This is a genomic window from Mesorhizobium sp. P2_F8, from assembly GCF_056403655.1.
In genome coordinates this window covers 110,004-166,021 of record NZ_JBFUFB010000007.1, presented here as the reverse complement: position 1 = coordinate 166,021, position 56,018 = coordinate 110,004, and the positions used below count along the sequence as shown (strand labels likewise).

General features: G+C 63.0%; 49 protein-coding genes and 2 tRNA genes (2 of these 51 cut by a window edge). 23 read left to right on the top strand and 28 right to left on the bottom strand.

Annotated elements, in window-relative coordinates; translation table 11 throughout:
* From AC1DZP_RS18770 to AC1DZP_RS18760, 3 genes are all read left to right on the top strand, one after another.
* On the top strand, nt 1–320 hold the 3' portion of the coding sequence (locus tag AC1DZP_RS18770; protein WP_095087997.1) for an RNA polymerase sigma factor. 241 nt of this gene lie to the left of the window's left edge; only the last 320 of its 561 coding nucleotides appear in the window; the start codon falls outside the window, past its left edge; it ends in the stop codon at nt 318–320.
* A gap of 2 nt (nt 321–322) precedes the next feature.
* Nucleotides 323–2,470 (top strand): vWA domain-containing protein, encoded by a 2,148-nt coding sequence (locus AC1DZP_RS18765; RefSeq protein WP_477304441.1) that lies wholly within the window; start codon nt 323–325, stop codon nt 2,468–2,470.
* Between the two features lie 202 nt (nt 2,471–2,672).
* Complete coding sequence (locus tag AC1DZP_RS18760; protein WP_477304439.1) at nt 2,673–2,957, top strand: hypothetical protein; 285 nt, start codon at nt 2,673–2,675, stop codon at nt 2,955–2,957.
* A gap of 15 nt (nt 2,958–2,972) precedes the next feature.
* Here the strand turns inward: AC1DZP_RS18760 and bmt are convergent, their stop codons facing one another.
* Together bmt and AC1DZP_RS18750 are read right to left on the bottom strand one after the other, a co-directional pair.
* The gene (bmt, locus tag AC1DZP_RS18755; protein ID WP_477304826.1) at nt 2,973–3,995 is read right to left on the bottom strand and encodes a betaine--homocysteine S-methyltransferase; all 1,023 of its coding nucleotides are present in this window, start codon (nt 3,993–3,995) and stop codon (nt 2,973–2,975) included.
* A gap of 134 nt (nt 3,996–4,129) precedes the next feature.
* A complete protein-coding gene (locus tag AC1DZP_RS18750; protein WP_095087394.1) occupies nt 4,130–4,987 on the bottom strand; it encodes a helix-turn-helix domain-containing protein in 858 nt (285 codons plus the stop codon).
* Nucleotides 4,988–5,216: 229 nt separating this feature from the next.
* Here AC1DZP_RS18750 and AC1DZP_RS18745 point away from each other — a divergent pair, with 229 nt between their 5' ends.
* A complete protein-coding gene (locus AC1DZP_RS18745) occupies nt 5,217–6,227 on the top strand; it encodes a fatty acid desaturase (protein WP_477304437.1) in 1,011 nt (336 codons plus the stop codon).
* 82 nt (nt 6,228–6,309) lie between these two features.
* Entirely contained in the window at nt 6,310–7,137 is an 828-nt protein-coding gene (locus AC1DZP_RS18740; RefSeq protein WP_477304435.1) for a phosphate/phosphite/phosphonate ABC transporter substrate-binding protein, read from the top strand.
* On the opposite strand, the gene AC1DZP_RS18735 is transcribed toward AC1DZP_RS18740, so the two are convergent.
* From AC1DZP_RS18735 to AC1DZP_RS18725, 3 genes are all read right to left on the bottom strand, one after another.
* Nucleotides 7,102–8,457 (bottom strand): M24 family metallopeptidase, encoded by a 1,356-nt coding sequence (locus AC1DZP_RS18735; RefSeq protein WP_477304433.1) that lies wholly within the window; start codon nt 8,455–8,457, stop codon nt 7,102–7,104. The genes AC1DZP_RS18740 and AC1DZP_RS18735 overlap by 36 nt on opposite strands.
* A 9-nt stretch (nt 8,458–8,466) precedes the next feature.
* The gene (locus tag AC1DZP_RS18730) at nt 8,467–11,037 is read right to left on the bottom strand and encodes a GcvT family protein (protein ID WP_477304431.1); all 2,571 of its coding nucleotides are present in this window, start codon (nt 11,035–11,037) and stop codon (nt 8,467–8,469) included.
* A 92-nt stretch (nt 11,038–11,129) separates the two neighbouring features.
* Entirely contained in the window at nt 11,130–12,707 is a 1,578-nt protein-coding gene (locus AC1DZP_RS18725; RefSeq protein ID WP_477304429.1) for a trimethylamine methyltransferase family protein, read from the bottom strand.
* Nucleotides 12,708–12,959: 252 nt separating this feature from the next.
* On the opposite strand from AC1DZP_RS18725, the gene AC1DZP_RS18720 reads away from it, so the two are divergent.
* From AC1DZP_RS18720 to AC1DZP_RS18710, 3 genes are all read left to right on the top strand, one after another.
* A complete protein-coding gene (locus AC1DZP_RS18720; RefSeq protein ID WP_477304427.1) occupies nt 12,960–14,867 on the top strand; it encodes a phospholipase D-like domain-containing protein in 1,908 nt (635 codons plus the stop codon).
* 183 nt (nt 14,868–15,050) lie between these two features.
* Nucleotides 15,051–16,232, top strand: coding sequence for an MFS transporter (locus AC1DZP_RS18715; RefSeq protein WP_477304824.1), 1,182 nt, complete (start codon nt 15,051–15,053; stop codon nt 16,230–16,232).
* Nucleotides 16,229–17,392, top strand: coding sequence for an MFS transporter (locus tag AC1DZP_RS18710; RefSeq protein WP_477304425.1), 1,164 nt, complete (start codon nt 16,229–16,231; stop codon nt 17,390–17,392). Before AC1DZP_RS18715 ends, AC1DZP_RS18710 begins: the two co-directional genes overlap by 4 nt.
* On the opposite strand, the gene AC1DZP_RS18705 is transcribed toward AC1DZP_RS18710, so the two are convergent.
* A complete protein-coding gene (locus tag AC1DZP_RS18705) occupies nt 17,384–17,953 on the bottom strand; it encodes a hypothetical protein (RefSeq protein ID WP_477304423.1) in 570 nt (189 codons plus the stop codon). The genes AC1DZP_RS18710 and AC1DZP_RS18705 overlap by 9 nt on opposite strands.
* 149 nt (nt 17,954–18,102) lie before the next feature.
* Here AC1DZP_RS18705 and AC1DZP_RS18700 point away from each other — a divergent pair, with 149 nt between their 5' ends.
* From AC1DZP_RS18700 to AC1DZP_RS18685, 4 genes are all read left to right on the top strand, one after another.
* Nucleotides 18,103–20,178 (top strand): prolyl oligopeptidase family serine peptidase, encoded by a 2,076-nt coding sequence (locus AC1DZP_RS18700; RefSeq protein ID WP_477304421.1) that lies wholly within the window; start codon nt 18,103–18,105, stop codon nt 20,176–20,178.
* A gap of 348 nt (nt 20,179–20,526) precedes the next feature.
* Nucleotides 20,527–21,906, top strand: a complete 1,380-nt coding sequence (locus AC1DZP_RS18695; protein WP_477304419.1) for an aspartate aminotransferase family protein — start codon at nt 20,527–20,529, stop codon at nt 21,904–21,906.
* 136 nt (nt 21,907–22,042) lie between these two features.
* Nucleotides 22,043–22,408 (top strand): hypothetical protein, encoded by a 366-nt coding sequence (locus AC1DZP_RS18690; RefSeq protein WP_095087418.1) that lies wholly within the window; start codon nt 22,043–22,045, stop codon nt 22,406–22,408.
* 90 nt (nt 22,409–22,498) lie between these two features.
* Entirely contained in the window at nt 22,499–23,143 is a 645-nt protein-coding gene (locus AC1DZP_RS18685; protein ID WP_477304417.1) for a cytochrome c oxidase assembly factor Coa1 family protein, read from the top strand.
* A gap of 282 nt (nt 23,144–23,425) precedes the next feature.
* Here AC1DZP_RS18685 and mmsB read toward each other — a convergent pair whose 3' ends face one another.
* Nucleotides 23,426–24,310 (bottom strand): 3-hydroxyisobutyrate dehydrogenase, encoded by an 885-nt coding sequence (mmsB, locus tag AC1DZP_RS18680; protein ID WP_477304415.1) that lies wholly within the window; start codon nt 24,308–24,310, stop codon nt 23,426–23,428.
* A gap of 26 nt (nt 24,311–24,336) precedes the next feature.
* Complete coding sequence (locus AC1DZP_RS18675; RefSeq protein ID WP_477304413.1) at nt 24,337–25,503, bottom strand: isobutyryl-CoA dehydrogenase; 1,167 nt, start codon at nt 25,501–25,503, stop codon at nt 24,337–24,339.
* 289 nt (nt 25,504–25,792) lie between these two features.
* Here AC1DZP_RS18675 and AC1DZP_RS18670 point away from each other — a divergent pair, with 289 nt between their 5' ends.
* Nucleotides 25,793–26,407, top strand: a complete 615-nt coding sequence (locus AC1DZP_RS18670; protein ID WP_477304411.1) for a dimethylsulfonioproprionate lyase family protein — start codon at nt 25,793–25,795, stop codon at nt 26,405–26,407.
* On the top strand, nt 26,407–27,882 hold the full coding sequence (locus tag AC1DZP_RS18665) for a cobyric acid synthase (protein ID WP_477304409.1): 1,476 nt from the start codon (nt 26,407–26,409) through the stop codon (nt 27,880–27,882). Before AC1DZP_RS18670 ends, AC1DZP_RS18665 begins: the two co-directional genes overlap by 1 nt.
* A gap of 7 nt (nt 27,883–27,889) precedes the next feature.
* Here the strand turns inward: AC1DZP_RS18665 and AC1DZP_RS18660 are convergent, their stop codons facing one another.
* The 4 genes from AC1DZP_RS18660 to AC1DZP_RS18645 all read right to left on the bottom strand — a co-directional run bounded on the left by AC1DZP_RS18660 (nt 27,890) and on the right by AC1DZP_RS18645 (nt 30,370).
* Nucleotides 27,890–28,309, bottom strand: coding sequence for a VOC family protein (locus AC1DZP_RS18660; RefSeq protein WP_477304407.1), 420 nt, complete (start codon nt 28,307–28,309; stop codon nt 27,890–27,892).
* A 120-nt stretch (nt 28,310–28,429) separates the two neighbouring features.
* Nucleotides 28,430–29,257 (bottom strand): helix-turn-helix domain-containing protein, encoded by an 828-nt coding sequence (locus AC1DZP_RS18655; protein ID WP_477304405.1) that lies wholly within the window; start codon nt 29,255–29,257, stop codon nt 28,430–28,432.
* 103 nt (nt 29,258–29,360) lie between these two features.
* Entirely contained in the window at nt 29,361–29,531 is a 171-nt protein-coding gene (locus AC1DZP_RS18650) for a hypothetical protein (protein WP_477304403.1), read from the bottom strand.
* A gap of 53 nt (nt 29,532–29,584) precedes the next feature.
* Nucleotides 29,585–30,370, bottom strand: coding sequence for a TSUP family transporter (locus tag AC1DZP_RS18645; RefSeq protein ID WP_477304401.1), 786 nt, complete (start codon nt 30,368–30,370; stop codon nt 29,585–29,587).
* Nucleotides 30,371–30,521: 151 nt separating this feature from the next.
* On the opposite strand from AC1DZP_RS18645, the gene AC1DZP_RS18640 reads away from it, so the two are divergent.
* Nucleotides 30,522–30,953, top strand: a complete 432-nt coding sequence (locus tag AC1DZP_RS18640; RefSeq protein WP_095087434.1) for a TerB family tellurite resistance protein — start codon at nt 30,522–30,524, stop codon at nt 30,951–30,953.
* Between the two features lie 45 nt (nt 30,954–30,998).
* On the top strand, nt 30,999–31,484 hold the full coding sequence (locus AC1DZP_RS18635) for an NUDIX domain-containing protein (protein ID WP_477304399.1): 486 nt from the start codon (nt 30,999–31,001) through the stop codon (nt 31,482–31,484).
* A gap of 96 nt (nt 31,485–31,580) precedes the next feature.
* Here the strand turns inward: AC1DZP_RS18635 and AC1DZP_RS18630 are convergent, their stop codons facing one another.
* The 5 genes from AC1DZP_RS18630 to AC1DZP_RS18610 all read right to left on the bottom strand — a co-directional run bounded on the left by AC1DZP_RS18630 (nt 31,581) and on the right by AC1DZP_RS18610 (nt 38,181).
* Nucleotides 31,581–33,203 carry an ABC transporter ATP-binding protein gene (locus tag AC1DZP_RS18630; RefSeq protein WP_477304397.1) on the bottom strand — a complete coding sequence of 541 codons (1,623 nt, stop codon included), beginning with the start codon at nt 33,201–33,203 and terminating at the stop codon, nt 31,581–31,583.
* A complete protein-coding gene (locus AC1DZP_RS18625; protein ID WP_477227513.1) occupies nt 33,200–34,069 on the bottom strand; it encodes an ABC transporter permease in 870 nt (289 codons plus the stop codon). Before AC1DZP_RS18625 ends, AC1DZP_RS18630 begins: the two co-directional genes overlap by 4 nt.
* Complete coding sequence (locus AC1DZP_RS18620; RefSeq protein WP_477304395.1) at nt 34,066–35,013, bottom strand: ABC transporter permease; 948 nt, start codon at nt 35,011–35,013, stop codon at nt 34,066–34,068. Before AC1DZP_RS18620 ends, AC1DZP_RS18625 begins: the two co-directional genes overlap by 4 nt.
* Before the next feature lie 247 nt (nt 35,014–35,260).
* Nucleotides 35,261–36,739 carry an ABC transporter substrate-binding protein gene (locus AC1DZP_RS18615; protein WP_477227511.1) on the bottom strand — a complete coding sequence of 493 codons (1,479 nt, stop codon included), beginning with the start codon at nt 36,737–36,739 and terminating at the stop codon, nt 35,261–35,263.
* Nucleotides 36,740–36,900: 161 nt separating this feature from the next.
* Nucleotides 36,901–38,181, bottom strand: coding sequence for an acetylornithine deacetylase/succinyl-diaminopimelate desuccinylase family protein (locus AC1DZP_RS18610; RefSeq protein ID WP_477304393.1), 1,281 nt, complete (start codon nt 38,179–38,181; stop codon nt 36,901–36,903).
* 221 nt (nt 38,182–38,402) lie between these two features.
* Here AC1DZP_RS18610 and AC1DZP_RS18605 point away from each other — a divergent pair, with 221 nt between their 5' ends.
* The 3 genes from AC1DZP_RS18605 to AC1DZP_RS18595 all read left to right on the top strand — a co-directional run bounded on the left by AC1DZP_RS18605 (nt 38,403) and on the right by AC1DZP_RS18595 (nt 41,786).
* Nucleotides 38,403–38,831: a L,D-transpeptidase gene (locus tag AC1DZP_RS18605; RefSeq protein ID WP_477304391.1), complete on the top strand. Its 429-nt coding sequence runs from the start codon at nt 38,403–38,405 to the stop codon at nt 38,829–38,831.
* Between the two features lie 367 nt (nt 38,832–39,198).
* The gene (locus tag AC1DZP_RS18600; RefSeq protein WP_477304389.1) at nt 39,199–40,407 is read left to right on the top strand and encodes a carboxylate--amine ligase; all 1,209 of its coding nucleotides are present in this window, start codon (nt 39,199–39,201) and stop codon (nt 40,405–40,407) included.
* Between the two features lie 158 nt (nt 40,408–40,565).
* Nucleotides 40,566–41,786, top strand: coding sequence for an NAD(P)-binding domain-containing protein (locus tag AC1DZP_RS18595; RefSeq protein ID WP_477304387.1), 1,221 nt, complete (start codon nt 40,566–40,568; stop codon nt 41,784–41,786).
* Here the strand turns inward: AC1DZP_RS18595 and AC1DZP_RS18590 are convergent.
* The 9 genes from AC1DZP_RS18590 to AC1DZP_RS18550 all read right to left on the bottom strand — a co-directional run bounded on the left by AC1DZP_RS18590 (nt 41,765) and on the right by AC1DZP_RS18550 (nt 49,456).
* Entirely contained in the window at nt 41,765–42,598 is an 834-nt protein-coding gene (locus tag AC1DZP_RS18590) for a class I SAM-dependent methyltransferase (RefSeq protein WP_477304385.1), read from the bottom strand. The two genes, AC1DZP_RS18595 and AC1DZP_RS18590, sit on opposite strands and share 22 nt — an antisense overlap.
* A 105-nt stretch (nt 42,599–42,703) precedes the next feature.
* Nucleotides 42,704–43,693, bottom strand: coding sequence for a lipid A biosynthesis lauroyl acyltransferase (locus tag AC1DZP_RS18585; protein ID WP_477304822.1), 990 nt, complete (start codon nt 43,691–43,693; stop codon nt 42,704–42,706).
* Nucleotides 43,694–43,705: 12 nt separating this feature from the next.
* Nucleotides 43,706–44,734 carry a zinc-binding dehydrogenase gene (locus tag AC1DZP_RS18580; protein ID WP_477227505.1) on the bottom strand — a complete coding sequence of 343 codons (1,029 nt, stop codon included), beginning with the start codon at nt 44,732–44,734 and terminating at the stop codon, nt 43,706–43,708.
* 36 nt (nt 44,735–44,770) lie between these two features.
* Nucleotides 44,771–46,042, bottom strand: a complete 1,272-nt coding sequence (locus AC1DZP_RS18575; protein WP_477304383.1) for a beta-ketoacyl-ACP synthase — start codon at nt 46,040–46,042, stop codon at nt 44,771–44,773.
* Nucleotides 46,043–46,093: 51 nt separating this feature from the next.
* A complete protein-coding gene (locus tag AC1DZP_RS18570; protein ID WP_477304381.1) occupies nt 46,094–47,284 on the bottom strand; it encodes a beta-ketoacyl-ACP synthase in 1,191 nt (396 codons plus the stop codon).
* Between the two features lie 56 nt (nt 47,285–47,340).
* Nucleotides 47,341–47,622, bottom strand: coding sequence for an acyl carrier protein (locus AC1DZP_RS18565; protein WP_010909964.1), 282 nt, complete (start codon nt 47,620–47,622; stop codon nt 47,341–47,343).
* 177 nt (nt 47,623–47,799) lie between these two features.
* Nucleotides 47,800–48,942 carry a slipin family protein gene (locus tag AC1DZP_RS18560; RefSeq protein WP_477304379.1) on the bottom strand — a complete coding sequence of 381 codons (1,143 nt, stop codon included), beginning with the start codon at nt 48,940–48,942 and terminating at the stop codon, nt 47,800–47,802.
* Nucleotides 48,943–49,311: 369 nt separating this feature from the next.
* Nucleotides 49,312–49,380, bottom strand: a tRNA-Leu gene (locus AC1DZP_RS18555).
* Between the two features lie 2 nt (nt 49,381–49,382).
* A tRNA-OTHER gene (locus AC1DZP_RS18550) sits at nt 49,383–49,456 on the bottom strand.
* A gap of 248 nt (nt 49,457–49,704) precedes the next feature.
* On the opposite strand from AC1DZP_RS18550, the gene AC1DZP_RS18545 reads away from it, so the two are divergent.
* Both AC1DZP_RS18545 and AC1DZP_RS18540 read left to right on the top strand, forming a co-directional pair.
* On the top strand, nt 49,705–49,965 hold the full coding sequence (locus AC1DZP_RS18545; protein WP_477227501.1) for a hypothetical protein: 261 nt from the start codon (nt 49,705–49,707) through the stop codon (nt 49,963–49,965).
* Nucleotides 49,962–50,432, top strand: a complete 471-nt coding sequence (locus tag AC1DZP_RS18540; protein ID WP_477304377.1) for an SRPBCC family protein — start codon at nt 49,962–49,964, stop codon at nt 50,430–50,432. The genes AC1DZP_RS18545 and AC1DZP_RS18540 overlap by 4 nt, the downstream gene beginning before the upstream one ends.
* On the opposite strand, the gene AC1DZP_RS18535 is transcribed toward AC1DZP_RS18540, so the two are convergent.
* Both AC1DZP_RS18535 and AC1DZP_RS18530 read right to left on the bottom strand, forming a co-directional pair.
* Nucleotides 50,429–50,977 carry a histidine phosphatase family protein gene (locus AC1DZP_RS18535; protein WP_477304375.1) on the bottom strand — a complete coding sequence of 183 codons (549 nt, stop codon included), beginning with the start codon at nt 50,975–50,977 and terminating at the stop codon, nt 50,429–50,431. The two genes, AC1DZP_RS18540 and AC1DZP_RS18535, sit on opposite strands and share 4 nt — an antisense overlap.
* A 96-nt stretch (nt 50,978–51,073) precedes the next feature.
* Nucleotides 51,074–54,094: a caspase family protein gene (locus AC1DZP_RS18530; protein WP_477304373.1), complete on the bottom strand. Its 3,021-nt coding sequence runs from the start codon at nt 54,092–54,094 to the stop codon at nt 51,074–51,076.
* A gap of 112 nt (nt 54,095–54,206) precedes the next feature.
* Here AC1DZP_RS18530 and AC1DZP_RS18525 point away from each other — a divergent pair, with 112 nt between their 5' ends.
* Nucleotides 54,207–55,154 carry an AEC family transporter gene (locus AC1DZP_RS18525; protein ID WP_457150918.1) on the top strand — a complete coding sequence of 316 codons (948 nt, stop codon included), beginning with the start codon at nt 54,207–54,209 and terminating at the stop codon, nt 55,152–55,154.
* 227 nt (nt 55,155–55,381) lie between these two features.
* Nucleotides 55,382–56,018 carry the 5' end (the start) of an NAD-dependent succinate-semialdehyde dehydrogenase gene (locus AC1DZP_RS18520; RefSeq protein ID WP_095087470.1) on the top strand. It continues 821 nt past the right edge of the window, so only the first 637 of its 1,458 coding nucleotides appear in the window; its start codon is at nt 55,382–55,384; its stop codon lies beyond the right edge, outside the window.

The window sequence follows — 56,018 nt, the reverse complement described above, 5'->3', positions numbered from 1 at the left end:
ACTCCGTGACCCTGAACGCCGCGCGTGACATGATGCGCAAGTCCGCTCGCGATATGGCAAAGACGGAGGCCTACGGCGTTCACGCGCTGATCTCGGGCGAGGCTTCGGCCGAACCGGAAGACCCGGCCGAGGCCTTGTGGGCGGCGGTAAGGCAGTTGCCGGACAAGCAGCGCGACGCCGTGCTGCTGGTCTATGGCGAGGGCTTGAGCCATGCGGCTGCCGCCGAGGCGATGGCGATCTCGGAGGCGACGGTTTCCTGGCACATCCATGAAGCGAAGAAACGGCTGAAGACGCTGATGCGCTCGGCCGGGGAAGTGTGACCATGGTCGACGACAACGAACTCAACAGACTGCGCGACATCGCGGCGCCGGCGCCGGGCGAGAGCGCGAAGGCTCGTGCCTTCGAAGCCGCCATGCGCGCCTATGACCAGGAAAATATTTCGACCGTGACCCAAGGATCGGTAGGCGGGCTTCGTCTCACAGAGCGAGCACAAAAGCTCTGGAGCGAGATCATGCAAAAGAAACTCATTGCCGCGCCGGCTCTTGCCGGGCTCGTCGCCCTGCCGATCGCCGGATACGCCACCTTCCACATGCTGAGGGAACAGCCGCCGAAATTCGGCGGCGACGAGAAGATCACCGAAACGCTGGCCGACAAGCCTGTGACGGTGAAGCAGACGACCAACGAGCTCAAGCCGGCCCGCACCGAACTGGAGAAAGACAAGAAGGCCGACGCGGATGTGGAAAGCCGCGACGCCACCGATGCGCTTGTCGCGCCGGCCTCGCCGCCGAAATCCGAATCGACCCTCGCTATCGGCGGCGCACAGAAGGAGGCGGCGACGGGCGCTCCCCGACAGGATGCTACTGGCGCCGGAAGTGTGGCAATGAATAGTGCACCCCCGGCACCGGCCCCGACAGGTGAATTTGCGCTGGATGGCACTGTAAGCGCCCCCAGCAAGTCGCGGAGTCTCGCGCCGGCCGAGTCCAAGCTGATGGCGCAGCAGCCAGCCATGGCTCCGGCCGACCAGGTTCAGCCGCAAGAGCAAAACCGCGACCGCATCGAGGATTTCAAGACCAATCCGGTGCATGCCGCGCTGGAGGATCCGGTCTCGACCTTTTCGATCGATGTCGACACGGCTTCCTATTCCTTCGTGCGGCGTTCGCTGAAGGAAGGGTTCGTGCCGCAGGCCGATACGGTCCGCGTCGAGGAGATGATCAACTACTTCCCTTATGACTGGAAGGGCCCGGACTCCGCCACGACGCCGTTCAACTCGACGGTCAGCGTCATGCCGACACCGTGGAACACGCACACCAAGCTGATGCATGTCGCCATCAAGGGTTTTGACGTCAAGCCGACCGAGCAGCCGAAAGCCAACCTTGTCTTCCTGATCGACGTGTCGGGCTCGATGGACGAACCGGACAAGCTGCCGCTGCTCAAGTCGGCTTTCCGGCTTCTGGTCGGCAAATTGAAGGCAGACGACACGATCTCGATCGTGACCTATGCCGGTGAGGCCGGCACCGTGCTGATGCCGACAAAAGTTGCCGAGAAGGACAAGATCCTCAATGCCATCGACAATCTGCAGCCCGGCGGCTCGACGGCTGGCGAGGCGGGCATCAAGGAAGCCTACAGACTTGCCCAGCAATCCTTCGTCAAGGACGGCGTCAACCGGGTGATGCTCGCCACCGATGGCGACTTCAACGTTGGCCAGACTGATGACGACGACCTGAAGCGGTTGATCGAGAGCGAGCGCAAGACCGGTGTCTTCCTGTCGGTGTTCGGCTTTGGCCGCGGCAATCTGAACGACCAGATGATGCAGACCATCGCCCAGAACGGCAACGGCACAGCCGCCTATATCGACACGCTCGCCGAGGCGGAGAAGGTGCTGGTCGAGGATGCCTCCTCGACGCTGTTCACCATCGCCAAGGATGTGAAGATCCAGGTCGAGTTCAACCCGAATAAGGTCTCGGAATATCGGCTGATCGGGTACGAGACCCGGGCGCTCAACCGCGAGGATTTCAACAATGACCGCGTCGATGCCGGCGATATCGGTTCGGGTCATTCGGTCACCGCGATCTACGAGATCACGCCGAAGGGCAGCGGTGGCGAGCAGATCGATCCGCTGCGCTACGGCCAGGCGTCGGTGGACAATGGCGGTGTCGCCAATGCGGGCGAATACGCCTTCGTCAAGATCCGCTACAAGCTCCCCAACGAGGACGTCTCGAAGCTGATCACCACCCCGGTGACTTCGGCTAACGAGGTGGCATCGTTCGACGAGGCCGGCACCGACCAGCGCTTCTCCGTAGCCGTCGCGGCCTTCGGCCAGAAGCTGCGCGACGAGGATGCAACCGCGAAGTTTGGTTACGACAAGATCATGGAGATTGCCACTGCCGCTCGAGGATCCGACCCGTTTGGGTACAGGTCCGAGTTCCTCTCGCTTGTGCGCCTTGCCTCGGCGCTGGGCGGAAATCGGTAGTGGTGATGACGGCCGGTTTCTTTCAGATGGGATCGTTCTGATACGGGAAACCGACCCACGGGCGGGTGAGGCAGGCCGGCGAGGGATTCATTCCTTGCCGGCCTTTTTTTGCGGATTGTTAAATTGCGTTGGATTTCCGGTAGATGATCGCAATTTCCTCTTGTTACGCAGAGGCTAATGTTTGGGCTTGAGGGAGCCGGAATTGCTGATCAGGACTGTTGCGAACTCGATAACCCGAGATATGCCGGCACAAGGATCGGCAGCGTCCACGCCATCGGCGGAATCCAGACGCATCAGCGACGATGTGGCCCAAGCGCGTCACACCGCCATCTCTGCGCTGAACAATGATCGTTTTCGCGTCATGCTGGAGCAGATCTCCGACCCCACTGCATCGGGCGCACTGATGACGATGCGCGGCGATACGGCCGCCGGCACCGGTACCGATTTCAAGTCGGCGCAGTCGAGCTACGCCGACAACAGCGAATAGTCGGAAACGATAAGGTCAGGCCCGGCTGCGGCGACGCTCGCGGCGGGCTTCGCTGGTTTCGACGGTGTTTTCCGTCGCCACCTTGTTGCGCATCGGACCGATGCGCTCGACAATCGCGCCAACGGTCGGACGATCCGCCTTGGTGTGCGCGTCGAGTGCCTTGCGCATGGCGGCAAGGTGCTGAAACGACGTGCCGCAGCAGCCGCCGACGATTTTCGCACCGGCATCGACGGCAAGCCTGACATAGTCGGCCATCAGTTCCGGCGTGCCGGAATAATGAATCTCGGTGCCGCGGAATTCGGGAATGCCGCAATTGCCCTTGACGATCACAGTCGCCTCCGGCTTCGCCTCGGTCATGTCGAGCAGCGATGCCAGGATGTCGGAGGCGCCAACGCCGCAATTGGCACCGACGCCGAGCGGCGCTTGCGACAAGCCGTCGACGACGCCGTGGATGTCCTTCGGCAGCAGGCCCATCATGGTGCGGCCGGCGGTGTCGAAGGACCCGGTGTAGGTGTAGGGCAGGCCGACGCGGATGGCGGCTTCGGCAGCGGCGCGGATCTCGTCGGGAGCCGACATGGTCTCGATCCAGGCGACTTCGGCGCCACCGGCCTTGAGACCCTCGATCTGTTCGGCAAAGGCATCGACGGCCTCGTCATAGGTCATGGCGCCAAGCGGCACCAGCAATTCACCGGTCGGGCCGACCGAGCCGGCGACGATCACCTTGCGGCCGGCCTTGTCGGCGACGGCACGGGCAATCTCGGCGGCGCGCTTGTTCAGCGCGTGCACGCGGTCCTGCGCATGGTGCAGCTTCAGCCGGTGACGGGTGCCGCCGAAGGAATTGGTGAGGATGATGTCGGCGCCCGCATCGACGAAATTCTGGTGCAGGCTGCTGATGGTTTCGGGCGCTGTCTCGTTCAGCAGCTCCGGCGCTTCGCCAGCCTCCAGCCCCATGGCGAACAAATTGGTGCCAGTGGCGCCATCGGCCAGCAGCACGCCCTTTTCGGCCAGCAGGGCATCGATCGGGTTGGTCGTCGTCATCGGATTGGCTTTCATGTTTCGAAATTCGGATAAGGATATAAAGAAGTCTTTATGTGTAGTCAATGATATTGCGGCGATTGACTGGCCATGTCGACGGCCGGGCGTTGGGTTGAATGGCCCACGATTGCCGTCGATCAGGCAGAGCTTGATGCGAAGGACATGTCAGCCAGATTGCGCGCGAAGGCGGCGGCTTCGTGCGGGTTGACGTCGGCGGCACGGATCAGATTGTCGAAATGCTGGGTCAAGGCCTGGACCGGCTGGGTGGCGTTCAGCACCACATACATGTCGCCGACATAGATAGCCGCCCGATAGGGGCCGAAGATGGTGAGGGGAATGGAATAGCGCATGCGGCCGTCATATAGAAACAAGCGGAAGGTCGGGTAGAGATCGTCAAGCAGCGTTGCCATATGGGCGAGTTGCTGTCGGCGGTCGGCCTCCGGAAAACGGTCCCAAACGCCCAGGCCGCGGGCAAAGATCTCCAGCGTATGGCGCGGCATGCAGACTTCCATGTCGGTTTCCGGCCGCCGGTTGTAATCGATGCGGTATTGGGTTTCGTTGGCTTGCGTCAGACGGCTCCTGTTGGTGATGTTGGCTTCATAGTCGACGAGGGCGTGTGTTCGCAGAAGATCGGGGATGCCGGCCGGCACATAGCGGATCTTGGTACCGGCCGCCTCGGCGAACCACTTTGCCAGCAGCGTGCGGTCGAAGCCGTCGCGCGCTTCCTCGATCTCCAGGCTCTCGCGGATCTCGCCGGTGACACCCTCGTCCTGGCTGAGGCCAAGCAGCCAGTCCAGCGACACTTTGAACTCGGCAGCGATATTGAGCAGGGTTTCCGCCCGGGGCAGGCGTGTCGAGGCGCCGGACAGCAGTTGCGACAGGGCCGACCGATCGATGCCGACCGCGGTCGCGAAAGATGACTGGTTGAGATCGGACCGTGTCAGGAGCAGCTTCAGACGCTCCCGAAAGATTGCTGACAGATCTCGTTTGTCCATCACTTGGCTCCGCGAATCAGGAGGAAAAATTTGCGCCAAGGCTGCCGAATGGACGCCTCAGGCGTAAATGAATCCCCAATATCGTTTACAATGTGTAACATGTGCTGTCAAAAATGCGCAATCGCAACATTTTGTACACTTTGTCTCGTTGAGTGGAATCGCTTCTCCTGACACAATGATGTCAGGAACCAGTTGGGGTTCCGGCGACTGAGGGACAGTGGTCGATAGCATGACTAGCATGAGCATCAGACAGCGTAGCGTACCGGCCATCGAATGGCCGACCGTGGTTCTCGCATTCTTCTGCTACGCAACATGGTTCGCCACCGGCTTCCTGCTCTGGCCATCCTACCCGATCTCTGCGCTCGCCGTCCTGGCCTTCTCCGCCGCATTGCAATCGTCGATCATGCACGAAGTGCTGCACGGTCATCCAACGCGCAATGCGCGGATCAATGAGGCCTTCGTCTTCCTGCCGATCGGTCTCGTCTGGCCGTTCCGCCGCTTCAAGACCATTCATCTGCGCCATCATGCCGACGAGCGGCTGACCGATCCGCTGGACGATCCCGAGAGCTACTACCAGGCGCTCTGGCAGCATGACGACTTGCCGCCGACGATGAAATTCCTGCTCAAGATCAACAACACCATGGCTGGCCGCTTCGTGCTCGGCCCCTGGCTGTCCTGCGTCGGCTTCTTCATCGACGACGCCAAGCACATGATCGCCGGCGACAAGGCGATCCGCAAGGCGTGGCTGCTGCATGCGACAGGCCTCGCCATCGTGATGCCCATCGTGCAGTTCGGCTTCGGCATCCCGCTGTGGCTCTACATCCTGGTGCCGGTCTGGCTCGGCCAGTCGCTGATCTCGATCCGCACCTTCGCCGAGCATCAATGGTCCGAACACCCGGAGGGCCGCACGGTGATCGTCGAGCGCTCGCCACTGTCGTTCCTGTTCCTCAACAACAATCTGCATTTCGTCCACCACAAGAGCCCGACCGTGGCGTGGTACCGGCTGCCGAAGCTGTTTCGCGACCGTCGCGACGAATGGTTGCGGATGAACAATGGCTATGCCTATCCGAACTATTTCGCGCTGATCAAAGCCTATGCCTTCAAGGCGAAGGAGCCGATCGTGCATCCGGTGCTGCGGCGCGCGCCGGAGCCAGGCAGGGCGTTCAAACCTCGCATCAGGGCGCGCAACATAAATGGGCTCGGCTCCGCGCCGGTTCCCGCCGAGCCGCCCAAGGAATGAGTTTTGCGGCGAGTGGGTAATGCCTGCTAGACTGGCTGCGGTCGGTCCCCTTCAATCCCAGATACAACGGTCAGATTCCGGCATGAGCGAATTGGTTGCGGCGTTGCCGATGTATGACTGGCCCGAAGCGCGCGACGAGGTCGACGCCCAATGGGCGCGCTTGCGCGACGCCTTCCGGCGGAGGGGTATCGACGCGCCGCAAACGATCGTGCGCCGCAATGGCGACCTGCCGCCGGTGCCGGGTGGCATTCATGATGCCCTGGGAAAACTGATCGCGCCAGACCCGGCGACATTGCCGCCGGACGAACTCGACTTTCACAAGCTTTGGCTGCATCCGGCGCTGCTGTTTGCGCAGACCTGCTGGGGGCCAATGGAACTCGGCCTGTCCAAACACGTTCAGGTGGTCGGCCAGCCGAGCTACGACGCCTGTGAAGGCGGGCAGGGCGAGCTCTATTCGAGCGCGCTGGTGATGAGGGCGGGCGAGGGGCTGGAGGTTCGATCGCCTGCGGACGGCCGCGCACTCGTCCCGCGCGATCTGATCCGTGGCAAGCGCTTCACCTTCAACAGCCTTGATTCCATGTCAGGCATCATTGCGCTGACGCGCGACCTGCAAGCGGCCGGCGAAGACCTGGATATATTCTCGACGCGCAGCGAAAGCGGCGGCCATCGCGACTCGATCGTCGCTGTGGCCGAAGGCAAGGCGGACGTCGCGGCCATCGACTGCGGAAGCTGGGCGCTGGCGCAGCGTTTCGAGCCGGCGGCGCAAGCGGTGAAGGTCGTCGGCTGGACGGGACGGCGCAAAGGCCTGCCGTTCATCACCGCCGCAACGACACCGGAAAAGACAGTCTGGGCGATGCGCGAGGCACTTGCCGGACTAGCCGAGCAGCCTCGCATCCAACGGGTAGGTTGAAAGTTTTTCGTTGCCGGTTTCGGTGATGAGGATCTGCTCTTCGATCTTGACGCCTTCGCGTCCGCCCAGCCGGCCGATATAGCTTTCCACGCACAGCACCATGCCTGGCTCGAGCACGCCGTCCGGGGTGTCGGGGGTCCAGTCGCTGGCATGCGGCAGGGTCGGGTATTCGTCGGCCAGGCCGACGCCGTGATAGAGCGCGCCGTAGCGCGTCGGAAAACAGTCTCCGGGCGGCACCGCCGAGCGTTCGACAAGGTCGCGGAACGAGGTGCCCGGCTGCATCAATTTGGTATTGTAGGTGATTTGATCTGCGGCGATGCGGAACAGGTCGCGCTGTTCGTTGGTCGGCTTTGCATCGCCGCACAGCCAGGTGCGCGACAGGTCGGCGCAGAAGCCGTAGGGGCCGATCAAGTCGGTGTCGAAGGCGACCAGGTCGCCGGCTTCGATCTTGCGCGACGAGCATTCCTGGAACCACGGGTTGGTGCGCGGGCCTGACGTCAGCAGCCGCGTCTCGATCCATTCGCCACCACGCGCGATGTTGCCGCGATGCAGTTCGGCCCACAGCTCGTTCTCGGAAATGCCAGGCTGCAGAGCCTGCTCCATCTCGCCCATCGCTGCCTCGCAAGCGACGATGGCGCGGCGCATGGCGAGAATTTCGTCCGATGATTTGATCAGCCGCGCATTTTCCATCACCGCTTCGCCATTGCCGATCGTCACACCCAGACGGGCGAGTTCCTCGACGCCTTCCGGATTGATGTGATCGACCGCGATGCGGCTGTTGCCGCCGCCATGTTCCCTGACCAGATCGGCAATGCCGGCGGCCCAGCGGCGGACTTTTTGCTCGGTCAGTTCGCCGCCATAGAGATACATCCATGAGACAGCCGGCCGCACCTCGTCGACGACGCCGGAATGGTCGGACAGGTGCTCGCAGGAAAAATAATCGAACAGCACCACCGGCCCGTCGGTGGCGACGAAACAATGCCGTGTCGGGTTGTGCGCCACCCACAGCTGCATGTTGGTGGAATCGGTGGCGTAGCGGATGTTGACGGGGTCGTAGAGCAGGGCGCCGGCATAGTCACGACGCTTCAACTCGGCGCGGATGCGGTCCAGCCGGTATTGGCGCATCGCCGGCAGATCGGGAGCGGCAATACCCGCCGCTGCCCATTCAGCTTCCGCCTGGGCGCCATAGCCCAGCACATGCTGGTTGAGCGACGCCGCCTTCTGGCGGGAAGCGTCGCGCAGCGCCTCGATCGAGCCCGGCTCGAACGGCATGATCTTGCGATGACGGCCAAAGCTGCCCTTCGGCCCCGCGGTGTCCATGACCGAACCTCAGGCCCGCATCTTCTCGCCACTCGGGTCGAAAGGCGCTTCGACGTTGATGCGGGCCGGGCGCCGGTGTCCCAAGATCTCGATCTCGAACAGCCCGGCACTTTCGTCCTCGGCAAGTGCCGCCGGGACGTAACCCTGCGCCATCGACTTCTGCACATAGTGGGCATAGCCGCCTGATGTCACCCAGCCGACCACGCGCCAGTCGCCGTCGACGATGCCGCGCACGGCCGAAGCGCCTTCAGCTGCCTTGGAGCCGCGTATCTCCTCGCCGCCATCGTCGAAGCGCGGCGCGCCGTAGCCATGCGGCTTTTCCACCGTGCCGTAGTCCTTGGAGACCTTGGCCCAGATCGGCTCGTCGCCCATCACATCGGCGTCGGCGGCATCGACGATGAAGGAGACGCGGCGCAGTTTTGGCCCCTGGGCCTGTTCCTTGGCGGCAGCCTCGCGGCCTATGAAATCGTTCTTCTCGAGCTTGATGAAGCGGTCCATCGCGCCTTCGAACGGTCCGTAGATCGGCCGCAACTCGCGGAACCAGGTCGGGAAGTTCTTTTCCAGGCGCATCGACAGCAAAGCGCGCATGCCGAAATCGACAAGGCCAAATTCCTCGCCGGCATCCTTGATCGCCTTATAGACAAGGCGCTGGTAGGCCGGCGCCATCCAAATCTCGTAGCCGAGATCACCGGTGTAGGTGATGCGATTGACCAAACAGGGCGCACCGCCGACCGCCATCTCGCGGAAATCCATGAAGCGGAAGGCTTTTGTCGAGATGTCGACATCGACGAGCTTCTGCAAGAGGTCGCGGGACTTAGGCCCGGCGATCGACAGACCGACCAGCGTCTGGTCGAAACGGTGGATGCGCACGGAACCATCCTTCGGCAGGTGCTTCTCGAACCAGCGCATGTGATATTTCTGCGCCGCCGACGAGCCCCAGATCATGAACCGGTCCTCGCCGGCCTTGGCGATGGTGAAGTCGCCGATCAGCTTGCCGAATTCGTTGATCATCGGCGTCAGCACGATGCGGCCGGTCTTCGGCATGCGGTTGGTCATCAGCCGGTTGAGGAAATCCTCGGCCGCTGGTCCCGACACTTCGTATTTGGCGAAGTTGGCGATCTCGGTGACGCCGACGCGCTCGCGGGTCGCGCGCACCTCCTCGCCGATCGGCCCAAAATCGTTGGAGCGATGGAAGGAGACGATGTCCTTCGGCTCCTTGCCCTTCGGGGCGAACCAGAGCGGGGTTTCGAGACCCCAGGAGTCGCCCATGACGGCGTTGTTGGCGAGCATCGTATCGTAGAGCGGCGTCGTCTGCGCCGGGCGTGCGGCCGGCAGTTCCTCATTGGGGAAGCGGATGGAGAAGCGGCGCGAATAATTTTCGCGCACCTTGGCGTTGGTGTAGCGCAGGCCGGCCCATTCGCCGAAGCGGGCGACGTCCATGCCCCAGACGTCGAAGCCGGGATCGCCATGGACCATCCAGTTCGACAGCGCCAGACCGACGCCGCCACCCTGGCTGAAGCCGGCCATGACGGCGCAGGCGCACCAGAAATTGGTCAGGCCCTGCACCGGGCCGACCAGTGGGTTGCCGTCGAGCGCGAAGGTGAAGGGGCCGTTGATGATCTGCTTGATGCCGGCCTTCTCGATGCCGGGGAAATGCTTGAAGCCGATCTCCAGCGACGGCGCAATGCGGTCGAGGTCGGGGGCGAGCAATTCATGGCCGAAATCCCACGGCGTGTTGACCGGCGACCACGGCTTGCATGCCTTTTCATAGGTGCCGAGCAGAATGCCGTTGCGCTCCTGGCGGGTGTAGATCTCGCCCTTGAAGTCAAGCACGCCGATCATCTCGCGACCGGTCGACTTGTTGAATTCCTCGACCTCCGGCATTGGCTCGGTGAGCAGGTACATGTGCTCCATGGCCAGCACCGGCAGTTCGACGCCGACCATGCGGCCGATCTCACGTGCCCACAGGCCGCCGCAGTTGACGACGTGCTCGGCGTGAACCGTGCCCTGTTCAGTGACGACGTTCCAGGTGCCGTCGACCTCTTGCGTCAGCTCGACGACGCGGTTGCGCAGCACGATCTCGGCACCGAGCTTCTTGGCCGCCTTGGAATAAGCGATCGTCGTGCCGGACGGATCAAGATGGCCCTCGACCGGATCCCACATGGCGCCGACGAAATTGGTCTCGTCCATCAGTGGAAACATCGCCTTGGCTTCGGACGGCGTGATCAACTCGGTGTCCATGCCGAGATAGCGGCCCTTGGCGTGGGCGAGCCGCAGGAAGTCCATGCGCTCCGGCGTATCCGCCATCATCACGCCGCCGGTCAGGTGCAGTGAGCAGGATTGGCCGGAAATCTCCTCGATCTCCTTGTAGAGCTGCACCGTATAGGCCTGCAGCTTGGCGACGTTGGGGTCGCCGTTCAGCGTATGGAAGCCGCCCGCCGCGTGCCAGGACGAGCCGGAGGTAAGCTCCGAGCGCTCGATCAGCATGATGTCGGTCCAGCCGGCCTTGGCCAGATGGTAGAGAACCGAGCAGCCGACGACGCCGCCGCCGATGACAACCGCTTTTACATGAGATTTCATCAAGATAGGTCCGTTTTTGCGTAAACTGAATCAGGTTTTTGGGTCGGCGGTGGAACGCCTCGACGCCGAGGTCAGCGGTCGCCGCGTGCCATTCAAAAGTCGGTCGGTGCACCGCCCTCGGACCGGCGCTTTTCGACGAAGGCGTTGAGTTCCTCGCGAATGGCCGGGTCCATATAGGGCTCTTCGTATGATGCTAGCCGTTCCTTCCACACCTTGTTGGCCTTTTCCAGCGCAGTCGGCGAGCCGGCTTCCGCCCAGGTCTCGAAATTGCGCCAGTCGGAGAGGATCGGCGAGTAGAAGGCGGTCTTGTAGCGGTCCTGCGTGTGCTGGGTGCCAAAGAAATGGCCGCCGGGACCGACCGACTGGATGGCATCGAAGCCGAGCGCTTCTTCGGACAGGTCGAGCGGGGTCAGGAACTCCGCCACCATCTGCAGCAGGTCGATGTCCAATATGGTCTTCTCATAGGAGCAGCGCAGGCCGCCCTCGAGCCAGCCGGCCGCATGCATCATCAGATTGCCGCCGCCCTGGATGGCGCCCCACAGCGAGAACACGCTCTCGTAAGCCGCCTGCGCATCGACCGTGTTGGCGGCGCAGGTGTTGGAGGTGCGGTAGGGTATGTTGTAGCGGCGGGCAAGCTGGCCGCCGACCAGCTGTGCCTTCATGTATTCGGGCGTACCGAAGGCCGGTGAACCGGACTTCATGTCGACATTGGAGGTGAAGCCGCCATAGCCGACGGGCGCGCCCTTGCGCACCATCTGGGCAAAGGCGATGCCGGACAGCGCCTCGGCGTTCTGCTGCACCAGTGCGCCGGCGATCGTCACCGGCGCCATGGCCCCCGACAGGGTGAACGGCGTGACGACGACGACCTGGCCCTTGCTCGACATCTGGATGATGCCTTCCATCATCGGCACATCGAGCTTGAGCGGCGAATTGGTGTTGATGATGGTGAAGACCGACGGCTCCTCGAGCAACTGCTCGTGGCTGATGCCGCGCGCGATCCTGGCGATCTCGATGCCGTCGACGTTGCGCTCCTTGCCGAGCGAGTAGATGTGAAACACCTTGTCGGTCAGCGTGGCGAGGTCGCGGACGCACTCCAGGTGCCGGACCGACGGATGGATATCGGTCGGCTCCACCGGATAGCCGCCGGTGCAGTTCAGGATGTTGTGCATCTGAGCGAGCTTGAGGAAGTTGCGGTAATCCTGCTGGTTGCCAGGCCGGCGGCCGCGGTCGATGTCGGAGCAGTTGGGCGCCGATGCCATCATCGAGATGATCAGATTGTTGCCGCCGAAGCGCACATTGTGCGCGGGGTTGCGCGAGTGGATGGTGAACTCCGACGGACAGTGCGACACCAGCTCGAGGATCATGTCGCTGTCGAAGCGCACCCGCTCGCTGCCGTCGCGCACGTCGGCGCCATGCGCCTTCATGATGCGGCGGGCCTCGTCATGCAGAACGTCGACGCCGATTTCCCTCAGCACGCGCAAGGAGGCGAGATGGATCGATTCCAGCTCGTCGTCCGAAACCAGCCTGGTCGGCGCGAGCGGGTTCTTCAGCTGGCGGAAAGCTGGCTGCTCGAACGCGGCCGAACCGCCGGCGCGCTTTCCGGCGCGGCCGCCACGACGGGCGCGGTCGTTGGCCAATGCCGGTTCTGCAGGTTGTAGGGCGGCGGTCATGATGGTCCTCGTACGATGCGGTAGCGGGCGGCATAATGGACCGGCGACCCGCCGGTCGTTGCGGAGGCGGCGACCACTAGGGCGAGGGAAGCGACATGCCGGAACGGCAGTTGCACGGCAAGAATATCGCGCCGATCGCGGCGATGCGCTGGCCTGGGACCAGCGGCCGGATCGACGCAAAGTGAAACGCGTTACACATCCGTCTTTTACTTCTGCTATATTGGCGCGCCGAACGTCTCTGGAGGGAAAGCCATGCCTGACGTCGTCAAAGTGCGCGCCGCGACAAACAACGAAGTCGCGTTCCTTTCCTGGGATATAGACGGCATGATCCCGGGCTGCCTCGGGTTCGAGATCGTGCGCATCTATCCCGACACTGGCGAGGAACGCTGCCTGGCCTCCTGGGTGCCTTTCAAGGGCCAACGCAATCCACGATGGATTCCCCAGGATACCGGCGTCTGGCCGGTACAGAAGACTTTCTGGCGCGATCTCACCGTGCGGCGGCGGCGCGACAGCATCGACGTCAGGCCGGAGGGTGAAATGATAGCCTACCGGGTGCGGCCGGTCGGCGACATGAAGCCGGGTCTCGACCCAGTGCCGGTGCGACCCGATCAGATCGTCGATGGCAAACCCGCCTATACCGGGCCGGCGCGCCCGCTCGGTTATCTCGGCCAGGGTGCGGTCAGCCCGCCGATCTTTCTCGGGCAGATGTTCGGCAAGGCGCGGGTTGCCTTCACCAATGGAGTGCTGTCGACGCAATGGATGTCGCATGCGCTGCAAGAGGCCGGCATCAAGGTCGGGCAGCGCGACAAGATCAGGGCGGTGCTGCAGGATCCGACCAGCAAGATACGCGCCTATCTGCATGGCGATGTGCCTGACGTGCTGACCAGCCTGCTGAAGCGGGCCAAGACCGAAGGCGGCACCGTCAGGCTTGCGCTCTACGAGCTTGGCGACGACGAGCTGTGCGACGCGATCGTCGCCGCCAAGGATGTCGTCGAGGTCATTCTTGCCAATTCGGGCAGGGACGACCAGACCAAGGCCTGGGACGCCGGCAACGCGCCGTACAGGAAGCGCTTGCACGACGCGGGCGTCGTGGTGAGTGACCGCCTGTTCAACAACAACCATATCGGCCACAACAAGTTTGCCGTCTACCGCGATGCCCAGGGCAAGCCGCAAGCGGTGATGACCGGCAGCACCAACTGGACGTCGACGGGCATTTGCGGACAGTCCAACAACGCCTTCATCCGCGACGATCCGGCGATGGCCGAGATATTCGACGCCTATTGGCAGCGCATGAAGGCCGATGTGTTCCCGCCGCCAGCCTCGGAAAGCGCTGCCGGCCACAACGTGCAGACGCAAGGCGTGCCGTTTCGTAGGGAAAACCACCTGCCCAATCCGCTGAACGGCGCCACGGGAACGCTGGACGGCATGACGGTCTGGTTCTCTCCCAACGATCCCGACCGCAACAAGAAGGACATCTCGGTGCGGCCGGTCGACGTCGAGGATGTTTTCGCCCGCATCAAGGCGGCGAAGCGCGCGGTGCTGTTCCTGGTGTTCAATCCGTCGCTGCTCGGCGAAAACTCGATCGTCGACCAGGCGGTCGCGGCAGCCAAGGCCGATCCGAATCTGATCGTGCAAGGCGCGATCAGCGACGAAACCGCGATGCCCAACTATGTCGCGCCGACCAAGGATCCATTCACCCACAAATCGAACAAGGACGGCAAGTCGCCCTTCGTCTTCCCGGAAAAGGTCTGGGAGATGCCGAACGTTTCCATCGTGCGGGCGGCAAACCTGACCGGCGCCACGATCGCCCGCGACTTCCAGGCAGAAGTACTGACCGTCGGCCATGCGATCGTGCACGACAAGATCGTCATCATCGACCCGATGGAGGACAACGCCACCGTCATCACCGGTAGCCATAATCTCGGTTACAAGGCTTCCTACGAGAATGACGAGAACATGGTGATCGTGGAGGGCGACAAGACCTTCGCCGCCGCCTATGCGGTGCATATGCTCGACGTGTTCGACCACTACAAGTTCCGCGCCTGGCGCAGGACGATAGGCAAGGGACCTTCCGACGATGACGGGATTTCCATCGACGACAAGTGGCTGAAGCCTTACGCCGACGGCAAGAAGGGGGCTATCGCTCGGTATTTTCCGTAACCTCCACCAGGTTCAGCACCTGCCTCCATTCGATGAGCGACCGATCGGCTTCAGCCGACAGGACGGGTCCGGTGGCGCAAGCGGATTTCGCCGTCCGGCCCTTCCTTTCCCCAAATCGAACCAGTAGCTAGTCGGGCTTGCCGGCGGGATGGCCTGCACTTTCACATGGATGACAGTATCAGCATGGTCGCGACCGGCTCGAGCGAAGGCGAAGCGGGAACGCAATGGGCAGCGCTTGCCGGCGTCACCGCAGCACTTGCCATGTTCGGCGCCGCGCAAGGGCTGAGCTCGCCGCTGTTCACGCTGCTGATGCAGAAGCAGGGAATGTCGCCCGCGCTGATCGGCTTGTCGGCGGCGATGATGCCGCTCGGCCTGATCCTTTCGGCTTCCTTCGTGCCGGCGGCGGTGCGGCTGGTCGGCGCACGCACGCTGGCGGTCGGCTGCTCGCTGATCGGCGCGCTCTGCTTTCTGGGCATCGGCTATCTGCAGGACTGGGTGGCCTGGTTCGTCATCCGCTTCATCATCGGCGTGGTCATCAATCCGCTTTACATACTTGGCGAGGTCTGGGCGCTGTCGCTGGCGCCGCCATCGCGGCGGGGCCGGGTCATGGGCGTGTTCAACACGCTGCTGGGCGCCGGCTATGCGGCCGGGCCATTCGCACTGACCCTGCTGGGCACGTCGGGCTGGGCTCCCTTCCTGGTCGGTGTCGCCGGCTTCACGCTCTGCGCGGTGATCCTGCACGCCGTCTCTTCGAAGCTCACCGGTTTCGAGGATGACGGCCAACCTGCCAGTGGCCTCGTCGGCTTTGCCAAGGTGGCGCCGGCACTGCTGCTTGCCGTCCTGGTTTCGGCAGCGGTCCAGCAAAGCACCTATGCGCTGCTGCCGGTGTTCGGCGCCAGCTACGGCCTGGCGGAGGCCGTGCTTGCCTCGCTGGTGATGGCGCTTTCGCTGGGCAACATCCTGCTGCAGATCCCACTCGGCCTGCTGGCGGAGCGTTTTGGCGGTCGTGCCATGATCATCGTCTGTGCGCTGGCAACCGCGACTTGCGCGCTTTTGCTGCCGCTGCTGGTCATGACGCCGCTGATCTGGGTCGTGCTGCTGGTGATGGGCGCCGTCGGCTACGGCGTCTACACAATGGCGCTGGTCGAACTGGGCAGCCGCTTCAAGGGCTCCGTGCTGGTCGCCGGCAACGCCGCCTTCGCGCTGATGTGGGGCGTCGGCGGTATTGTCGGCCCGCCGGGTGCCGGGCTGCTCATGCAAGGCATCGGCCCGCTCGGCCTGCCGGTCGTGATCGCCGGTCTCGACGCGTTGCTTGTGATGTTCGCGCTGTATCGCTCGTCCGTGCGCCGGAGCGGCAAGGCATGATCACGAACGGTTCGAGCGACAGTGAGACCGCGATGCAGTGGGCGGCGATCACCGGCGTGATCGCGACCGTCTCGGTGTTCGCCATCGCGCAAGGCCTGTCCTATCCGCTGCTGAGCTTCATCCTGCAGCGCCAGGGCGTCTCACCGGCGATGATCGGCCTGTCGGCGGCAATGACACCGATAGGTTTCATCGTCTCGTCACCACTGATCCCGGCGCTGGCGCGCCGGTTCGGGGCAGGGCGCACGGCACTCTCCTGCGCGGCGCTTTCGGCGATCGTGCTGGTGCTGATCGGCTGGACGCAGGATGTCTATCTCTGGTTTCCGCTGCGCTTCCTGATTGGCGTGGTGACCAACCCGCTTTACGTGCTGAGCGAGATCTGGGTGATCGCGCTGGCGCCGCCGGCCCGGCGCGGCCGCGTCATGGGCGTCTATTCGACGATCATCTCGGCCGGCTTCGCAGCCGGGCCGCTTTGCCTGCTTGCCGTCGGCACGGAGGGCTGGCCGCCCTTCCTCGTCGGCATTTTCGCCTTCGTGCTGTGCGGCATCTGCCTGGCCTCGGTGCTGCCGCGTCTGCCCAAGGTCGACGAGGCCGGGCATCGCGTTTCCGTCCTGGGCTTCGTGCCGTTGGCGTGGCTGCTTTTGTTTGCCGTTATCGTTGCCGCCGGCTTCGAGCAGGGCGCGCTGGCCTTGCTACCCGTCTATGGCACCCATCACGGCATCACTGAGACCCGCATGTCGGCGCTGCTTTCGGTGATGATCGCCGGCAACATCGCCATGCAGGTGCCACTTGGCCTGCTGGCCGAAAGGCTCTCCGCGCGTCTGGTGCGGCTTGCTTGTGTCGCGATCACGGTGCTCGGCTGCCTGCTCCTGCCGTTTCTCATCGAGACGCCACTGATCTGGCCGATGATCTTTGTCTGGGGTGCGGTTTCCTACGGCATCTACACGATGTCGATCATCGAGCTCGGTGAGCGCTTCACCGGCTCGACACTGGTTGCCGGCAACGCCGCCTTCTCCCTGATGTGGGGTGTCGGCGGCATCGCCGTGCCGCCGCTGGCTGGTACAGCGATGGATATTCTGGGTGCAAGTGGCCTGCCGATTATTCTTGGTCTGATGTGTCTGACGCTGGCGGTTGCGAGCATCGTAGGTCGAAGGTCAGCCTGACGCTATTGTGGGATGCCGCAGCTCGTCATCGCCTCGCCATCTCGAAATTGCCCATATGTTACAATGGGCGTGACGTTCCTCAGGGTGCATCCGGCGCAGCATATCCTGAATTTCAACGGCACGATCAAAGTCGGGTATCAGGCCAAACTGAGACAACTCCGAATTCGCAAACACGTCGGGAAATCCACCGCAGTTGGTCAACGCGCTTATGGAACCTTCTTGATCCAACAAATCGTAGCCCAGGAAGATGAAACCGCCCCAATCAATCGAATGCACGTCCGTCGACGGCTTTCGAATTACGCTTAAAATATTCAGTTCGTTCGTATCTGCCAGTTGCGAAAACAGAAACTCCAGGTCCACAAAGAAATCGAGCATCCAGTCCTCGTTGACAATGTGGGGCCAGTAGCTGTCCTTTGTCTCGCCAAGCGCGACCGGGCCAAGCATTCCATCGAGGGTGACGACTTCGGTCAGTTGGGTGAGGCCCGACCACTCGATGTATTTCGTCCATTCTGTGCCCCTGGACGGATCAAATCTCTCTTTCGCAATGTAGAGAAATTGCATGAGGCTTCCTCGTAGCGACACATGGCCGGATAAGGTTTCGCACTTGATGCGGTATGGCGGGTCGCTTCTTTCGCGCGTTCCAATTGAATTTCGGTAGTGGCATGACGATGTGTGCGACACCGAGCCTTGATGAGTTTACCGGAGACCCTATGACCAAGTCGACCACACAGACCCTGCCAAATTCCACCCCTTCGACCGAAGATCCCTTTCTCTGGCTGGAGGACAGGACAGCCAAGCAGTCGCTCGACTGGGTGCATGGTCAGAACGAGGTAACGGTCGGTGAATTGCAGGGCGATCCGTCCTATCAGGCGTCGTTCCAGACCGCGCTCGACCTGATGACGGCCGAGGACAATATCGCGGTCGGTGCCGCGATTGCCGGCCATGTCTACAATTTCTGGCAGGACAAGACCAATGTGCTCGGGCTGTGGCGCCGCACGACGGTCGCTTCCTACAAGACCGAGAAGCCAGACTGGGAAACGATCGTCGACTTCGACCAGCTTGCGGCCAAGGACGGAATCAAGTGGGTGTTCAGCGGCGCCAGCCGGCTCCATCCGGACTTCAACCTCTGCCTTGTCTCGATGTCGCCGGATGGCGGTGACGCCAGCGAGATGCGCGAATTCGACATCGCGACCAAATCCTTTGTCGAGGACGGGTTTCGCGCACCCGCTTCCAAGTCGGGCTTCGGCTGGCTGGACAAGGACACCGTCATCGTCTCGGCGGCTTTCGAGGAGGTGGACAAGACACAATCCGGTTATCCGCGCGTGGTCAAGCTGTGGAAGCGCGGCACCAAACTGGAAGACGCGACACCGATCTTCGAGGGGCGGAAGGAGGATCTCACGGTTGGCGCTGGCGTCGAGTTCGACGGCGACAGACGTTATCTGATCCTGGCCCGGACACTCGATTTCTTCGCCTCGCATATCTTCCTGCGGTTGGCTTCCGGCGAGAACAAACGTCTRCCGCTGCCTGACGACGTGACCGATACGGCGATCTTCAGGGACCAGCTCGTCTTCGGCGTGCGCAGCCCGTGGACGGCGCCGGATGGCACCTCGTGCAAGCCTGACGGCCTCTATTCGCTGGATCTGGCACACTGGGTAGAAACCGGCACGCTCGGCCCGGTGGAGACCTTGCTGGAGCCGGCGTATCGCGTGTCGATTGCCGGCATTGCCCGCACGCAGGACCGCCTGTTCATCAATCTGATGGACAATGTGCGCGGCAAGGTCGTCGTCTGCGAGCGCAAGGAGGGCGGCTGGTCGCAGAAACCCGTGGCACTGCCCGAGAACGGCAATGTCGGCATCAGCCACGCCGAGCATTTCGGCTCCAGCGTTTCCTTCTCCTTCACCGACTTCCTGACGCCGAGTTCGATCATCTGGTCGGACGACGATGGCGAGACGCTCGCCACCGTGAAGTCGCAGCCGGCCCGCTTCGATGCGGCGCCGCTGATCTCGGAGCAGTTCGAGGCGCGCTCGAAGGACGGCACGATGATCCCGTACTTCGTCGTCCGGCGGCGCGACCACAAGGGTCCGGTGCCGACGCTGCTTTATGGCTATGGTGGTTTCGAAGTCCCGCTTCTGCCAAGTTATGCCGGCGTGCGCGGCAGGTTGTGGCTGGAGAGGGGCAATGCCTATGTCCAAGCCTGCATTCGCGGCGGCGGCGAGTTCGGCCCGGCCTGGCATCAGGCGGCGCTCAAGGGCAACCGCCAGAACGCCTTCGACGATTTCGCCGCGGTCGCGCAGGACGTCGTCAAGCGCGGGATTGCCACGGCGGCTTCGCTCGGCATCCAGGGCGGCTCGAACGGCGGCTTGCTGACCGGCGTTTCCATGACGCAGCATCCCGAGCTTTTTGGTGCCGTGATCATCGAGGTACCGCTCCTCGACATGCTGCGCTACACCGAATTGCCGCCCGGTGCCTCCTGGATGGCCGAATATGGCGATCCGTCGAAACCGGAAGATGCGAAGTGGCTTTCGGCCTATTCGCCCTACCAGCATGTCGCGGCCGATGCCGCCTATCCTCCGGTGCTGCTGACCACCTCGACCGCTGACGACCGCGTCCATCCCGGTCATGCGCGCAAGATGGCGGCCCGCCTGCAGGAAGCCGGCCACACCCGGACGCTGTTCTTCGAGGAGACCGAGGGCGGACATGGTGGCCGCGGCGACCGCCGGCCGCAGGCGGCGCAGACGGCGATGAAATATGTGTTCCTACAAAGGGCGCTTAGCGGCAACGCATGAGCCGAAGTCTCGGCGCTGCGGACGCAAAGGGTGGTTCACGTCGACCGTCCTTTGCTCGCTCTTTGTTTTGATGCAATTCCCTGAGGGAGAGCGCTACGCGCTTTTCCCGGGAAAACCGCTTCACACTTTTCCTGGAATTGCTCTAAGGTGCCGTCCATGGCTCTCGTCAGGACATTGGCTCCCTTATTTGGGGCTCGCGCATTCCGTGTCGCGGTGACACCGTCACCGCGCACGCTGCGCGCAGAGCTTTTGCGGCTGTGCGCCCGCATCGGTTATTCACCACCTGCTTGCCTCTGACGCATTCGCTCCCGGCACGGCCGGATAGAATCCAGAGGAAAGATCAGATCAATGACCTATCAGAATTATTCGCTGAAGCAGCTTCAGCAGATCGACGCCGCGCACCATCTCCACCCGTTCACCGACCATAAGGATTTGCGCGAAGCCGGCTCGCGCATCATCACCCATGCCAACGGGCCGTTCATCTACGATACCGAGGGGACTGAGATCCTCGACGGCATGGCTGGGCTGTGGTGCGTCAACATCGGCTATGGCCGCGACGAACTGGCCGAGGCCGCCTACGCGCAGATGAAGGAACTGCCCTACTACAACTCCTTCTTCAAATGCTCGACGCCGACACCGGTGCTGTTGTCCAAGAAGCTGGCGGAGATCGCGCCGAAGCACGTCAACCAGGTATTCTACGGCTCGTCCGGTTCGGAAGCCAACGACACGGCGCTGCGCCTTGTCCGCCACTACTGGGTGCTGGAAGGCAAGCCGGAGAAGAACCGCATCATCTCGCGCAAGATGGCCTATCACGGCTCGACCGTTGCCGGCACCTCGCTCGGCGGCATGGATGCCATGCACAAGCAGCTCGGCGGCGCGGTGCCCAACATCGTCCATGTGATGATGCCTTATGCCTATGAACTCGCACTGCCGGGCGAGAGCGATCATGACTTCGGCCTGCGGGCGGCCAAGGCCGTCGAGGATGCGATCCTCGAAGCCGGTGCCGACAAGGTTGCGGCCTTCATCGGCGAGCCGGTGATGGGGGCAGGCGGCGTGAAGATACCGCCGGTCAGCTACTGGCCGGAAGTGCAGCGCATCTGCCGCAAATACGATGTCCTGCTGATGCTGGACGAGGTCATCACCGGCTACGGCCGCACCGGTGAATGGTTCGCATCACAAACGCTCGGCATCGAGCCGGACACCATCACCACGGCCAAGGCACTGACCTCGGGCTACCAGCCGCTGTCGGCATTGCTGGTCGGCGACCGCATCGCCGCGACACTGGTCGGGAAGGGCGGCGAGTTCAATCACGGCTATACCTATTCCGGTCATCCGGTGGCGTGTGCCGTGGCGCTGAAGAACCTTGAGATCATCGAGCGGGAAGGGCTGGTCGATCGCGTCAGGAACGATACCGGGCCGTATTTCGCCAAGGCGTTGCAGGAGCGCATTGCCGGGCATGATCTGGTCGGCGAGGTGCGCTCGATCGGGCTGATGGGCGCGATCGAAATCGTCAAGGACAAGGCCACCAAGGAGCGGTTCCTGCCGTCGGGAAGTGCGGCGGTGACCGTGCGCGACCATGCGATCGCGCACGGCATGATGCTGCGCGCCACCGGCGACACGATGATCCTGTCGCCGCCGCTGATCTGGACCCGTGACACGATCGACATGGCTTGCGAGCGCATCTCCAAGGCGCTGGACCTGGCGCAGGCGGATCTGCGCAAGCGATAGGGATCGATACCTCGACCGGGCGTTCTCGATGGGAATGCCCGGCTTCGAGAAACATTTCGTTGGGGAACGAATTTCACCCTCAGCGCTTAGTGTGCGGGTCAGCAGCCGACGTGGCTGCGACAAGGGGACTGTTTCCATGAAAAAGACCGGCAAGAGCCGACGGCTGCAAGATGCAGCCAGCATCGGCGGTGACCTGATGCTGGCGCCGATGGTGGCGCTGATGCGGCTGCCGTTGATGGCGCTGGATGCCGGGAGCGGGAAGCCATGGGGCACGGAGACGGCGCGCGCGGTGAACGAGAAGACCGTGGCGATGGCCGAAGGGGCGTTTGCGGCGCAAATGTCCTTCCTGCAGTCGGCATCGCGGTTCTGGCCGGAAATCCTTGCCGGCCGCACGCCGTCGTTGTTCAACGGCGTCGCGGCGGAACGGTCGATCAGCGCCGCGCTGAAACCGGCAAGCCGTACGGTGAAGGCGAATTTTCGCCGGCTTTCCAACAAGGCCTGACAAAGAAAGGCCGCTCGGGAAAAACCGATTCCCGTTTTTCGAGGTCATACGCTAGAACCCATCAAGCACATCTGCCGATGGGGGAACATCATGGCCGGACAGCCGCTCAACCAGCCCGCCGAAATTCCGGCCGAACTTGACCGCTGGAACTGGGGCGCCTTCTTCCTCAACTGGATCTGGGGTATCGGCAACAGCACCTTCATCGCGCTGCTGGCACTGATCCCTGTCGTCAACATCGTCATGATCATCGTGCTGGGTGCGCGCGGCAGCCGCTGGGCCTGGCAGAACCGCGCCTGGCGCGACGCGGAACAGTTCCGCAAGACGCAACGCAACTGGGCGATCGCCGGCCTTGTCATCTGGGTGGTCAGCATCGGCGGCTGTGCGGCGATGGTCGGCGGCATTCCTTACGTGCTGAAAGGCAGCGATGCCTATCACATGACCATGGACAAGCTTCGCGCCGCCGACCGCGTCAAGGCCGCCCTCGGTGATGACCTGACCGAGAGTTTCTGGGTCGGTGGCCATCTCAATGTCAATGCGAATGGGGCGGGCGATGCCCAGTTCAGCATTCCGGTCCATGGCGCCAAGGGCAAGGGCACCGCCTTCTCGACCGCTGTCCGGACAGCAGGCACGTGGAGCCTGCGCCTGCTGGTCGTCAGGGTCGAGGGAGCCGATGCACCGATCGTGCTGATCAATGAAGATCATGTCGCGATCCCGAATGCGGCAATCGGTATATAAAACAGGCTGCACTGATGAAACCGGGCGGAAATGCAAAAACCGCGCTCCATCGGGAACGCGGCTTTGCCAGATACGCATGGCGTTTCGCTACGCAAACACTTGGCGAAACTTACGGGCTCCGGTACGCGAGACCTGATCCGGAGCGCCGGGCGGATGCGATATGTCCGCCTCGCATTCCGTTTTACAGAAACATCGTTACCGGGGGGTTATCGAGAGCTTAAGCAAACCTAAATTTGACCGGTTTCTCTCAAGATAAGCAAAAAACCCAGTTATATTAGGAGCTTATGGATTGGCTCCGCGCAGAAAATTAATGATTCCGGAAAAATCGGCGCCTGCATGCCCCTGGGCGTTGAACAGCGCATAGAGCTGAGCTGCCTCAGCACCTAGCGGGGTCACCGCGCCGGAACCTTGTGCTGCCTCCTGCGCCAGCTTCAGGTCCTTCAGCATCAGAGCGGCGGCAAAGCCCGGCTTGTAGTCGCGGTTGGCGGGCGAGGTCGGCACAGGGCCGGGCACCGGGCAGTAGGTGGTCAGCGACCAGCACTGGCCGGACGAGGTCGAGGCGACGTCGAACAGCGCCTGGTGCGAGAGGCCGAGCTTTTCCGCCAGCACGAAGGCTTCGGCGACGCCGATCATCGAAATGCCGAGGATCATGTTGTTGCAGATCTTGGCGGCCTGTCCAGCGCCGCCGCCGCCGCAATGGACGACACGCCCGGCCATCGGCTTCAGGATCGGCTCGGCGGCGGCGAAGGCATCGTCGGAGCCACCGGCCATGAAGGTCAGCGTGCCGGCCGCCGCACCGCCGGTGCCGCCTGAGACCGGTGCGTCGATTGACAGCAGGCCGTGCTTGGTTGCGACGGCATGCGCCTTGCGGGCCGATTCTACATCGATGGTCGAGGAATCAATGAACAGCGCTCCCTTTTTGGCCTTGGGAGCAATGTCTTCATAGACCGACAGCACATGCTTGCCGGCCGGCAGCATGGTGATCACCACATCGGCGTCCTTCACCGCGGCCGGTGCATTGGCCATGATGATGACGCCATGCTCGCGGGCGACCGTCAGATTCTCCGGCATCAAGTCGAAGCCATGCACGGCATGCCCGGCCTTGACCAGATTGGCCGCCATTGGATTGCCCATGTTGCCGAGGCCGATGAAGGCGATCGTCGTCATTGTCTGTCTCCCAGGTTCTTCTGGCGTCAGCGGCCGATCAGGGCTCGCGCGATGATGACGCGCATGATCTCGTTGGTGCCTTCGAGGATCTGGTGGACGCGCAGGTCCCGCACCAGCTTCTCGATGCCGTAATCGTGCAGGTAGCCGTAGCCGCCGAGCAGCTGCAGCGCGTCGTTGGCCACGGTGAAGCCGGTGTCGGTGACGAAGCGCTTGGCCATCGCCGACCATTTGCTGGCGTCCGGCGCCTTGCGGTCGAGCTTTGAGGCGGCGGCGTAGAGGAAGATGCGCGCCGCCTGCAGTTCGGTCTCCATATCGGCCAGCCTGAACTGCAGCGCCTGGAACTGGTTGATCCTGGAGCCGAACGCCTTGCGCTCGGCGGCGTAGGACAGCGCCTTGTCGAGCGCCGATTGCGCGCCGCCTAGCGAACAGGCGGCGATGTTCAGCCGGCCGCCGTCGAGCCCGGCCATGGCGATGCCGAAGCCGGCGCCTTCGCCCGACAAAAGGTTTTCCGCCGGCACCTTGCAGTCCTCGAAGATGACCTGGCGGGTCGACTGCATATGCCAGCCCATCTTGTGCTCGTTGGCGCCGAAGGATAGGCCGGGCGCGTCCTTGCGGACGACGATGGTGGAAATGCCTTTCGGCCCATCGGCGCCGGTGCGCACCATGACGGCGTAGATATCGCTGTCGCCGGCGCCCGAAATGAACTGCTTGGTGCCGTTGAGGACATAGTTGCCGCCGCTTTTCACCGCGCGCGTCTTCAGCGCCGCGGCATCCGACCCGGAGCCCGGTTCGGTCAGGCAGTAGCTCGCCAGCCATTCCATCGTAGTGAGCTTCGGCAGGAATCGCTGGCGCTGCTCCTCATTGCCGAAACGGTCGATCATCGAGGCGACCATGTTGTGGATCGAGATGAAGGACGAAAAGGCCGGATCGGCGTGCGAGAGCGCCTCGAAGATCAGCACAGCGTCGAGCCGGCCGAGCGCGGAGCCGCCGACATCGTCTCGGACATAGATGCCGCCGAGGCCCAGCGGCCCAGTCTCGCGGATCACGTCGGCGGGGAAGTGTTTCCTGCGGTCCCAATCGAGTGCGTTCGGCGCGACGCGGTCGGCGGCGAAGGCTTGCGCCATCTCCTGGATGGCACGCTGCTCCTCGTTGAGTTCGAACTGGCTGGTGCTCGCATCGACCGCGGTGTCCATGGCGTGCTCCCTATGTGCTGGCCAGCTAAGTTATGTTGATACTCAGGTGATGCCGGCCTGCAAACGTCGGTTTCCTGCACTTCCGGTGCTCACGTACCTTAAGTACGCTCCGCTCCGGTTCTCGAAAACCGCCGTTTTCGGCTCGGCCTGACCTGAATCTCAACACATCTTAAGCTCGCTGGCCTGTTGTTTTTGGCTTTGCGCGCGCACCAATCTAGACCAATGATGCCGCCGCGCAACCCGACCTCCTGCGGAGCGGCTGTGCACCAATGCATGTTCGGAGCGAGACGTGGCGACAAAATTCGATGAACTGCTGGAACAGTTCCACGCCTATCTCGCTTCCGTGGACGACGCCCTGGTGCGCGACGCCGTGGCGGGGATCGCCTGGGACATGCCAGCCCGCGCGCTGGAGCCGCATCCGCTTGGCTGCCTGCGCCACCTCGATCGCGCCGCCGAACTGGCGCCGCCCGATGCCAAGCCGCTTGTGCGATTGCTTGCGGAACGTCGGAATGATCTCCGCTGGGGGCAGACCTATAGCAAGGCGGATTTCGGTGAGGCATTCATCGACAATTACGGCTGGCTCGAAGTGTTCGGCACCCGTGGCCACTTCGCCAATGACCAGGTTGCGGCCGGCCTGCTGATTCTTGGCCCCGATATCGTCTATCCCGACCATCATCATGTTGCCGAGGAGATCTACATCCCGCTGACCGGCGGCACTGAGTGGCGGATGGGTGAGAGCGGGTTTCGCCGGCGCGCGGCCGGCGAGGTCGTCCACCACGCTTCCAACGTCAACCACGCCATGCGCACCGGCATAGTGCCATTGCTGGCGCTCTATATCTGGCGCGGCGGGCCACTGGCTGCAAAATCCACGATCACCGGAACCGTGGCGCAGGGCAGGGGCTGATGGCCAAGGCGATCATGCTGCAAGGCACGGGTTCGGATGTCGGCAAGACGGTGCTGGTCGCCGGCCTTTGCCGGGCAGCAAAAAAGCGTGGGCTGAAGGTGAGGCCCTTCAAGCCGCAGAACATGTCGAACAACGCTGCGGTCGCCGACATTCCCGGTGACAACAAGGCCGGCAGCGGCGAGATCGGCCGCGCGCAATGGCTGCAGGCGATCGCCTGCGGTGTGGCGCCGTCGGTCCACATGAACCCGGTGCTGCTCAAGCCGCAGACCGATGTCGGCGCGCAGGTCATCGTGCAGGGCAAGGTGTTTGGCGAAGCGCGGGCACGCGACTATCAAGCACTGAAGGGCCAACTGATGGACGCCGTGCTGGACTCCTGGAACAAGGTCGGCGAGGGCGCCGACCTGGTCATCGTCGAGGGTGCCGGTTCGCCCGCCGAGATCAACCTGCGCAGCCGCGACATTGCCAATATGGGCTTTGCGACGCGGGCCAACGTGCCAGTGGTGCTGGTCGGCGATATCGATCGCGGCGGCGTCATCGCCTCGGTGGCCGGCACGCATCTGATCCTGCCGGAAGAGGACCGGCGCATGATCGTCGGCTACCTCATCAACAAGTTTCGCGGCGACGTCTCGCTGTTCGACGATGGCATAAGGTCGATCGAGAAATTTACCGGCTGGCGGTGTTTTGGCGTAGTGCCGTGGCTGAAGGCGGCAGCGCGGCTGCCTTCGGAGGATTCGGTGGTGCTGGAACGGCTGGCGTCCGGCGAGACGCGCGCGCTGAAGGTGGCCGTGCCGATGCTTGGCCGCATCGCCAATTTCGACGATCTCGATCCGCTCAAGGCCGAGCCGCAGGTCGAGGTGGTGTTCGTGCCGTCCGGCAAGCCGCTGCCGACCGACGCCGGGCTGGTGGTCATTCCCGGCTCCAAGTCGACAATCGGCGATCTCCTGAAATTCCGCGAGAATGGCTGGGACCGGGACCTTTTTGCCCATCGCAAGCGGGGCGGCCATGTCGTTGGCATTTGTGGCGGTTTCCAGATGCTTGGCCGCTCGGTGCGCGACCCGGACGGCATCGAAGGCAACGTAACCGAAGCCGAAGGGCTTGGCCTGCTCGACGTCGAGACGGTGATGGAACCGGAGAAGACGGTGCGCAATGTCAGTGCCCGCTCGGTACAATTCGATCTGCCGCTCGAGGGCTACGAGATTCACCTTGGCCACACCACGGGTCCAGACACCATACGACCGTCGGCGATCATCAATGGTGTCGAGGATGGCGCTGTCTCCGCCGACGGCAAGGTGATCGGCACCTATATGCATGGCCTGTTCGGCGCCGACGGCTTTCGCGGGAAATTCCTTGAAAGCCTTGGCATCAAGGGTGGCGGCATCGATTATCGGGCCGAAGTCGAGCGGGCGCTGGATCAGGTCGCAGCCGAGTTGGAAACCCACCTCGACTGCGACGCGATTTTCGCGCTGGCGCGCTAGACCTTGCCTATGCCTTTTCGCCAGCCTTTGGCCAGTAGGTGCCGAACGACCAGACATTGCCTTCCGGATCGCGGCAGACGAATTCGCGGCTGCCATAGTCGCGGTTGGTCAGTTCCTGGATGATCGTGGCACCGGCCTTCCTGGCTTTGGCATAGGCGGCATCGGCATCGTCGACGGCAATGTAGATCGACTTGCCGCCGCCTAGGCCGGGCTCGCCGACCATCTTGCCGTAGTCGTCGTCGCGCACCGTGCCCAGCATGATCATCGACGAGCCGAAAACCAGTTCGGCATGGTGCACGACATCGCCTTCCCCATAGCGGGCACGGACGCTGAAGCCGAAGGCTTCGCACAGCCAGTCGATCATTTTTGCCGCGTTCTTGTAGCGCAGGGCGGGGTAGAGACGCGGCACTTCCGTGGTGGTGGGCATGGGAACTCCTTCACTTGGGTTGGTCGATGAACCTTGATTGTGCATGCCCAAAACCGCTGCGCACTTTTGGGCGACATGCATCACTCTGGTCGAAGGCCGTTCCAGCGTCTTGAAGAAATGTTACCTGGCAAGTGCGGTCGGCGTCTCGCCGGCAAGGTCGCGGAATTCGCGTACCAGATGCGCCTGGTCGGCATAGCCGCAATCGGCGGCGATATCCGCCCAGTCGACGGTCTGCTGCCTTGACAGGCCGAGCGCCCGGTTGAAGCGCACGATGCGCGACAGCGTCTTGGGGCCGATACCGATCGCATCGGAAAAGCCGCTGGCGAGATGCTTGCGGCTCCGGCCCAGCTTTTCGGCAAGCACCGAAATGCGGGTCCGGCCGCCAGAGGTGATGATGCGGTCATAGGCCCAAGCGATTTCGAGCGGGGTTTCGGCGGTATTCTTGAGACGGGCCGCGACGAAGGCTTCGGCGATGTCGAAACGCGCCGCCCAGTCCGGCGTGTTGCCAAGCCGCTCGCGCAGCGCCATGCCTTCGGCGCCAAGCACGTCGTCGAGCACGACCATGCTGTCGGTGAGCTCGCTCATCGGCTGTCGGAAAAACCGGCGTGCGCCGAGCGGCGTGAAGTTGACCTGGACGCAGCAGGCGCCACCGAAGGATTCGATCACCACCGGTCCGGCAAAAAGGCCGGCGGCGAAACTGGCGAAGCGGTCATTGTCGCCCGGCGTCTTGCCGAGGCCGATGGCGAAGGGTTCGGCAAAGCTGATCACCAGCGGCACGGTCAGCGATGCATATTCGACATTGTGGAAATGGCCTGGCGCCGTTTCGCGATAGCCGCAGATGTCGGTGACGATGCCTTCAAGTACAGCATTGGGCAGGCGCCGGCGCATCTCGAACCGCCCGGCAATGGAGTGGTCCTGTTCCTTCCGGCGTTGCATCTCAACAGGCATTTGCCCTCCTTCCGCCGAGGCAAATCTAGCAGACCCCAGACCAGAATCAAAAGCGCCCGGCTTTTGGCCGGGCGCTCCAGGTCCCCACTTCAAGGGAAACTGGTCAGGCGCCGCGCATCAAGCAGCCGCCGGCAAGCACGATGAAGGCAATAAGAACAATCCACACCGATGCGATTGGAATAAACGCAAGAACGCCAAAGGCGGCGAGAACACCGATGATGGCGATAACAACTGCAATGATGAAAACAATTTGGGTGGGTGCGCTAAGATTCATGTCTGGCTCCTCGCAACATGATTCGAACAGCGGCATTCTATCAGGGCGGGTGTTCACACACCAATCATGACACGCAGCGGGTTCGCCGGGTCGGCCAAGAGCTTCACGGCCAGCGCAAGGCAGACGACCACCAGCAGCGGCTTGATCAGTCTTGCACCGATGCGCATGGCCAGGCTGGCGCCGACGCGAGCGCCGAGGAATTGGGCAACGCCCATCATCAAACCGATCTTCCAGTAGACGACGCCGACCGCGGCGAAGACGATGAAGCCGCCGATGTTGGAGGCGAAATTGAGCAGCTTGGTATGCGCGGTCGCCTTGAGCACGCCAAAACCGGCGAGTGCGACGAAGGCCAGCATGTAGAAGGAGCCGGCGCCGGGTCCAAACAGGCCATCGTAGAAGCCGATCGCGGGCGCGACAGTCAACCCGAACAGGAACGGTGACAGCCGCTCGGCACGGTCGACATCACCCATGTTGGGTTTTATGGCGAAATACAATGCGATGGCGATCAGCAGAAGCGGCAGCGAGGCGCGTAGAATATCGCCCGGCACAATCGTTGCCAGCAAGGCACCGGCAGTGCCGCCGGCAAGCGCCAGCAAGGCTGACGGCAGCTGTCGTCGCAGGTCGACATGGCCATTCGCGGCATAATGGATTGTGGCCGAGCCAGAGCCGAACATGCCTTGCAGTTTGTTGGTTCCAAGCGTTTCGATCGGTGAGAAACCGGCGAGAAGCAGTGCGGGAATGGTGATCAATCCGCCGCCGCCGGCGATCGAGTCGACAAAGCCCGCGGCAAAGCCGGCGAACGCCAGCATGGCGACGGTCTGGGTGGTGAGGTCGATCATCTGAAGTGTGGAAATGTCCGGTGGGCTGAGATATCGGGCGTTCGACCACGATGGCCCTGTTTGCGCAAGGCCGATTCCGCGCTACCTCTATTCAAGCGCGTCGCGCTTGGGTGGAATCATGCGACGCATCTGAACCGGAAAGGGGCTCCTGATGGCATTCGCATTGCTGGACCAGATACGCTCGATCTTCGACGGCGACCCGGGCGTGCGCAAGGTGGCGGACGATCCGGTCCTGTCGGCGGAACTCTTGATGCTGTTCCGCATGATCCTGGCCGACGGGTCGGTCAGCGAGAGCGAGATGGTTGCCTTCCGACGCATCTGCAAGGACGCCTTCGGCATTGCCGAAACGAGCATCGACAGCGTCATCGAATATCTCAACGAGTTCGGCTACGAGACCAACGGCTCGCAGGCCATCGCGCTGTTCCGCGATCTAGACCTCGAGCGGCGCAAACAACTGGCCCGCCATATGGCCGAGATCGCCAAGGCGGATTCGCAGCTGGCCGAGAGCGAGGTGCGGCTGCTCCGGCGCACGCTCGACCTGCTCGACATCAGTCCGGTCGACGTGGTCAAGCCGGAAGGCTGAGGCGCTGCTCGCGCAACGGCTTCGCTAGCTGCGGGGAGCGTTGGAATGGCCTTTGCCGACAGCTATCTGGGACAATTGCGGGCGCTGATCGGGGATCGTCTGGTGCTGATGCCGGGCGCTCGCATCGTCATCGAACGCGCCGACGGCAGCATCCTGTTGCAGAAACGAACTGATTTTGGCCTGTGGGGCCTGCCTAGCGGCAATGCCGAGGAAGGCGAGGGCCTGGAGACCCTCGTGGTCCGGGAGGTACTCGAGGAAACCGGGTTGATCGTCAGCGATGTCGAGCCGTTCGGGTTCGGCTGTGACCCGCACTATGAAACCTTCCAGTTTCCGAATGGCGATCGCGCCCAGTTTTTCGCGCTGATGTTCTACACGCGCTCCTTTGAAGGCGAGCCGGCCGTTACCGATGACGAGAGCAGTGCCGTCGGCTGGTTCGCGCCCGACGACTTGCCCGAAATGCTGCCCAATATGGCGCGCAGCATCGAGGCCTATCTCCGGTTCAAGACCACCGGAATATTCCAGATGATCTGAGAGGCTATTTGGAAATTCTTCTCTGGCGGCCATCTAGCGGCGTTTTCTGCGCTTCCGGTGCTCACGGACCCGGAATATTCCAGATGATCTGATGGGCTAACCCTGTTCCTGCATCCGCCGAGCGATTGCCCGCTGCAGGTTCGGGGCAGCAGTGACCAGCGCCTTGGCCGCCTCGGATTGCGGGTGATCCAGCACCTCGTTCGTCTTGCCGCGCTCGACGATCTTGCCGTCATGCATGACCAGCACCTCGTCCGTGATGGCACGGGCGACGGACAGGTCGTGTGTGATGAAGAGATAGGCGATGTCGAGTTTTTGGTTGAGCTCGGCGAACAAATCCAGGATCTGGGCGCGGATCGAGACATCGAGCGCCGAGACCGGCTCGTCGGCGACGACCAGCTTGGGGCGGGTGATGATGGCGCGGGCGATCGAAAGGCGCTGGCGCTGGCCGCCGGAAAACTCATGCGGATATTTGTCCATGTCGCGCTGGTCGAGGCCGACTTCATGCAGCGCATGCGCCACCATTTCGTGGCGCTCGGCGCGCGTGGGCTTCTTGTCCAGAACATGCAGGGGTTCGGCGACCAGTTTTTCAACCTTCTGGCGCGGGTCGAAGGAGCCGTAAGGATCCTGGAAGACAACCTGCATGTCACGCCGGGCCGGCTTCAGTTCCGCTTCGCTCTTGCCGGTGATGGACTCGCCGCGAAACCGGATCGTGCCCGAGCTTGGTCGGTCGAGCGCCAGGATCATGCGGGCGAGCGTTGACTTGCCACAGCCGGAGCGACCAACCAGCGCCACCGATTGGCCCGGCGCCATCGACAGGGATACATCGTCCACGGCACGGATATCAGGCGCACGCCCGAACAGCGAGGTGCGCGGGCCGGGATAGTCGCGCGTCACGCCCTCGACCTGAAGCAAGAGTTGGCTCGATCCGACGCCATGCGGCCTCGCCCGCGCCGGCACATGCATCGAGGCCTGCGCCAGTTGGCGCGTGTAGGGGTGGAGCTGTTCGGACAGCGTGCGCGCCGTGTCGCCGGCCTCCATCACCTCGCCGTGGCGCAGGATGGTGATGCGGTCGGCCATCTCGGTCACCACCGCAAGATCGTGCGAGATCAACAGCAAGCCCATGCGGCTCTCCGCGACGAGGTCGCGCAGGAGGTCGAGGATCTGGGCCTGCAGAACAACGTCGAGCGCCGTCGTCGGCTCATCGGCAATCAGCAGCTTCGGTTTCAACGCACAGGCGATGGCGATGACGACGCGCTGGCGCTGGCCGCCGGACAGTTCGTGTGGATAGCGCGAGAGAGGGAATTTTGCCGAGGGCAGGCCGACGCGGTCGAGCATTTTTCGCGCACGCTCCTCGGCCTCGGCGCGGCTTGCCCTGGTGTGCCAGCGTATGCCCTCGGCGACCTGTTCGCCGATCGTCTTGACCGGATTGAGCGCCGTCATCGGCTCCTGGAACACCATGCCGATGTCGTCACCGCGCAGCGCGCACATCTGGTCCTCGGTTGCCGCGAGGATGTCGATGCCGTCGAACGAGACGCGCCCGGTGGCGCGCGCGGCATGAGGCAGAAGCTGCATCACCGCCAGCGCCGTCATCGACTTGCCCGAACCGGATTCACCGACCAGTCCCATGACCTCGCCGGGCGCAACGGAAAGCTCCATGCCTCTGAGGATCGGCGTGTCGCCTATGGTCAGCGACAGGTTCTCGACCTCGAGCAGGCTCATCGCTGCCGCCGCGATTTCGGGTCGAGGATGTCGGCGATGCCATCGCCCAGAAGGTTGAGCCCAAGCACGGTGACGACGATCGCCATGCCGGGAAAGATTGCCATCCACGGCGCCACCACCATGCGGGTCTGCGCGTCGAACAGCATGCGGCCCCAGCTCGGCATTGGCGGTTGGGCGCCCAGGCCCAGATAGGAAAGCCCAGCTTCGGCCAGGATGCCCAGCGCGAACTGGATGGTGCCTTGCACCAGAAGCAGCGTGGCAATGTTGGGCAGCACATGTTCGATGCTGATCTGCGTGCTGCTCTTGCCGGCGGCGCGCGCGGCAAGGATGAACTCGCGCGGCCAGATCGCCAGCGCGCCGGCCCTGGCGACACGGGCAAACACCGGAATGTTGAAGATGCCGATGGCGATGATGGCGTTGACGGCGCCCGGTCCGAAGATGGCGGTGATCATGATGGCCGACAGCAAGGCGGGGAAGGCGAAGACGAGATCGTTCAGCCGCATCAGCGCCTCGTCGACGAGGCCGCCGCGCGCCGCGGCAAAGGCGCCGAGCGGCACGCCGACACCCATGCCGATGCCGACCGCGACCAACGCCACGGCAATCGAATTGCGGGCGCCGACCATGACCATCGACAGGATGTCGCGGCCGAAATGGTCGGTGCCGAACCAGTGCGCCAGGGAGGGGGCTTGCGTCTTGTCTGATATCACCAGTTTCGTCACATCATAGGGTGTCCAGACGTAGGAGACGATCGCCATCGTCAGGATCAGCAGGGTGATGACGAAGCCGGCAACGAAAGCGGTGTTCCTGAACGCCTTGGCCAGGATGCTGCCGAACGTCTCCTCGGGGATGTCGATGTGCAGCGTCATTGCCTGCTCCTCAGGCGCGGATCTACGACTGCATAAGAAAGATCGACAAGGAGGTTGACGGCAATGACGGCGGCGACCAGCAACATGACGACGCTTTCGACGACGATCAGGTCGCGCTGGGTGATCGCCTGGAACACCAGCCGGCCGAGGCCGGGCAGATAAAAGACATTCTCGATGATGATGGTGCCGGCAAGCAGGAAAGCGAACTGCAGGCCAAGAATGGTCAGTACCGGGATCATGGCGTTGCGCAGCGCGTGCCGCCACAGCACAGCGCGAAAAGGCAGGCCCTTGGCGCGGGCAGTGCGGATATAGTCCTCGTTCAGCACCTCGATCAGCGCCGAGCGGGTGACGCGCGCCAGGATGGCGGCTTGCGGCAAGGCAAGCGCCACTGCCGGCAGCAGCAGCGATTTCAGCGCCGGCCAGGGGCCGGCGCTCCAGCCGGGAAAGCCGCCGGCCGGAACCAGCCGCAGCCAGACGGCGAAGACATAGATCAGCATCAGCGCGAACCAGAAATTGGGGACAGCGACGCCAAGCTGAGCGGCGCCCATCGCCACCGTATCGCCGGCCCGTCCGCGCCGGCTGGCGGAAAACAGGCCGACCGGAATTGCGATGATGGTGGAGAGCGCCAGCGCAATCAGCGCCAGCGGCAGGGAGACAGCCAGCCGCTCGCGCACGAGATCGATGACCGGCACCGAATAGGTGTACGAACGACCGAAATCGAGACTGAGCAGGCCGCCGGCCCAATGCAGGTAGCGCCAAGGCAGCGGCGCGTTGAGCCCCATCTGATTGCGCAACAGCTCGACCTGGTCGGCGCTAGCGTTCATGCCCAGCATCAGCCGCGCCGGGTCGCCGGGCAGGATCTCCAACACGGCGAACACCACGATGGAGGCCAGCACCAGCGTGGCAATGGCGATGGCGAGGCGCTTGAGGAGATAGGGCGTCATGGGACCGCTGCGTTGCCGAGGGCAGACAACAAGTGACGATAGCGTTCTGCGACGCCCCCCTCCGTCCTGCCGGACATCTCCCCCTCAAGGGGGGAGATCGGCAATTTCAGCGCAGGCGCTACAAAGGCTTCATCGATGGATAGCGAAAGCCGTGACAAGGGCGAAATCTCCCCCCTTGAGGGGGAGATGCCCGGCAGGGCAGAGGGGGGCGCGAAGGGGCGCAAGCCGCGCCTTTTGGCCAACAGCCTTACTCGCTCCACTTCACCTTGGTCAGGTCATTGGCCTGGATCGGCGCGTTTTCCCACAGTCCTTGCAGCTTGGCATCCCAGACGCCGACCTTGGGCAGTTCGAACAGGAAGCCGACCACGGCATCATCGGCCAGGATCTTCTGCGCCTGTCCGAGCAGTTCCTTGCGCTTGGCCTCGTCAGAGGTGAGGTTGAGGTCGGCAATCACCTTGTCGAAGGCGGGGTTGTCGTAGTTGAAGTAATAATCCTTGCGCGAATAGATATCGATGTCGTTGGGCTCGGTGTGCGAGACGATGGTCAGGTCGTAATCCTTCTTGGTGAACACCTGATCCAGCCACTGCGCCCATTCGACCGGGATGATCTCGAGATCGATACCGACGTCGCGAAGTTCCGAGGCGATGATCTCGCCGCCGAGCCGCGCGTAGGAGGGCGGCGGCAATTTCAGCGTCGCCTTGAAGCCGTTCTCCAGTCCCGCTTCCTTCAGCAGTTCCTTGGCCTTGGCTACATCATGCGGATAACGGCCGGTGAGGTCGACATAGTCCTTGTTGGCCGGTGACATGTGCGAGCCGATCGGCTGGCCGAGGCCGGCCGATGCGCCGTCGATGATAGCCTTGCGGTCGAGCGCATAGGAGATCGCTTGTCTCACCTGCAACTTGTCGAAAGGCGGCTTCTTGTTGTTGATCGACAGGAGGGTTTCGCCCTCGGTCGCGCCAATCACCACCTTGAAGCGCGGGTCGTCCTTGACCTGGGCGACGCTGTCGGCATCGAAGAACGGGAAAGCCTGGATGTCGCCAGACAGCAGCGCCGGTACGTAGGCCGCCGCATCCGGTACGATGCGGAACTCGGCCTTGTCGAGGGACACCGGCGTGCCCCAGTAATTGTCCGACTTGACCAGCGTGATCGACGATCCCTTGGCCCAGCTCTGGAATTTGAACGGGCCGGTGCCGATCGGCTTCTCCTTGTTGGTGTCGGCCGATTCAGGCGCCACGATCACCGCGTCGCCCCAGCCCATATTGTAGAGGAAGGACCCTTGCGGGTTCTTCAATGTCACCTTGACCGTTGCCGGGTCGACGACATCGACCTTGTCGATCGCTGCGAACAGACCCTTCTGCGCATTGACCGAATTGTCGGCCCGGGCGCGGTCGAGCGAGAACTTAACATCACTGGCGTCGAAATCGGTGCCGTCGTGGAATTTGACGCCGGTGTGCAGCTTGAAGGTGTAGACCTTGCCGTCATCGGAAATGGTCCAGCTTTCGGCCAAATCCGGCAGCACCTCGCCATTCGGCCCGATGCGGGTCAGGCCCTCGAACACATTGGCGTAGAGAACCTCGTCGATGGCTGCGGCAGCACCGGCGGTCGGATCGAGATGCGGCGGTTCGAGCGGGATGCCGATGACGAGGTCGGTTCGCGCGGCGAATGCCGACGTGCCAGTGGCCAGCGACAGCACCGCTGCGGCCAGGATGGTTTTCCACAATCTCATCGTGCAACTCCCCATGCGTTTTCAGACACGTGCTCAAACCCGGGCGATAGAAGCGTGATTTGGCCACGGAGTAAATTGCGTTTCGTTCTGCCCGGCAGGATGGCTGGGAATGTTTTTGCCGTGACAGCCCTGTCGGCTGGTCGAAGCTTGTTGCGATGCGACTATCCCGTGGCTGTGCCGCGCAGCAGCACGTTGAGCCCGATCGCCATCACCTTGGCCGCTTCCACCATGTCCGATATCCCGACCCATTCGTCCGGCCGGTGGGCGAGGTCTAGAATGCCCGGACCGTAGGCGATGCAATCATAGATATGGCCGATGCGGGCAATGTGCTTCTGGTCGTAGGTGCCGGGCGAGATGACATAGTCCGGTTCGCGGTCGAAGATCGCCATGATGCCTTGCGCCACCGCCTTGACCACGGGCGCGTCGCGCTCCGTCATCAGCGGCAGCACTTCCATCAAGTCGCGGATCTCATAGTCGAATTTTTTCCGCTCGCGCTTCAGCCGGTCGAGAATGCCGGTCACTTCACCTTTGACCGTGTCGAGGTCCTCCTCGAGCAGGAATCGGCGGTCGATGGTCAGCCGGCAGGAATCGGGCACGTTGGGCGAAGGCAGGCCGGGCCGGAAATCCTCGGTCTGGCCACCGTGGATGGAGTTGATGTTCATGGTCGAGCGCTTGGCGCCTTCGGGCACCACCGGCATGCGCGTCGTCTTGCGATCGAGCGCGGGGAATAGTTCATCCTCGAAGGCCTGCAGGACGGCGCCCATATGGCGCACCGCATTGTCGCCGAGAAACGGCATCGAGCCGTGCGCGATCTCGCCCTTGGTCTCGATCTCCGCCCACCAGACGCCGCGATGACCAAGGCAGATGCGGTCCTTGTTCAGTGGTTCGGGGATGATGACGTGGTCGACCCTGGGTTTCGAGAAATAGCCGAGCCTGGCCAGATGGGCGACGCCGCCGAAGCCGCCGGATTCCTCGTCGACAGTGCCCGATATTTCGATGGCGCCTGGAAAGTCGGGAAACACCTCCATGAAGGCTTCCGCTGCAATGACCGAGGCGGCAAGGCCACCCTTCATGTCGCAGGCACCACGGCCGTAGACCTTGCCGTCGCGGACCACGCCGGCAAAGGGATCGACGCTCCATCCGTCGCCGGCTTCGACAACGTCGATATGCGAGTTGAAGTGGACGCAGGCGCCCGGCGACCGTCCGTCGAACCGTGCAACGACATTGACCCGCGGGTAGCGATCGGTGTCGCCGGGTGTGCCCTCGGCACGGATGAATTCGGTCTCGAAACCACTCTTCTTCAGTCGCGCACCGAGATATTCGGCGCATGCGCGATAGGCCTCGCCGGGTGGGTTGATGGTCGGAAATCGGATCAGGTCGGCGGTCAGCGCGACGACATCGTCGCGCCGGTCATCGATCGCCTTGAGGAGTCGCTCGTTCATGCGACGAGTTGAGCAGCGATATCAGCGGTTTTGCAAGCCCGACGGTGAACAGACCGGTGCGGCGTGTCGTTGCGGCAACTATCGCGCGAAATCGTTCAAATTCGCTGCTTTGGATTGGCGAATTGGTCAAGGAGTGTGTGCTATCGCATCACTCGCCATTAAAAAGATGAAAAACAACGTGATGGCAGGCAAGTAAGGGGCAATCAAAGGGGTTTGATCGCATGAAAAAGACTGTTCTCATGGCAGCCGTGTTTGTCGCGATGCTGTTCGGTGCCGCGGGGCAAGGCTGGGCGGCCAGCCTCGTTGCAAACATAGACGTGTCGTCGCAGACGATGACGGTCAGATACGGCTTTTCGGTTTACCGGTGGAGCGTGTCCACCGCGCGATCCGGCTATTTCACGCCGCGCGGCACCTATCGGCCGCAACGCACGGCCCGGATGTGGTATTCGCGCAAATACCATATGTCGCCAATGCCTTATTCCGTGTTCTTCCATGGCGGCTATGCCATCCATGGAACTGGCGCCGTCAGGCAACTCGGCAGGCCGGCATCGCATGGCTGCGTGCGGCTGCACACGGCCAACGCCGCGACGTTCTATTCGATGGTGAGGGAAGTGGGTTTCGTTAACACGCGGATCGTCGTGACGAACTAGGGCCGTCGGTCGGGCATCGTCCGGATCGCGGCGCAGTCTTGTCTTTGTTAGCCGGTTCAACGTCGGTGGGTCGCTGAACCGGTCCAACCGTTTGTTGGCACTTTCGGTGAACTTGCTTTGGCTGTCGACGCCAGTGGCAAGTCGGAACGCGTACATTCCTGGCATGGTGTCGCTGCCGACTGCCGGGCCTCTTTTTAAAGTGGCGCCAATTTTCATTACCATGTGGAAAGCATTGGTATGAGACGTTCCGCCGGTGGTGGCAGCACCTGGGCGACCAGCTTCTATATGAGATGTCCTTACTTTTTGCAGGCCGGTCAATCGGTAACCAGAAGTCTCGCCACTGCGCACCGATTGTCGGATTTGACGGATGCTCTCCCAGCCAGAAATGGACGATCGTGTTTCCAGTCGGCCCGCCGGGGTGGTTATTCTTGGTGGGGCGCACGGGACGCTGGCGCTGGCCAGGAGCCTTGGCGCACAGAAAGTGCCGGTCTGGCTGATAAGCGCCGACACGCCTTTGCCCCGCTTTTCGCGTTACGCTCATCGGCAGATGACGTGGCCCGGCCCCGAGGATGACGGCGCCGTTGCCTTCCTGCTCGACCTGGCTGCGACCCAGGGATTGGGCGGCTTTCTTCTGGTTCCCGGCGGCGATCCTGAAGTTCGCCTGGTGTCGCAAGCCATCGAGCAACTGTCCGATATATTCGACGTGGTGCTGCCACAATGGCGGCAGCTGAAATGGGTTTGTGAGAAGCCGCTTCTGTATCGCCGTGCCCGCGAACTGGCGCTCGCCATTCCGCTGACCTACGAGTTTACTTCGGTTGAGCAGGCAGGGGCGGCCGAGCTTCGCTTTCCCGTCATCCTGAAGCCGAACATGGGCGGGCGCAGCCGTTTCGCCCGTACAAAGGCCATTCTCGCCAACGACCAGGCGTCGTTCCTGACAGCCTACAAATGGGCCGCCGAAGACATTGGTTTCGAGAATGTCGTCGTCCAGGAAATGATACCGGGAGGAGGAGAAAACCAGTTTTCCTACGCGGCGCTGTGGAACCGGGGCGCACCGGTGGCCGAGTTCACTGCCCGCCGCAGCCGGCAATATCCGGTCGATTTCGGCTATACCAGCACGTTCGTGGAGGTCGTCGACGAGCCGCATCTGATCGACGCCGCGCGCCGGCTTCTTGGATCGATCGGTCACCACGGATTGGTGGAGGTCGAATTCAAGCGCGACCCCCGCGATGGCTCGTTGAGGATACTCGATGTCAATCCGCGACCCTGGACATGGTTTGGGCTTGCCGCTGCCGCGGGCGTCGATCTCGGCGCCATGCTTTGGGCGATCAGATCGGGCCGCGAGGTCAGGGCGGTCTCGGCGCGGCCGAATACATCCTGGATGTACCTGGTTCGGGATATAGTGGCCGTCAGCAAGTTGATCTCAAGTGGCCGGCTGACAAGGCGGGCCTATTTGCGCTCGTTCGGTTCGGTGCGGGCATGGGCGACATTCACGGCAAGCGACCCGATGCCAGGCCTGATCGACATACCCTTGACCATGTGGAGAGTGTTGACGAGGCGAATACTTCGCAGGCGGTGAAACCATTAACCGACGACGCCATGTCATCTGTCGGACAGGCGGTAGGATGCGGTTCATTTCCGCATTCTTAACCTGGGAATGTTTAGGACGACGGGGTGTCCGACCGGGGTTTCAGTCGGGACCAGGCGTCGAGAAAACGGAACCACGAGACCAGTGACATGACCGCTCCCGTGCCCAGGACCGATTGCGAGGTGGCTGTGATCGGTGCCGGACCGTTTGGGCTGGCCGTTGCTTCCGCCCTCAAGGCGGCGGGCATTGAAACGATTGCCCTCGGCGGCGCAATGTCCTTCTGGCGTGATCACATGCCGAGAGGCATGAGGCTGCGCTCACCCTGGCATGCGACCTATATCGGCCACACCAAAGGTTCGCTCTCGCTTGATTCCTACGCAGCGGTCCTTGGAATCTCGCCGCGCGAACCGCTGCTGCTCGAAAACTTCGTCGACTATGGACTGTGGATACAGGCCCAGGCGGTTCCCGATCTGGATACGCGCATGGTTGGCCGTGTCGAGACGGCGAGGGGAGGGTTTCGCCTCGCCCTTGCTGATGGTGATGCCGTCCAAGCGCGGCGTGTCGTCGTTGCCACCGGGCTGATGAATCAGCAGATGATCCCCGCCGTCTTCAATGGAATGCCCGCCGAACTGGTCAGCCATGCCAGCGAACATGCCGGCTACGAGGCCTTTCGCGGCAAACGGGTTGCCGTCATCGGGCGCGGGCAGAGCGCCTGCGAATCCGCGGTGCTGCTCAAGCGTAGCGGGGCGGATGTCGAACTTGTCTGCCGTGGCGACATCCATTGGCTCGGGTATCGAACGCTGTCGGGAAACAAAAGCTGGAGTTTGCGCGACTTCGCTTCGGAGCGTCTTGCGTCTCCCTCCAGGGTCGGCCCCTTCCCACTGTCCTGGCTGGTCGAAGTTCCAGGCTTCGTGCACCGGTTTCCGGAGGCAGCCAGAGACGGGCTCAACATCCGCAGTCTTGGGGCCGGCGCGTCAGGCTGGCTGAAGCCGGACTTCGATGGAATAAAGGTCAATGCTGGCAGCAGGATTGTCGGTGCTGCCGCCAAGGACCACGCCATCGAACTGCGGTTCGAGAAGGATGTCGCCACCTTCGATCACGTGCTGCTGGGAACTGGCTACCGGATCGATATCGCCAGGCTCGGGCTGTTCGCGCCCGATGTGCTTGCCGCGATTGCACGCCGGGAAGGGGCTCCGGTGCTCTCCGCAGGGTTCGAGTCGAGCATTCCAGGCTTGCATTTCGTCGGTGCGAGCGCCGTCGGCAGTTTTGGCCCGCTGATGCGGTTCACTGCCGGCACGCCATACGCCGCGCGCAACGTCACGCGTTTCGTCAAGGCCAGAAGCAAGAGCTACGCTCCGGCGCGAAACTGAAAGACCGCGTAGTCGATGGTTCGGATCGCATCGAGGAAGCCGGGCATCGGCGGCACGGGAAGTTCCATGAAAATGCCGGCCGCCCGGATTGCCGGCCTTGCCCAATCGATGGCGCGGTGGCTTGAGCTTCCGTAGACGATGAAACAGTTTCTCGGGCGCCGTTCGAGCGACGACACGAGATTTTTCAGCACGATGTCGAAAACGTCTTTAGAAAAAGGATTGTAGAAATAGACCACCAGGGGCGCATCGGGAAATTCGTAGGTCGCCGCGTCCGCCTCGACGACACAGAGCGCGCGGCATTTCTGCGACGGATTCCCGAAGCGCCTTATGTTGCTCCTGGCGATTTCGACCAGCTCGCGAGCGAACTCCACCCCGATGATCTCTGCAAACGGATAGCGCGACGCCAGCAACAGCGTCCGCGATTTTCCAGAGCCGATGTCGATGAATGTGCGGCCCTGGAGGTCCTGGGGCAGCGACTTCATGATGAAATCAAAGGTTTTCGGCGAGGTGCATACGGCTTCGTTGCCCTTGCTGCGATGCGGGCCGACGACATCGAGCGCAGCGAGCTGGATCGAACCGGACGTATCGACATCGTGCCGCCGATCCCATTTTCGCGCGAGGCGGTCGGCGACGATGTAACGGACGTTTCGCAGGACAAAGCCAACGCTCGCACCGATCCCGTGCCGACGAACGAGCCTGACCGGCTCCAGCAAGCCTCGCTGGCGGATAAAGGACCAGGCCCTGCCAAAACGGCCGAACGAGCGGTCTTCGAGCCTATCCCGGTCGGCGCGACGCGTTTCGAGACTAACCATGCAACGGGCCCAGCCGATGAACATGGGATATTTGCGCCCCGGCCGTTTAAGATTCCCTGACCAACAAAGCTACGAATGTCAGGACCGGTTCGCCAGTCAACGGGCTCAGGCGCCAGCGACTGGCGCTTTTGCCTGCGGGGGCTGCTTTCCCCGCCGGCGGCCGCCGATCTCCCACCTTTTGTGGAACCACATCCACTGGCCGGGGTCTTCGCGCACCCAGCGCTCGACCACGTCGTTGAGAAGCTGGGTGGTGGCACGGACATCGACGATGCCGTCAGCGGTCCGCGGCAAGGTCAGCCTGTCCTCGATCTCGAGCCGGAAGCGGTTGCCCGGAAGCCTGACGCAGCGCGCCGGATAGACGTCGCAGTCGTAGTGACGGGCAAGGGTTCCCAGGACGCGATTGCTCTGGCAAGGGCGGCCGAAGAACGTCGTCTCCAGGCCGTTGGTGAATTTCTGGTCGACCAAGACACCGATGTTGCCGCCATTCTCCAAGACCCCGGCCAACGCAAACGAGGCGCCGGCCATCGATGGCAGCAGTGATCCCATCGTCGAGCGGCGCGTCGAGAGGATGTAGTCGGCGAGATAGGGATTGTTGGGCGGGCGAAACAGCGCCGTGATGTTCATGCCGAAAGTTGCGGCGGCCACCGGCAGCAATTCGAAATTGCCGAGATGGCCGGTGAAGACGATGTGCGGCTGCTTTTCGGCGGCGATCTCGATGAAGTGTTCTATCCCCTTGACCTCGACGCGTCCCGGACTGGTGGCGGCTGGATCGTAGTCGAACAGGGCGTCGAGAAAGATGTATTCGGCGGCCAGGCGGGCCATGTTGCCCCACATGTCCGATGCGATGGCCTGGATCTCGGCTTCGCTCTTTTCCGGATAGGCCTTGCGCAGATTGTCGACGGCGACCTGATGGCGCCCCACCCGGGGGCCGAGACGGCGCGCGATGCGGTCGGCGAAATTCAGCGCGCTGTCGGCCGGCAGCAGGCGCAGCACCGAGATGATCATCATCGCCGCACGCGCCACCAGCCAGTAGTTCAACTGGCGCAACTGCCTGCCATAGCGAAATTTGAGATCCCGGCGAAACTTCTTGAGCACTGAGGTCAAGCTCTAGTCGACGCGCAGGATGATCTTGCCGAAAACGTCGCGGCCTTCCATGCGCTTCAGCGCGGCATCGATATCGTCGAAGCCGACTTCGGTGTCGATGACCGGTGCGACCTGTCCCGCCGCCATTTTCTGCATGGCGTTGGCCATGTTCTCCATGCGGCAGCCGAAGGAGCCGAGCAGTTTCAACTGCTGCTGGAACAGCTGCATCAGGTTGATCTGCGTCGAGACGCCCGAGGTCGAGCCGCAGGTCACCAGGCGACCGCCGCGCTTCAGGCACAGCATCGAGGCGGCAAAAGTGTCGGCGCCGACATGTTCGAAAACGACGTCGACGCCCTTCTTCTTGGTCAGCTTGCGCACGACGCCTTCGAAACGGTCGTCGCGATAGTTGATGACATGGTCGGCGCCGAGCGCCCTGGCCTTGTCGATCTTGTCGTTCGAGCCGACCGTGGTGATGATCGTGCAGCCCATCCGCTTCGCCAGCTGGATGGCCGCCGAACCGATGCCGGAGCCACCTGCATGGACAAGGATGGTCTCGCCTGGCTGCAAGCGGGCATTGTCGAACAGCATGTGCTCGACGGTACCGAAAGTGACCGGCGCCACCGCGGCACCGATATCTGTCACGCCGGGCGGGGCGGGGACCAGAAGGCGCGCCGGCAGGTTGATCTTTTCCTGCGCGAAGCCGTCGAGATGGAAGCCGTGAACCCCCGAAACATGCTCGCAGAGATTGTCGCGGCCTTCGCGGCAGGCACGGCAAAGGCCGCAGGTGCGCGCGCCGTAGATCGAAACCAACTGTCCGGGCAAGAGACTGGAAACGCCGGGACCGACCGCCTCGACCTCGCCGGAGGCTTCCGCACCGACGACCAGCGGCAGCTTGCGCTTGGCGAAGGCCATGCCGCGCCAGCCCCAGACGTCGATGTGGTTCAGCGCCACCGCCTTGATGCGCAGCGTGACTTCGCCGAGTGCCGGCGGCGGGGGAGGCGGCAGGTCCACCGTTTCAAGACGGCGGTCCTCGATAAGTTGCAGTGCGCGCATGGAGCCTGTCGGTTCTGTTGAGCGGAAAAAGGTCGCTTAGACCGGTTCCCGCGCCATGACAAGGCAGGTGTTCTGGCCGCCGAAGCCGAAGGAGTTCGACAGAACGGTGCGAACCTCGGCATTGCGCTTCTTGTTCGGCACCACGTCAAGCACGATCGCCGGGTCGGGATTGTCGTAGTTGATGGTCGGCGGAATGACGCTTTCGCGCATCGTCATCAGCGAGAACGCCGCCTCGACCGCGCCTGCCGCCGACAGCGTATGGCCAATCATCGATTTGTTCGACGAGACCGGCATCGAGCCGATCCGCTCGCCGAACACTGTCGACAGCGACAGGTGCTCCATCTTGTCGTTTTCCGGCGTCGAGGTGCCATGGGCGTTGACGTAGTCGATCTCGTCTTTGCTCAGGCCGGCATCGGCAAGGGCGGCACGAACTGCGGCGATCGCCGGCGAACCGTCCGGCTTGGAGCGGGTGCGGTGGAAGTCGTCGGCCTTTTCGCCACAGCCGCGCAGGATGCCGAGGACGGTCGCTCCACGGGCGAGTGCTGCTTCCAGCGATTCCAGCACGAGCGCGCCGGAGCCCTCGGCCAGTACGAAGCCGTCGCGGTCCTTGGAGAAGGGTTTCGATGCCTTTTCCGGGATGTCGTTGTGGGTCGAAAGTGCCGACAGCAGCGAGAAACGGATCAGTGCCTCGGCGGTCGCCGAACCGTCGGCGCCGATCGACAGCGCCCGGTCGCATTCGCCGCGGCGGATCGCCTCGACACCGAGCTGGATGGCGGTGGCGCCGGAGGCACAAGCGGTCGACAGCGTGATCGGCAGGCCGCGTGTGCCGAAACGATCGGCGAGACGGTCGGCGATCGAGCCGAACTGTGTGGTCTCGAAAATGTCTGTTTCCTTCAGCCCGCGCGCCACCCGCAGCAGCCTTTCGGCGCCGGCATCCTGTTTGTCGGAATTGTAGAGCGAGAAGCGTTCGGCCCAGTCAAGTTCGACCGGTGGCGAAGCCAGGAAAAGCGGACCGCCGAAATCACTGGAATTGAGACCGGCTTCGGCCACGGCCTCGTGCGCGGCGGTTTCGGCCAGTTCGTAGGTGAGCGGGCTGGCGCCCTTCGAGCTCGACGCCAGGAAGTCGACGGTGCCGGAGATGCGGGTGTTGAGATGGTCGACCGGAAAGCGGGTGATCGGGTGGATGCCCGATTTGCCCGAGGTCAGCGCCGCCCAGTTATCGGTCTTGCCGACGCCAAGCGACGTCACCACACCGATGCCGGTGACGGCGACGATCGGCCTGCCCATGTGATCGTTCAGATTGGCCATCCGGGAGCCCTCGAGCGTTTGTCGTTGCAGCATGGATCGCGGAACGCCGCCTCAGGCGGCGTTGACCAGCGCCATGCCCTCGAATTGGTGATAGCCGATCGCCGTTGCAAGGACGGTTGCGGGAACGCCTTCGAATGGCGTCTCGGCAGCGGCGTCAAAAACAGGGTAGGCGGCCTTGCGGTCGACGGCGAGTGCGGCCAGCGCCACGGCGAACGGAAACTGCGCTTCCTTCATGTGTCCGGTCAGCGTCGAGAAGCCGCGAGAAGCGATCGCCGTATTGGCATCGAGCGCTACTTTCTCGGCGTCGGTTGCCGCATGAGCGCCCGACGCGCCCGACAGGGCAAGCAGCTTGCCGTTCGGCAGCGCCGCCTGGCTGAGCAGCGCTGCGATCTCGGCGCCGAGTTCTCCGCGCCGCCGCCTGGCGCGGCCGGAGACGACCGGCCCGAGTTCGGCATAGATCTTGCGCCCACGGCTTGTCGCGTGTTCGCGCTGCTCCAGCACCAGGAAGGCGCCACCGGAGCCCGACACCACGCCGCCACCTTCAGAGCCCTGTCTTTGCCAGACCGGCTTCCACGGGCCGCGATGCAGGTAGCCGGCAAGTTCGTAGCCGAGCAGCATGTCGGAATGTTCGGTCTGGAAGGCGCCGCCGACCAGGATGTGGGTCGACTGGCCGGAGCGGATGCGCGCGGCAGCCGTTTCGACGGCGGCGACGCCCGCACCTTCCTCACCCATGAAGGTTCTGGACGAGCCGGTCACCTTGTGGACGATGGAGATGTTGCCGGCGAGCAGATTGGAAAGCTGGGCCAGGAACAGGGTCGGCCGCAGTTCTGTGGTCAGCTTCTCGTTCAGCAGCACGTCGCGGTCGTTGCGGCTTTCGGAAGCGGCGAGAATGGCGGCATCGACCGCTTCGTCACGTTCGCCGCCACCGGCGGCCACAACCATGTCCATGGTCGTGCAGAGTTCGTCATTGCCCTTGATGCCGGCGTCGTCCAACGCCAGGCCGGCGGCATAGGTGCCGAGCCTCTGCCAGGTCTCCATCTGACGCTGGTCGCCGCGCTTGGCGATCTGCAGGTTCCAGTCGATCTCCGGCAGGGGGTGGACGGTGTAGGGCGCGAAACGCGCGGCCTCGAGCACCGGCTGCAGGCCGGGCTGGGCGAGCTTCTGCCAGTGGGCGTCCGGACCCTCTCCCAGCGAGGAGACAAGGCCGATACCAGTGATGACGACGTCGCGGGGGCTGCTCATGGGCGGCTTTGTGGGTCAGGCGGCAGAGCGCGTCAAGATCGCGCGCTCAACTGACGTCAAGCAGTCTTGGCGGCGACCAGCGCGTCGATCTTGGCGCACAGGTTCTTCATGACGAAGTAATCGTCGGTCGAAGCCTTGCCGTCATTGACCTCCTGGGTCCACTTTTCCAGCGGCACCTTGATGCCGAATTCCTTGTCGATGGCGAAGACGATGTCGAGGAAATCGAGGCTGTCGATGCCGAGATCGTCGATCGTGTGGCTCTCGGGCGTGATGGTGTCGATATCGATCTCGCTGGTGTCGGCAATGATCTTGGCGACTTTGTCGAACGTGGTGGACAAGAGGCTTTTCCTTCGGTTGCGGGCGGAATCTGTCCGCATGTGTTTGGGCGCTGTCTAATCGGTTTTTCCCGGCAGGAAAAGGCCTGATACGCGGAGCGCAGATGGGTAGGGCGCTCAAGAAACGCAAGAAGGGCCACCGGTCGACCCGGCGGCCCCTCCCATTGACGTTACGTAAGCTCAGCTGTCGCGGAGCTTGACCAGGTCGTTGAGCAGCCCGCCCGTTCCGTTGTGGACGGTCAGCCGCTCGACCTTGCCGGCAATGGTTTCCAGAGCCTCGAGCTCCTTCAGCCGCAGCATCACCGGGTTCTCCGCCATCACCTTGGCCGTGTTAAGCAGCGAACGCGTGGCGTTCGTCTCCTCGCGGCGACGGATGATGTTGGCCTCGGCCTGCTTTTCAGCCGACACCACCTGGTTGAGGATCTCGCGCATCTCGCCCGGCAGGATGACATCCTTCAGGGCGATATCGCTGACCTCCACACCGATCTCCGCCATGTCGGCGCGGACCTTGGCCGCCGCTTCCTCGTCGACCGTCACCTTCTTCTCAAGGATCTGGTCGAGCGTCAGCGCGCCAAGCGTCTTGCGGAAGGCGTACTGCAGGGCACGGTAGAGGGCTTCGGAGAAGTCCTTCACAGCGCTCACCGCCTTGACCGGATCGACGACCCGGTATTCGGCGGCGATGTTGACGCGGATCGTGACGCGATCCTTGGTCAGCACTTCCTGCCCGGCAACGTCGAGCGACTGGCGCTTGAGGTGGACGACCTTGATCTGCACCATGCGTCCGACGTTCCAGAAAGCATGCACGCCCGCCGACAGCGTCCGCACGAGGACACCGTCGATGAACAGCAGTCCGGCCTGGCCGTCGACGACCGGATGGACGGACATCAGTTCCGCCTTCCGGGCCTGGCCGAGCCGGCGCATGACCGCCGCATCGATGGCCAGATCGGCCAACGTGTCGATCAGCGTCACCTTCCACGGACCGGCATCCGTCCACAGCACGAGCTTGCGATCCGGCGCCAGCACGGCATGCAGGTTGCCGTCACGCTCGATGACGGCGACGTCCGTGCGCCCGGTGCGAACGACGGTGAAATGACGCGCGGCTACATCCGGGAGCTTGTCGAACAACGCCTTCTCGTATGCCGAAACGAATTCCGGGTTCTTCAGATCGTGCCGCGACACCTCGAGGCTTCCGCGCCGGTTGGCGAGCCAATGTTCGCCCGGCAGCAGGACAGCCTTGATCTCACCCTTGTAGAGGGTGAGGGCACGTTCGTTTTCCCTTACGAGGACGCGCTCGCGTCCAAGAACCTTGTCGAGAATGGTCATTGTCTTACTCCTGTCGGGCATGGCCCCATGCGAGGCGTCAAGTCATGCGTCGATCTTCCCTTCGTTTCTCGTTTCACATCGTCTCTTGCGTCATGGTCCGGCACGAATGATCCGGGGACTGGTGGCATCAATCCGTGGCGGACCTGCGGGAGCGGATCGCGAGGCAGCGAAGCGGGCGCCGGAGGCCTTGGCCTCCCTTGCCGGCGACGCTGCGCCTTGACCATCACCGCGGGCCTGGCCGCGAGCCGATGGCGTCAGACTTTCAGGATGACCCACGCCCTAAGGCTTGGGCCTTCCGTCAGATCTTCGGCATTCCAGTCCCCGGACCGTTTTTCAGATAACACCGTGGCAGGGTGCTGGCTTATCAGGCCAATGGAGAAGGATTCGAACCTTCGACAATCAGAACCTAAATCTGATGCTCTACCAAACTGAGCTATCCGTGGTGCAGACAGCAGGAATCGAACCTGCGACCTCCGGACCCAAATCCGGCGCTCTCCCGCTGAGCTATATCCGCGATCCCAATCCCCAAAGCGGCGCCGTATACAGGGCGGCAAAGCCGCCTGCACGGGCGGAGACGAAAGCTCCAACCGTTGTGCTCGCTTCGGTTTTCGTGACCGGGTGCGCGCCTATAGCCCCTGCGACGGGTTGTCGCAAGCGGCATTGTCATGGCCAATTTGCGGCTTCTTTCCGTGGTGGCATTTCGGCAACACAAACGGCAGTGGCCGGCGAGCACTTGTGTGTACCAATGTACCATGGTACAAAATGGCTATGGACATAGAGCGCGTGCAGACAGGAGTTCGCCTGGAAAAGCGACTGGTGAAGGTCCTCAAGGCCTTGGCCGAACACCGCGACATGAGCCTCGGCGATCTCATCGAGGGCATCGTGCTGCATGCTTTCGAAGGGCAGACGCCGTTTTCGCCGGCGACGCTCGAAACAATCGGCCAATTGAAGCGCATCTATGGGCTGGAGCTTGGCGCCGCGGACAGCCACCGTCTGACCGAACGGAAGGGCGAAGGCGGATGACGAGCCATCTTGAGCGTTGCCACAGCATCGTCCTTTCCGGTCCGGTCGATCGCGTCTTTCCGCTGTTCTCGCCGATCGGCGAGACCTTGTGGGCGGAGGGCTGGGATCCGGAGTTTCTGCATCCGCAGGACGGCGAAACGCAGCAAGGCATGGTCTTCCGGACCGCCCATGGTGATGAGACGACTCTCTGGGCCTGCGCTGACTGGGATCCTGTCGGGCATCGTGTCCGCTATGTCAGGGTCACGCCGGATTCACGTTTCGGATTTGTCGAGGTGGCCTGCCATCCGGCGGCTGACGGCGGCACCGAGGCATCGATCGCCTACACGTTCACCGCCCTGAACGCGTCAGGCAGGTCGTATCTATCGGCGCTGACGGAGGACGCGTTCGCGCGCATGATCCAGGCGTGGCAAGTCCGCATCGATGCGTGGCTGCTCACCGACGCGTCAGTCGGTCATCACCACGACTAGAATGTGACCCGGCCGAGCACGCGCAGCCCATCGCCCTGCGGCTCGACGACCACGGCTTCGCCTTCGCGGGGCGAGACGCCGGTCAGCGCCACGATGTCTTCCAGATGGGTGACCATGACCAGATTGTCGGAGCCGGAATAGGCGCGGATTTCCTTCATGATCGCCGCGATCTGTGCCGCCTTCTGCGTCTCATCCCCCTTCAGGAGATCGAGCGGCGCAAACAGATCCGGCTCGGCCTCGAAGGCGATGCGCGCGGTGTCGAGGCAGCGGCAATAGCGGCTCGACAGCACGCGCTCGATGGGTGCCGCCCGCGCCGCAAACAAGGCGCCGATCTTGCTCGCCTGCTGCTTGCCGCGCGCCGACAGGTTGACCTGGGTGGCACAGCTGTCGATGTCGAAATTGGCCGGATCGGTGGTGCCGGTGACCATGGCATGGCGAAGCAGCACGACATGTCCGCCGTCGCGCAACAGCGCCCAGCCGGCGTCCGTTGCGTGGGCCGCGGCCGGGATAGCGAACAGAAGCAAAGCCAACAAAAATCGAATCATAGGCTATCCTTCTCCGGTTCCCGGCATGGGCTCCGGTGACTCGACATATAGGGACRGTAAAGCCAGCCGAAAGACAAGGCGCGGTAGGACAGAGCCCTACTTCTTCGCCAGTTGTTTCTTCACCAGATCGATCTTCTGGTCGGTCAACGGGATGGGCATCGTATAGCCGGCTTCGGTAAAGCCCTGCTTGGCGTTCTCGAAGAATTCGATCGCCTTTCGATATTCGGCCTTGCCGCCGCCATAGCTGGCGCGGTTCCAGTGGATGTCGCCGAGATTGTTCTGTTCGAAGGCCCACTGCATCGGCTGGCTTTCGCGGGTGAACACCTTCAACGTTGCCGTGAAGGCGGCCTCGGCATCGCCGAGATATTTGTCGGTCCGCTGGAGATTGCCGAGGTTGAGAAGGCTCATGCCGATGCCGTTCTGGGCATTGGCCCAGTCGACGGGTGCGGCTTCGACGGTCAACACTTCAAGTGCCGCCCGCCGTGCGGCGATGGACTCGAGCAGGGTCTTCGGGTCGGCGTTGCTCATGCTCAGCCAGTGCAGCGTCGAGCCAAGGCCGGCCTGGGCCAGCGCCCATTGCCGCGGGTTCGTCTCGCGCTTGTATTCGCGCAACGCATCGCGGTAGGCGGCGATCGCCTCGCCATAGTGTTCCGGCTTGTCGGTCACGCCTCCAAGCAGCTGCAGTGTGTTGCCGAGATTGTAGTGGCCCATTGCCCAGTCGAGCGGGAATTTCCGTCTGACATAGACCTGTCGGGCGGCCTGGAACGCCGCCGCCGACTGTTCGAGCCTGGCCGCGTCGCGGGTGCGCTGGCCAAGCGTCTGGTAGATCGAACCGAGATTGTTCTGCGCCGACGCCCAGTCCATCGGAAAACGCTGCCGGGTAAACACCGTCAGCGCATCGTCATAGGCCGCCGCGGCCTCCTCAAGTGCACTGGTGCCCAAGTCGAAGCGGGCGACGCCACTCAGCGCATTGCCGAGGTTGAGCCGGCTGGTGGCCCAGGAGACCGGGAAGGTTTCACGGGTTCGCACCTCGAGTGCGGCACGGAAGGCGTCGGCCGCCGCGTTGATCTTTGCCTTGTCGTTGAGCTGGATGCCAAGCGACACAAGCGTGTTGCCGAGATTGTTCTCGACCATTGCCCATTCCACTGGCACCTTTTCGCGCGTGTATTCCTCAAGCGCCAGCCGGTAGGCCGCCTCCGCTTGTGTCAGATGCTCGCCGGCGGCCTCGCGCTCGGAAAGCGCATAGAGCGCCAGGCCGAGGTTGTTCTGCGAAGCTGCCCAGTCGAGCGGCACCTTGTCGCGCGGGCGCTTATCGAGGGTGGCGCGCATTGCCGCCACCGCTTCATTCAGGCGCTTCGGGTCGCTCTCGCGTTCGCCGATCTTCAAGAGCACATTGGCCAGGTTGTTCTGCGCGGCGGCCCAGTTGAGGTCGTCCTTCTCGCGCTCGAACACGATGAGGGAATCGCGAAAAATCTGTGCCGCTTCGTCGAGATGAGCGGTTTCGGTCTCGCGCTCGCCGATGGTCTGCAGCACCACCGCCATGTTGTTGCGGGTGATCGCCCAGTCGCGATTCTGTTCGCCGTTGGGGATAAAGTTCAGGATGATGCGATAGGCCTCGATGGAATGCTGCAGCGCCTCGAGATCGCCAGAGGCATAGCCGAAAGCATTCAACGCCTCGGCTTCCTGGTTCTTGTAGTTCCAGCGCAGCTTGTCGTCCCATTTTTCGGCCAGCGAAAACGCCTTGGCGTAGTCGCCGGCGGCGGACTTATAATCGAAGACCAGCGCCGAGGCATCGGCGCGCCTGGCGTAGATCGCGGCATCGGCAAGGCGCTTCAGCTTGACGAGATCTTCGGCTTCATCGACCGCAGCGCCTGCCTGCTCGACCCGGCCGACCGCGTCATCGAGGAATTTGCGCGCCGTCACGATGGCGCCCTGGGCGATGGCCTCGTCGGCGGACGCGACGAGGCGCTTGATCTCGGGATCGTCGGTGCGCAACGCCGCGCGCTCGGACATCATCTTCTTCAGGCGCTCGGCCTGGGCGTCGAGCACCTTTTGCAGATCTGTTGGATCCTCGGGGATTTTTTCCGTGCCGAGCGCCTTCAGCACGCCATAGAGCGCGTCGAGCGGCACGCCCTCCTGCAGCGAGGCCAGTTCCACCTGGGCCCGCTTCGGGTCGGGCAGGTCGGAAATGGTCAACAGCAGCTGCCGCCGCTCGCCGGTGATCAACCCGTCGTCGCCGGTCGGCTCCGGTGGCGCAATGCCGAAATAGAGCAGGCGGCGCAGGCTCTCATTGACCCAGGGGCGCTGCTTGGCCTTGGTGTCGAGGTAGACCTCCTCGGTCACCATGCGCATGACCGAGCCGAACTCGGTGCCTTTCATCGCCGCGAGGTGGCGCAGCAGAGCGGCCGCGTAAGGGCTGTTTTCGCCAGCCGCGCCATCGAGTGCCGGGCGACCGGGTTCGGCGGCGAAGCCGACCACGGTGCCCAGGCTCGCGTCTGTCGCCGCAGCGTTGCCGAGGGCCTTGGCACCACGCACCGGTTCCAGGCCGCCAGCGCCAATCGGCGAGGCGGAGGCGGTCGGGGCGCGCCGCACCACTGCGTCCGCCGGAAACGGATTTGTGCGGCATGCATCGAGCAGCACGATCGTAACCGGCACGGTCGTCTTCAACGCATCCATGACGGCGGAAATCGGCACCAGGGCCGCGTCAGCATCCTTCAGGGACGATATGTCGGCATCGACCGGCACCAGATAGTTCTCGCCGCCAGCCTCGATGCCATGACCGGAATAATAGATGAAGGCGACATCGGCGCCTTCGGCATCCTCCGTGAAACGCTCCAGATCGCGCTTCAGCTTGGCGGCGTCGCGGTCGGTGACGTTACGAGCGTCGAAGCCGAGGTCGGTCAGCATCTTGGCCATGTCGCGGGCGTCGTTGGCCGGGTTGGGGAGGGCGGCGATATGTTCGTATTTCGACTGGCCGATGATCAGCGCCACACCCTTCAGGCTTTTCGTTTCGGCGGCCTGAAGCGCTGTCGCGGTAAGGCAAAACAGGGCAGTGGCGAAAGCTGTCAGCCACGCCTGCCGGAAAAGATTACGCTTCGAAGTTTCGACAAAGGCCATTTGTCGTTCGCGCCCGCCCCGATGATCCAAACCCTCTATAACGCTGCCAGCCGACCATGATCAAATTCAGGCGCGATTGCGCCACGACCGTGGCTCGCCTATCACGGGAAAAATGTCTCCGCTCACCGAAACCGTCCTGTTCGTCTTCAGCCTTGTCGCGCTCGGCTATCTCGCCGGGTTCACAGGCTATCTCAGACCGGCGAGCGGCGAGGGGATATCCGATTTCGCGGTCAGCGTGGCGATGCCGCTGCTGTTGTTCCAGACCATGGTGAACGCCGATTTCCACGGCGTCGCACCATGGTCCCTGTGGGGCGCCTATTTCGCGGCGGTAGCGATCACCTGGGCCGCTGGCCATCTCGTCACCACGCGGATCTTCGGACGGGATGCACGTGCCGGGGTCGTTGGCGGCGTGTCGTCGGCCTACTCCAATGTCGTGCTGCTCGGTGCCCCCTTCATTCTCGGCATATTCGGGCCGAGCGGCTTCGAAGTGCTGTCGCTGCTCGTCTCCGTGCATCTGCCGGTCATGATGATGGCGTCGATCGTCCTGTTCGAGATGTTCGGCCGGACTGGCAGCGAGCCTATGCACCCCTTGCGCATCATCCGCAGTTTCCTGCGGCGGCTGTTCATCAATCCGCTGATCATCGGCATTCTTGCGGGACTGGCGTGGCGCCTCAGCGGTGTGCCGCTGCCCGACCTTGCCATGCGACTGGTCGATGCGCTGGCCGATACGGCCGGGCCGGTTGCGCTGTTTGCCATGGGGCTCAGCCTGCGCCGCTTCGGCATTTCGGGGAATGTCCGTCCGGCGCTGGCGCTTTCGGTGCTGAAGCTGTTCCTGATGCCGGCGCTGGTTCTTGCCTTCGTCTGGCTGCTCGGCCTGCCGCCCTTGACGGCCAAGGTGGCGGTCGTGATCGCGGCGCTGCCATCCGGCATCAATTCCTATCTCATCGCCGTGCAGTTCAACACCGGCCAGGCGCTGGCATCGAACCAGATGACCATCGCCACGGCCTGCGCCGCCGTGACGACTGCTTTTTGGCTGACGGTGGTGCTCCACGTTTTCTGAAAGGTTATGCTGATATTCAGACAATGCCGGCCTGCGATCTTCATGCCATATGTCGGCCTGCTCTCGCCTCGGGCTGGCCCAACCCCTATATGCCATGTAGCGATTGCTTGCAGGCCTTGCCCTAGGTAAAGAGCAGTGGCTCCGGCGTGCCGGCTTCAGTTCCATGGCGCACGCTCACCGAAGACTTCACAGACCGGCCCGTCAGTGCGCCGAACGGAGGATAGACCATGCTTCAGAAAACCAGCCATTTCATGCGGCAGGCCAATCTCATCAACGGCGAATGGGTGCAGGCCGACAGCGGCCAAACGGTCGACGTCAACAACCCGGCCACCGGTCTCAAGATCGGCACTGTGCCGAAGTCGGGCAAGGCCGAGACCCGCCGTGCGATCGAGGCCGCCGAAGCTGCCTTCAAGTCGTGGCGCAAGACGACCGCGCTCGAGCGCTCGAAGCTGCTGCGCAAGCTGCACGACGCGATGATGGACAATCAGGACGTGTTGGCCGAATTGCTCACCATCGAGCAGGGCAAGTCCCTGTTCGAGTCCAAGGGCGAGATCGGCTCGGCCGCTTCCTACATTCTGTGGTTCGCCGAGGAAGGCCGCCGCACCTATGGCGACGTGGTGCCTTCGCCATGGGCGGACCGCCGCATCCTGGTGACCAAGGAACCGGTCGGCGTCATCGCCGCCATCACGCCGTGGAATTTCCCGTCCTCGATGCTTGCCCGCAAGCTCGGCCCGGCGCTTGCCGCCGGCTGCACCGCGGTCGTAAAGCCAGCCTCGCAGACCCCGTACTCGGGTCTGGCCTGGGGCGCGCTCGCCGAGGAAGTCGGTTTCCCCAAGGGCGTCATCAACATCCTGACCGGTTCGG

What these genes read in the sequence shown, in the direction of transcription:
- AC1DZP_RS18665 (WP_477304409.1), top strand. Translation starts at nt 26,407, where the DNA reads ATGGCCAAGGCGATCATGCTGCAAGGCACGGGTTCGGATGTCGGCAAG.
- AC1DZP_RS18750 (WP_095087394.1), bottom strand. Translation starts at nt 4,987, where the DNA reads ATGGACAAACGAGATCTGTCAGCAATCTTTCGGGAGCGTCTGAAGCTG.
- AC1DZP_RS18650 (WP_477304403.1), bottom strand. Translation starts at nt 29,531, where the DNA reads ATGAATCTTAGCGCACCCACCCAAATTGTTTTCATCATTGCAGTTGTT.
- AC1DZP_RS18735 (WP_477304433.1), bottom strand. Translation starts at nt 8,457, where the DNA reads ATGGACACCGCGGGGCCGAAGGGCAGCTTTGGCCGTCATCGCAAGATC.
- AC1DZP_RS18580 (WP_477227505.1), bottom strand. Translation starts at nt 44,734, where the DNA reads ATGCGCGCACTGCAACTTATCGAGGACCGCCGTCTTGAAACGGTGGAC.
- AC1DZP_RS18745 (WP_477304437.1), top strand. Translation starts at nt 5,217, where the DNA reads ATGACTAGCATGAGCATCAGACAGCGTAGCGTACCGGCCATCGAATGG.
- mmsB (WP_477304415.1), bottom strand. Translation starts at nt 24,310, where the DNA reads ATGACGACGATCGCCTTCATCGGCCTCGGCAACATGGGCAATCCAATG.
- AC1DZP_RS18630 (WP_477304397.1), bottom strand. Translation starts at nt 33,203, where the DNA reads ATGAGCCTGCTCGAGGTCGAGAACCTGTCGCTGACCATAGGCGACACG.
- AC1DZP_RS18625 (WP_477227513.1), bottom strand. Translation starts at nt 34,069, where the DNA reads ATGACGCTGCACATCGACATCCCCGAGGAGACGTTCGGCAGCATCCTG.
- AC1DZP_RS18695 (WP_477304419.1), top strand. Translation starts at nt 20,527, where the DNA reads ATGACCTATCAGAATTATTCGCTGAAGCAGCTTCAGCAGATCGACGCC.
- AC1DZP_RS18605 (WP_477304391.1), top strand. Translation starts at nt 38,403, where the DNA reads ATGAAAAAGACTGTTCTCATGGCAGCCGTGTTTGTCGCGATGCTGTTC.
- AC1DZP_RS18560 (WP_477304379.1), bottom strand. Translation starts at nt 48,942, where the DNA reads ATGACCATTCTCGACAAGGTTCTTGGACGCGAGCGCGTCCTCGTAAGG.
- AC1DZP_RS18575 (WP_477304383.1), bottom strand. Translation starts at nt 46,042, where the DNA reads ATGGCCAATCTGAACGATCACATGGGCAGGCCGATCGTCGCCGTCACC.
- AC1DZP_RS18685 (WP_477304417.1), top strand. Translation starts at nt 22,499, where the DNA reads ATGGCCGGACAGCCGCTCAACCAGCCCGCCGAAATTCCGGCCGAACTT.
- AC1DZP_RS18645 (WP_477304401.1), bottom strand. Translation starts at nt 30,370, where the DNA reads ATGATCGACCTCACCACCCAGACCGTCGCCATGCTGGCGTTCGCCGGC.
- AC1DZP_RS18600 (WP_477304389.1), top strand. Translation starts at nt 39,199, where the DNA reads ATGCTCTCCCAGCCAGAAATGGACGATCGTGTTTCCAGTCGGCCCGCC.
- AC1DZP_RS18615 (WP_477227511.1), bottom strand. Translation starts at nt 36,739, where the DNA reads ATGAGATTGTGGAAAACCATCCTGGCCGCAGCGGTGCTGTCGCTGGCC.
- AC1DZP_RS18620 (WP_477304395.1), bottom strand. Translation starts at nt 35,013, where the DNA reads ATGACGCCCTATCTCCTCAAGCGCCTCGCCATCGCCATTGCCACGCTG.
- AC1DZP_RS18660 (WP_477304407.1), bottom strand. Translation starts at nt 28,309, where the DNA reads ATGCCCACCACCACGGAAGTGCCGCGTCTCTACCCCGCCCTGCGCTAC.
- bmt (WP_477304826.1), bottom strand. Translation starts at nt 3,995, where the DNA reads ATGACGACGACCAACCCGATCGATGCCCTGCTGGCCGAAAAGGGCGTG.
- AC1DZP_RS18590 (WP_477304385.1), bottom strand. Translation starts at nt 42,598, where the DNA reads ATGGTTAGTCTCGAAACGCGTCGCGCCGACCGGGATAGGCTCGAAGAC.
- AC1DZP_RS18640 (WP_095087434.1), top strand. Translation starts at nt 30,522, where the DNA reads ATGGCATTCGCATTGCTGGACCAGATACGCTCGATCTTCGACGGCGAC.
- AC1DZP_RS18525 (WP_457150918.1), top strand. Translation starts at nt 54,207, where the DNA reads ATGTCTCCGCTCACCGAAACCGTCCTGTTCGTCTTCAGCCTTGTCGCG.
- AC1DZP_RS18725 (WP_477304429.1), bottom strand. Translation starts at nt 12,707, where the DNA reads ATGACCGCCGCCCTACAACCTGCAGAACCGGCATTGGCCAACGACCGC.
- AC1DZP_RS18690 (WP_095087418.1), top strand. Translation starts at nt 22,043, where the DNA reads ATGAAAAAGACCGGCAAGAGCCGACGGCTGCAAGATGCAGCCAGCATC.
- AC1DZP_RS18740 (WP_477304435.1), top strand. Translation starts at nt 6,310, where the DNA reads ATGAGCGAATTGGTTGCGGCGTTGCCGATGTATGACTGGCCCGAAGCG.
- AC1DZP_RS18675 (WP_477304413.1), bottom strand. Translation starts at nt 25,503, where the DNA reads ATGGACACCGCGGTCGATGCGAGCACCAGCCAGTTCGAACTCAACGAG.
- AC1DZP_RS18530 (WP_477304373.1), bottom strand. Translation starts at nt 54,094, where the DNA reads ATGGCCTTTGTCGAAACTTCGAAGCGTAATCTTTTCCGGCAGGCGTGG.
- AC1DZP_RS18765 (WP_477304441.1), top strand. Translation starts at nt 323, where the DNA reads ATGGTCGACGACAACGAACTCAACAGACTGCGCGACATCGCGGCGCCG.
- AC1DZP_RS18545 (WP_477227501.1), top strand. Translation starts at nt 49,705, where the DNA reads ATGGCTATGGACATAGAGCGCGTGCAGACAGGAGTTCGCCTGGAAAAG.
- AC1DZP_RS18540 (WP_477304377.1), top strand. Translation starts at nt 49,962, where the DNA reads ATGACGAGCCATCTTGAGCGTTGCCACAGCATCGTCCTTTCCGGTCCG.
- AC1DZP_RS18535 (WP_477304375.1), bottom strand. Translation starts at nt 50,977, where the DNA reads ATGATTCGATTTTTGTTGGCTTTGCTTCTGTTCGCTATCCCGGCCGCG.
- AC1DZP_RS18570 (WP_477304381.1), bottom strand. Translation starts at nt 47,284, where the DNA reads ATGAGCAGCCCCCGCGACGTCGTCATCACTGGTATCGGCCTTGTCTCC.
- AC1DZP_RS18720 (WP_477304427.1), top strand. Translation starts at nt 12,960, where the DNA reads ATGCCTGACGTCGTCAAAGTGCGCGCCGCGACAAACAACGAAGTCGCG.
- AC1DZP_RS18635 (WP_477304399.1), top strand. Translation starts at nt 30,999, where the DNA reads ATGGCCTTTGCCGACAGCTATCTGGGACAATTGCGGGCGCTGATCGGG.
- AC1DZP_RS18710 (WP_477304425.1), top strand. Translation starts at nt 16,229, where the DNA reads ATGATCACGAACGGTTCGAGCGACAGTGAGACCGCGATGCAGTGGGCG.
- AC1DZP_RS18715 (WP_477304824.1), top strand. Translation starts at nt 15,051, where the DNA reads ATGGTCGCGACCGGCTCGAGCGAAGGCGAAGCGGGAACGCAATGGGCA.
- AC1DZP_RS18655 (WP_477304405.1), bottom strand. Translation starts at nt 29,257, where the DNA reads ATGCCTGTTGAGATGCAACGCCGGAAGGAACAGGACCACTCCATTGCC.
- AC1DZP_RS18705 (WP_477304423.1), bottom strand. Translation starts at nt 17,953, where the DNA reads ATGCAATTTCTCTACATTGCGAAAGAGAGATTTGATCCGTCCAGGGGC.
- AC1DZP_RS18595 (WP_477304387.1), top strand. Translation starts at nt 40,566, where the DNA reads ATGACCGCTCCCGTGCCCAGGACCGATTGCGAGGTGGCTGTGATCGGT.
- AC1DZP_RS18610 (WP_477304393.1), bottom strand. Translation starts at nt 38,181, where the DNA reads ATGAACGAGCGACTCCTCAAGGCGATCGATGACCGGCGCGACGATGTC.
- AC1DZP_RS18730 (WP_477304431.1), bottom strand. Translation starts at nt 11,037, where the DNA reads ATGAAATCTCATGTAAAAGCGGTTGTCATCGGCGGCGGCGTCGTCGGC.